Raw genomic sequence first — 56,525 nt, forward strand, 5'->3', positions numbered from 1 at the left:
CGGTCGACGGGGCCGTCGATGTACTGGAGCTCGATCCTGAACACTTCCACGGCGGAGACCTCGTAGGCGCCCCAGGGCAGGTGCGGGAGGGCGAGGGAGAGTGCGGTCCAGGTGTCGGCGTCGGTGAAGCGGAACCGGGTGCCGTCGCGGACGACCAGGACCGGGGTGCCGACGTTCCAGGTGCCGGCGGCCCGCAGGTTGTCGAACGCGGCGCTGTCCCAGAAGTCGGCGTACTCGTCGGCGGCCGGGGCGGCGGTCTCCACCGGTTCGGGGGCGGCGGGGTCCTCGGTGTCCCGGGGGTCCTCGTCGTCCCAGGAAGCCCAGGGCGCGCTCTCGGTCTCGGTCGGCTGCCGGTGGCCGGCCCACCAGTCGCCGACCGGGTCGGGGCCCGGGGCGGTGCGGGAACGCGGGATCGCGGCCGCCCAGCTCGCGGGGTCGCCCTCGGCCGTGGACTCCAGCCAGCGGCGGGCGGCCGGGGCGTCGGCGAGGCGTTCCCAGAGGGCGAGTCTGGCGGCGGGCGGGGCCTGCTTGGCGAAGGCGAGGACGCCGGCGACGCAGGTGCGGAAGGCGACGTCCTGTTCGGCCTCCGCGGCGACGTGCTCGTCCTCGGCGGCGGTCAGCGCGGGCATCCGGAACCAGGTCGCCACCGGGTCGGCGGTGTCGTGCAGCGCGGCCCTGATCCGTTCGACGGCGGGCACCACCCGGGTCGACCAGTCGCGCAGCAACTCGCTGCGGCCGGTGAGCCGTTCGCGGTCGGTCGGGGCCAGGTCGCGCCACGCCTCGTACCGCGCCGTGGTGCCGCGGAACGGGAAGTCGGCGGCGAACTGCTCCACCGCGTCGGGGTGGATCGCCCGGGGCGGCGCGGTGTCCAGGAGTGCTTCATGGGCGAGGGCGCGGGTCTTGGCGGGGTAGGAGGCGAGCAGGTCGAGCACGGCCCAGCTGCCGGAGCTGCGGCGCAGCGCGGTGAGGTCGTGCCGGAGGAGGTTCTGCTCCAGGAGGTTCGAGGAGGCGATCAGGAAGGCGGCCTCCTGTGCCCCGTCCCGGTCCCGGGCGGCCAGGGCCAGGAACTCCCGGTGGGCGGCGGCGGCTTCGGCGGTGTCGGGGGCGATCCGTTCGTTCCAGGCCAGGGCCCGTTCGCGGTGGTCGCGGAGTTTCCGGTTGGCCTGCCGGTTCACCTGGCTGTCGGCGATCAGGTCGCGGGTCATGTCGGGCAGGCCGGCCTGCTTGGCGTCGGCCAGGCAGAAGACCAGCCGGACGTCGTCGGCGTCCAGGGTGGCCAGCAGGCCCCGGCAGTCGGGGGCGTGGGCGGGCGGGCGGCAGGAGTCGGGCCGGGTGCAGAGCCGGATCTCGTCCGGCAGTCCGGCGGTGTGGCCGACGTAGCGGACGTCGTTGACGGGCGAGGCGACCGTCTGCATCCGTTCCAGTTCCAGGTGGGTGAGCGGTCCCACCCGGTAGTTGGGGACGGTCCGGTCCGCTCCCTGCCCGAACACCTTGCTCGGGGTGCAGCCGCCGGGTTCGGCGACCACCCGCATGCCGACGGCGATGCTCAGCGGGGTGCCCTCGGCGGCGTAGATGCCGACGGTCCTGCCCGTCGGCACGAAGGTCGGCGGTCCGCTGAACTCCCCGTGCCCCATGATGTAGACGGTCATCCGTCCTGCTCCCCCCGGTGCGTCCGTTCCACGGTCGGTACGCCTCCACGATGCCGGACCGCCGGCCCGGGCGGGGCGCTTCGCCGCGCACCTACGCCGATCTGCTGACCATCCGTCAGAACAGCAGCGGCGTCAGGAAGTTCGGGGGCGGCGCAGGCGCGGGCGGCGCAGCAGCAGGACGAGGGCGCCGGGGAGGACGACGGCGTCGACGCAGAGCAGCAGGAGGTTCCAGGCGCCGTCGACGCCGTGGTCGTGGGCGGGGGCGGCGTCGTCGGCGGGCGCCGCGGCGGGGGTGGCGGGGACGCCGAGGCCGAAGGCGGTGGTGCCGGCGAGTTCGCGGCCGCCGTCCAGGACGAGCCGGTAGGTGACCCGGTAGGTGCCCTGCTGCCGGAGCCGGACGGGTGCGACCAGGCGGTGGCCGTCCAGCCGGGGGCGGCCGTCGGTGACGGAGCCGCCGTCGGGGCCGTTGACCTGGAGGTAGACCGAGTCGGGCCGGAAGTCGTCGCCGGAGAAGGTCAGTTCGACCTCGGTCGGTGGCCGGTCGAGGGCGAGGGAGCTGCCGTCGCCGGGGGCGGCGCCCGCCAGCCGGACGGGCTGGCGGGCGCTGATCCAGAGCAGTCCGAGCAGCAGGAGCAGCACGACACCGACGCCGAGGGCGAGGGTGCGCCGGAAGGACTGCGGTGATCCGGTGGTGCTCACGCGGCGGCCGCGACCTCGTGCCGGTGGACGGCGTGCTTGCAGCTGCACGTCATCTCGGCCAGTTCCTGCGGGTTGGGCCGCAGGTGGTAGTACATGGCGACGACCATCGGGATGAAGACGATCGTGTTGTAGAACAGGTGCAGTTCGACGCGGGGGAAGGCGAGTTGGAGTACCGAGGTGGGCACGGCCCTGCCGAACAGGAAGTGGCCGGTCTGCGCCTGGAGCAGCAGGAGCAGGTGCTCGATGTGGTGCCAGAACTGGATGGCCAGGGCTACCGTCCACCAGGTGCGGCCGCGGCCGACGAAGCCGGGGCGGAGCAGGAACAAGCCGATGATCATGATCAGGGCGTAGCCGTAGTGCATCCACTCGGAGGTGATCAGCCAGGGGAAGGCGTAGCCGAGCAGGCCCTTGGACTTCGGCACCGTCCAGCCCAGGCCCCAGATCTGGTAGGCCTGGGCGAGGTGTTCGGCCCAGTGGCCGAGCACGATCACCATGAAGATGTTGAGGGCGGCGCGGTGCGAGTCGACGTTCAGGTGGCGCACCGGCCCCGGTGAGCCGGTTCTCGACGGTGCGGTGTGGGCGGTCATCGGGCGGGTTCTCCTACGGCGCAGGGAGGGGAGGGGGGCGCGCGCGGCACGCGGGGCGGCGGCGCGTGCCCCAGACTGGTGGCTGCCCGCCGGGGCGGACTTCTCCCAGAATGCTCAGTTCTCCGTCCCGATCGACTGACGTGGCGTCAGGAGGTTTGTGGGGCTGTCGAGTTGGCCACTCGATGGGGGTGTTCAGGCCGCCAGCAGGGCCGGGGGCCTGAGCACGGTGGTGAGTTCGGCGGTGCACATCATGTAGCCGTCGGGGGTGGGCAGCCGGTCGAGGTAGTGGGCGAGGTCGCTGCCGAGCGAGAAGACCCGGACGGGGGTGCCGGCGGCGCGGGCGGCCTCGACGATCCGGCGGACGCCGTCCAGCACGGCGGGGTGGCGGGTCTGGTAGGAGTCGGCGACCAGGTGGTTGCCCCGGTCGGCGGCCAGGTAGAACTGGACCAGGTCCTTGACCCCGACGAAGAGTTCGCTGGCCCCGGCGGCGCAGATGCCGGGGGTGGCGTGGACGGCGGCCGGGGTCTCGATGAAGGCGGAGAGCGGGACGCTGTCGGGGAGTTGCAGGTGTGCGCGCAACTGGGCGTACTCCTCGGCGTCGTTGAGGAAGGGCACCGAGAGGTGGACCCGGTCGGCCTCGTCGCCGAGCCGGGCTCGCAGCGTGTCGAGCACGGTGTGCAGGGCGTCCCGGTAGGCGGCGGAGCCGAGCAGCCAGCGGGCGCCGTGCAGGCCGAGTTCGGGGTTGGGTTCGACGGCGACGGCGGACTGCTCGGTGACGCTGGCGGCGTGGTCGGAGCGCAGGTCGAGCAGGCGCAGCACCAGGCGCTGGCCGGGCAGCAGTTCGCCGACGAAGGCGACCAGGCGTTCGGCGACGGCCCGGCCGTAGCGGGCGATCTCCGCGGGCCCGCCGTCCAGGGCGTCGAACGGGCTGAGCCCGGCGGCCAGGCAGAGGAACTCCTCGCGGATGAAGAAGCAGTCGACCCGGGCGGCGTTCGGGCCGCAGGAGTTGACGGTCCGGATGTCCTGGAAGTCGGCGATGACGGCGCAGGCCGCGCCGAGCCGGTCGACGGTGGGGGCGGTGTCGCCGGGCGGCGCGGCGGGGGCCGGGTCGGGTTCGGGGGCCAGGGTGATCGACCCGTCCGCCAGGTCGAGGACGACCTCGCCGACCAGGGCGGGCAGGTCGGCCTCGTCGACCCGCAGCACGGGGATGCCGCGGCCCCGGCACAGCGACTGCATGTGGCCGGTCTGGCCGCCGCCGCCGCAGACCACGGCGTCGGCGGCGACGATCGCGTCGTACAGGCCCGCCTCCAGCTGGGGCGCGATCAGGATGGAGCCCGCTCCCGGGTGCCCGGTGCGGTTGCAGGTGCCGCGCAGGGTGGCTCGGGTTCCGCCGGTGAGCAGGAAACCCTGGATGCGTCGCCCGTTCAACTAGCCCTCCGTCGTGTCCTCGTCGGTGTCCGCGTGGTCCTCGATCCCCAGCAGGCCGCGCAGGTGGCGCGGCGTCACGGAGACGTCGGTGAGTCTCCGGACGGCGGCCCGGGCGACCGCCACCCGCAGGTGGCGGTGCCCGGGGTCGTCCGGGGCGGTGCGGGCGCCGATCAGGGCGTCCAACCGGGCGGCGATCCGCTCCCGCCGCTCGCGGGTCCGGCTCGCCATCCGACGCACCTCCAGACTCACAGCGTGCTCGAACCCGGGGTCGATCGCTTCCTCGAACGTGCCGTCGGACGTGCGGTATCCGGCCAACTCGCGGACACTCTGCGGGGGTTGGCCGTCGGGACGGTCGGGTTCGGCGAGTTCGAGCTGTTCCAGGACGTGCGCGGCGACCGCGATCGAGTGGTTCTTGATCGCGGCGAGGTTGAAGGCGAAGGCGCCGGTGCGACCGTTGCGCACCGTCTCGTCGCCCTCGCGCAGCGGGCCGACGGCGGTGAGCGGGCCGGCGGGCGTCCCGTCGGGGGCGAGCAGCACGCCCCGGTGGTCGACCTCCAGGCCGCGGCCGGTGCGCTCGTGCGGGACGGCCAGGCCGCGGCGCAGCAGGTTGCGCCAGAGCGGCCCGCCGACCCGCCGGTAGTCGCTCTCCCGGCCGAAGTTGGCGACCACCAGGTCGGCCCGGACGGCGAGCTTCTGGTCGGCGGTGGCGACGGTGACCTCCAGCCGGTCGTCCCCGGCGGGGGCGATCTCCCGGACCGCGCCGACCAGCAGCCGGACCGGGCCCGGGTCCATCGCGCGTTCGATGACCTCGATGGTGTAGGGCACCGCGCCGACCCGGATCGCGGCGATCGTCGTCCCGAACTCGTCCATCAGGGAGCGCAGTTCGGCCGACGGGATGCGTTCCAGGGCGGCCGGCAGGTGCGGTTCCCAGGCCTTGCCGACCCGTTCGGCGACCACCTCGGGGGCGATGTCCGGATACTCGCGGGCGACGGTGTCGCAGGCGGCCGTCCACTCGGCCCGGACCCGCTCCAGGAACTCCTCCCGGTTCCGGTAGGGCTCCAACAGGCGGTGCGGGCAGGCGAGTCGGACCACGCCGTGCTCGTGGCCGGCCGGGTAGGAGCGGAACATGGTGCCGGTGCGGGAGACCAGCCGGATGCGGCCGGTGTGGCCGCGCCGCAGCAGCAGGCCCGCCGAGTCGTAGGCGCTGAGCACCGAGCCGACCACCAGCACCTCGGCCTCCGGCGGCAGCGCCTCCAGGCGGCGCACGCCGTCGGCCGAGTAGGGGTGGCGGACGAAGCGCGGGTGCTCCAGCACCTCGGTGGCGAACGGCAGTTCCTTCAGCTCCAGGCCGGTGGCCAGGACGGCGTGCGCGGCCGCCAGCACGCTCTCCTCCCCGTCCTGCTGCCGGACCGTCAGTTCCACCCCGGCCGGGGTGGGTTCGAGGTCGACGGCCTCGCCGTCCGCCTCGGTGAGCAGCACGCCCGGGGCGGCCTCCCGGGCGGCCTCGGCGAGCCGCTGCTCCAGGTAGTCCTGGAAGATCCGGCGGGGCGCCGGGCCGGGCTCGGTGAACTCGTGGTCGACCCACTGCGCGGGCCAACTCCCCCGGTCGGCCTCCCGGTTGGCCCAGTGCACGAAGTCCAGGACGTCCTCCCGGAACAGCGACATCCGACCGGCCTGGATGTTGAACACGTGGTCCCACGGGTTGCCGTCGCGGTGGTAGGCGACCCCGGCGGAGCGGTAGTCGGCGCGCCGCTCCAGCAGGACGATCTCGACCGGGCGGCGGGCGAAGTGGAGCATCCGGATGGCGGTGGCGGTGCCGGCCAGCCCCGCGCCCACCACGACGACCCTGGGGCGAATGCCTGTGCTGCTCATGCGGAAGCCTCTCGGGCGAAGGGCGCCCGGGCGGAGGATGCCCGGGCGGAGGACGCTCGGTCGAAGGACACTCGGTCGGAGGACACTCGGTCGAAGGAGGGGAGCGGCCGGAAGATTAGCCGACGGGACGTCAGCATGCCTGCCCGAAACGGATATTGGCCGAACGTGCGGAAGCCGCCCGCGCACCGCCCCGAAGAGAGTGCGCGGGCGGCGCGAACCGCGGGCCGGGCCGGGCGTCGGCGCGCGAACGGCGCGAACGGCGGGCCGGGCGTCGGGCCAGGGCACGCTGGGAGAAGCCGGGGCGGGGCCCGGCGGGCGAGGCTCGGCCGGGGAGGTGGGCGCCGATGCGGATGACAGCGGATCAGCGGCGGGACGCCGTGGTGCGGGTGGCGCTGGAGGAGTTCGCCCGGGACGGGTTCCACGCCGCCACGACGGTGGCGATCGCGGCCCGGGCCGGGGTGTCGCAGCCCTACCTGTTCCGGCTGTTCCCGACCAAGCGCGCGGTGTTCCTGGCCGCCGCCGAGCACGCGACCGGCCGGGCCGTCCGGGCGTTCACGGCCGCGGCCGAGGGGGCCAGCGGCACCGCCGCGCTGCGGGCCGGCGAGCGGGCCTGGCGGGCGCTGACCGTGCCCGGCGGCCCGTTCGCCTTCCAGGGCCAGTTGCACGCCGCCTCGGCCGCCGACCCGGCGATCCGGGACGCGGCGGCCCGGCACTGGGGGGTGCTGTGGCGGACGGTGCGGTCGGCGACCGGCCTGTCCGATCCGGAGCTGGCCGCGTTCTTCGGGCGGGTGCTGCTGAACTGCGCCGCGACCGCCCTGCGGGCACCCCTCACCGGCCGACCGCCCCTGCACGGCCGGGGCCCGCTCACCGGCCGCGCTGCCCCGCTCACCGACCGGGCATCGCCCACCGGCCGGGCCCCGCTGACCGACCAGGCTCCGCTCACCAGCCGGTCGGCACCCACTGGGCGTGGAACCCGTGCGGCACCCGGACCGGCAGCGGCACCACCGCGACCGGCGGGCCGGTGAAGTCCGCGGTGTCCAGCACCAGGAGTTCGCTGCGGTCGGCGGCGGGGTCGTACACCAGGGTGAGCAGCCAGCCGTCGCCCTCGGGGGCGGTGGCGTGCCGCGGTACGAAGACGGCCTCGCCGCCCTGCCGGCCGGGGCCGAAGGCGTGCCGGTCGGTGCGGCCGGCCACCAGGTCGTGCCGCAGCAGCGCGGGGCCGCACAGCGCGGCGCCGTCGCCGGGGACGAGTTCGACGGTGAAGGCGTAGCGGTGCGGCAGTCCGGTGCGGCGTTCGTCGATCCGCGGGAACTCCTGGACCCGGGCGTCGAGTTGCCGCTCGACCACGGCGCCCTCGCGGGGGTCGAGGGTCCACCGCCACAGGGTGGGCGCGGACTCGCTGGGGTGCAGCCGGTCGCGGTCGAAGGCGCGTTCGTGCCGGATCACGTCCACGGTGATCCGGCCCTCGGCGTCCTCGAAGGCGTTGACGGGGTGGAAGACGAAGCAGGGCGGCAGGTCGAGCCAGAGCGGGGCGGCGTCGGGGCGCTCGCGCGGGACGACGCCGATCCGGGCGTCGCGGTCGGGCTGCCAGGCCAGCGGTACCGGCGAGCCGGCCCGGGCCTCGGCGGCGTCGTGGGCGACCGGCAGGTCGAACAGCACGGTGTGGCGGGCGGTGAGCGCGAAGGCGTGCATCCAGGGGCGGCCCTTGACCGGCACGGGGCGCGCCGCGCGGACCCGGCCGGCGGTGTCGACGGTGAGCAGCACGGCGGCGCCGCCGGCCGGGTCGACGGTGACGGCGTGCAGTTCGCCGGTGACCGGGTCGGTGAGGGGGTGGGCGCAGAACCCGCCGGGCAGGGTGGCGTCGAAGTCGGTGCGGGCGACGGTGCGCAGGTCGGCGTCGAGGACGAGCGGCAGCGCGCCGTCGGTGACGGCCAGGGTGCGGCCGGCGTGCCGGACCAGGTTGGCGTTGACCTCGCCGGCGCGGCCGTGCCGCGGTCCGGGGACGGGGAGTTCGCCGAGTTCGCGGGCGAGTGCGTCGTCGCGCAGCAGGCGGCTGCGGTACCAGTGGGCGCGGCCGCCGCCGAGGCGCAGGCCGTGCACCATGCCGGGGCCGGCGAAGGCGTGCCGGACGGCCGGGTCGTGCTCGCCGCGGGGGTTGGCGCCGATCCGCAGGAAGGTGCCGTCGAGCTGCGGGGGCAGGGTGCCGCGGACGGCGAGGTCGGTGTGCGTGGTCTCGGCGGGCGCCGGGCGGTAGCCGGGGCCGAGCAGGTGGGTGGTGCTGTTGGAGCCGGCGCTGTCGGAACCGGCGGCGCGGTGCGAACGGGTCGTGGTGCTGTGGGGGGTGGCGCTGTTCTGGTGGCTCCTCGGGGTGTGCTGCGCAGTGCCGGGCATGGTCGCCCCCTCCGTCGATAGCACTGTTACATAACGGCGTCATTGCCCAGGTTCACAGGTGCCTGACATACTGTCAAGAGTGAGCCCACGGCGAGTTGACCCGAATCTGAGCGCCCAGCTGATCGAGGCGGCGGCCCGGCTGCTCAGCGAAGAAGGACCGGCCGCACTGTCCACCCGCAAGCTCGCGGCCACCGTGGGCACCTCGACCATGGCCGTCTACACCCGCTTCGGCGGCATGGACGACCTGGTGCGGGCGGTGGTCCGGGAGGGGTTCACCCTGCTCAACCGGCGCCTGGAGGCGGTCGAGGAGACCGACGACCCGGTCGCCGACGTGGTCGCCCTCGGCTGGGCGTACCGGGCCAACGCGCGCGAGCACCGGCACCTCTACAACGTCATGTTCGGCGGCTCCAGCCTCAGCGGCTTCTCCCTCACCGACGCCGACCGGCAGCACGGCCGCTACACCCTGGACGCCCTGGTCGGCGCGGTCAAGCGGTGCGTCGCCGCCGAGCGCTTCCAGCCCGCCGAACCGCAGCTGGTGGCCCATCAGCTCTGGATCGCCCTGCACGGCCTGGTCACCCTCGACCTCGGCGGCTACCTGGTGGACCCCCTCAACGCGGACGTCTGCTACCAGGCCCAGATCTGCGGCATGCTCCTCGGCGCCGGCGACACCCCCGAACGCGCCACCGCCTCCGTCGCGTCGGCCGCCCGCCGCGAGGTCTAACCCGCAACCCGCGTGAGCGGGGCGAGAGTTCACCCGGCGTTGACCACGGGTTCGCGTCGGCTGTCATGAACGGTGCGATGATCACGGGCACTTGACCGCTCCCGAGTCCGAAGGTGGCCGCCGTGGCCCGCAGGTTGCCGTTCGTCCTCCGGCCGTGGGGCCTGGCGGTGCTGGTCGCGCTGGCCGTGCTGGTGGCCTTCGCCCAGCCCGGCCCGGTCCGGGCGGACCGGGCCGCCGCGCCCGTCGCCCCGGCCGCCGCGGGGTCGTTGGACTACCGGCTGGCCGCCAGTGGCGATCTGGTGATCACCCTGTACCAGTGGGACGGGGTGACGCCCGCGGAGCTGACCGAGCGGATCAACGAGGCCAACCGGGCCGCCCCGCACCTGAGCGACACCATCTACCGGGCGCTCGACTCCGCCGTGGTGAACGGCCCGAACATGCCCGCCGGCGGCGTCACGGGCGGCCCGGTCTTCGACGGCACCGTGCGGATGACGTCCGATCAACTCGGCCTGGAGATCGTGATCCCGGCCGCCGAGGTCTCCGGGGCGGCGAGCTGGTGGACCGAAGTGCTGGCGGCCGCGGCCGGGTTCCTGGTCGGGCTGTTCGTCCGGGTCATGTGCACCGGCCTCTTCCCCGAACTCGCCCCGGCCTGCGCCGTGCTGGCCGTGTTCGTCGGATCCATGGTGCGCGGGATCATCGTCATGGGAGTCGACAACAAGCTCCAGGACCCGCTGAGTTGGGCGAAGACCCTGCTGGTCTCGCTGCTCGCGGCGGTCGGCACCGGCGCCTGGGAGTACGGCCTGAACAAGTGGGCCAAGGAGAAGCTGCCCGACCTGCTCACCGCGATGGGCCAGGGCATCGCGGCCCTGTCCAACCGGGTCGCGTCCAGCGTCTCGCAAGGCGTGCGGCGGGCCGGGCAGTTCGTGATGGACGTGGCCGGCAACATCGGCGCGGCGCTCCGCGAGATCAGCACCTCGTCCAGCATCGTCGGGCGGGTCATGGTGGTCGGCGACTCGATGTCGGAGGGCCACGAGGGCGACTGGACCTGGCGCTACCGGCTGTGGCAGTGGCTCCGGGGGTCGAACGCCGTCTTCCAGTTCGTCGGGCCGTACACCGGCACGATGGCGCCGCCCGCCCCCGCCCCGCCGCAGCCGCCGGTGATGCAGGGGAGACCGCGCCGACGGTGCCGCCGAGCACCACCGGCGGGTACGCGTACGGCGTCTCCGAGGAGTTCCGGGGCGACCACTTCTCGCTCTGGGGGCGGCAGGCCGCGCAGGCCAAGTCGCTGATCCGGGAGCAGGTCGCCACGTACCGCCCGGACGTGCTGCTGCTGGCGCTCGGCTTCAACGACATGGGCTGGCTGTTCTCCTCGCCCCAGGACACCCTCGGCAACCTCAAGGCCGTCGTGGACGCGGCCCGGGAGGCCAACCCCCACATCAAGATCGCGCTGGCCAACGTCCCCCGGCGGACGGCCATCGGGGGCCGCGAGGACCTGCCGGTGAACATCGACACCTACAACCGGCTGCTGGCCCAGGTCATCATCTGGTGGAGCACCCAGAACTCCGAGGTGGCGCTGGTCGACTGGGCGGGCAGCTACGACTGCGGCCCGACCGCCTGCCCGGCGGGGTACGACGGCCTGCACCCCAATGCGCTCGGCGAGTTCCAGATCGCCCGGGCCTTCGAACGCACCCTGCACGACCGCTTCGGCTTCGGCGGCGACCCCGCCCCGGTCCCGTCGCTGGTCCCGCCCCGGGACACCCCGGTGCCCGGCGGGGTCCGGGCCGCCTCCAGCCCGCTGGGCGTGACCGTGACCTGGGACCCGGTCTACGGCGCGATCGGCTACGACGTCCGCTACCGACTGGTCGGCTCCACCACCTGGAGCGAGGCCCGGGTCCCGACCAACCGCTACGACACCACCTGGACGGTGGACGGCCTGCAGTGGGAGTACCAGGTCCGCACGGACAACGGCGACGCCGACAGCGACAAGTCCGGCTACTCCCCCACCACCACCGCCACCGCGCACCCCCGCACCGTCGGCGGCCCGTCGAACATCGTGGCCCGGGCCACCGCCACCGGCATCGACCTCACCTGGGACCCGAGCACCGGCCCCTACACCGACATCATCGACCGCTACGGCGTCCTCACCTACGACACCAGCACCCCCGGCGCCATCATGCAGCAGGTCGGTGTCCGCGGCACCTCCGCCCACGTCGACGGCCTCGTCCCCGGCCACACCTACCAGGTCGGCGTCCAGACCTGGAACGCCGCCGGCGGCGGAGTCCCCAACGGCGGCAACGCCGTGACGGTGGGCGCCGGCTGACGCCGCCCCGAAACCCTTCCTCCGTCCCTCGACGCCCGGCCCGCCCCGGTGCTCAGGTGGACAGGTACTCGTCACCGTTCGCGTTCTGGAAGAGGGAGTCCGCGTATCCCGGTGGGAAGCCGGCCTCGCCGCCGTTGATCACGGCGATGTACACCCAGTGATCCGTGTGGTTGACGAGTGCGGCCGCGTTCCCGTAGACGGTCTGGCCGTAGCCGGAGCCGTTCGCCCAGTGGGCGAAGGTGTTCTTCCGCAGGTCGACGCTCTGGTTCGGGGACCAGTCCTCGAACGATCCCCAGCCGTACCAGGGCGAGTTGTAGTACAGGCATACGACGCCGCTCGGGCATGTCTCCACGCCGCTCGGGTCGGCGGCGGCGTAGGCGCTCCCGGCGTTGGCGGCAGCGATGCCGACGGCCACCGCGGCCACCGCGGCCGCCTTGGCGGCGCCTCTTCCGAACCTGATCCGCATTCTTCCTCCATGACTTCGAGAGCGGGCCGCGCCCGCTTCACCGGATGTCAGCGGTCGCCGTGGTTCCCCGAACCCCGGGCGCCGTTGTTGAAGTTGTGGTTGTCGCCGAAGATCCGGCTCGTGCTGCAGGGCTCCGAGGTGTACCGACTGCCCGACGGGTTGGTGCAGTTGCTCCGGATCGGCGTGGTCGTGCAGGAACCGTCGAGGTGGTCCGGATCGGAGTCGACCTCGGCGACGCCCGGCCCGTTCGGGTCACGCATCTCCGGGAATCCCTGGGGACGCACAGAGCTCTCCTCCCACGCGCGCACATCACGGCTCACCGGGCCGAGGCGGTGACCCCCTCCCGGGGCCGTGCGGCAACGGGAGGCGTCGGGAACCATCCTGCTCGGCCACGCGCCCCCACCCCATGGCGAAAGCCTGGCGTTGACTTGGCGTTCCGCCCGGGCCCGGCGTCCGCCGGAAGCGGGCCGGTCCGTCGGGCCCATCGGGCGGCAGGCTCCTCGCGTTCGACCGGGGGCCCCGGCGGCCGGGACGGCGGGCCGCGGTGGGTGGCCGGGCCCGCCGTCCGTGGGGGTCAGGTGTTCCAGGGGGCCTTGGGCCACCACAGGTAGCCGAAGTTGCCGAGGATGCGGACGTCCCAGTAGATGAGCGTGAACGCGCCGGCGACCAGGAACGCGGTGGCGGTCAGGGCCGCCGCCCGGCCCGGTTTGGTGGCCAGCCAGCGTTGGACGGGGGTGCCGAGGACGAAGGAGAGCAGGACGAAGAGCAGGGCCATCACCAGGATGTTGCCGAGCGACTGGAGCGAGAAGGCGACCGCGCCGTAGAGCGGGTTGTGCTCCTGGGCCGCGTGCCGGAACAGGTTGCGGAACAGCGGGTACGGGCGGCCGATCAGGAAGGCGCCGACCAGCACGCCGATCAGCACCAGCGGGGCGTTCGGGAAGCGGCGGGCCACCCCCGCCAGCGGATCGGGAAGGACGCCCGCCGCGGCCAGGCCGATCACCAGCATGACCAGGCCGACCAGGCCGAAGACGATCATCGCCTGGAGGATGCGCGGCGAGATCGTCCCCGGCGTGGCGGTGGTGGAGAACTGCGGCAGGTGGGTGCCGTACAGGCCGACCAGCACGCCGTACCCGGCGGAGACCGGCAGCATGCCGGCCGTCAGCCAGCCCAGCGGGCGCAGCGCGTGGCCGAGGCGCTGACGGCGGGTCAGGCTCATCTGCCCGACCAGCGGGCCGACCGCGCCGAACACCGCGACGTTGCAGGCGGTGAAGGAGCCGGCCAGGCCGGAGACGAAGGCGAACAGGACGCCGGCCGCGACGCCGGTCAGCGGCGTTTTCCTGGCGTCGTGGCCGAGCAGTTGGTTGGCGGTGGTGAAGCCGATCTCGTCGTCGGCCAGTTTCGAGGACCAGGCCCAGGCGAGCAGCAGTCCGCCCAGCAGGCCGAGCACGACGACCAGGGCGCGGCGGCGCGGGAAGAGGCCGTTGACGAACAGTGAGGTGGCGCGCGGTGGTGCTTTGACCGTCCGGCCCGTGATGGTTTCGGTCACGTGGTTCTCCTCAGCTCACGGAGGGCCGGTCCCCGAAGGGGTGTCGGGGACCGGTGGCGCGCGGGGCGTGAAGAGTGTCGTGGACACCCCCGGTGGGGCGACTACTTCCGTGTTGCCCGGCGTCGGCACGGTCGGAGTAGCCCCCCGCTCCCGGGCACCGAAGCATGGAGCGGAGAGCCGTGGCCGTCCGGGCCGCGGCGGGCGGGAGGCAGTGATGAGCGGAGGCTGGCGGGCGGCCCGACGACGCCTGTTGACACCGAGCCACAACGAGACGAAGTTGTCCACCAGGGGGTTCCACCTGAAGGACGAGGCGGCGCGCACCAACCTGGAGACCGTCGGCGGGAGCTTCCTCGACGGGTACGCGATCGCCGTCGAGGCCCGCGACCAGGACGAGGCGCACCGGCGGCTGGAGCTGATCCCGGTGCGCTACCGGGGCTTCGCCTACGAGGGCGCGGGGATGGGCCTGGCCATGCTGGACGGCCTGCCGCTGCCCGGTCGCGGGCGGGTGGCGGAGTTCCTGGCCGGTCACGGCGCACCGCACGACTACATGGTGCACGTCGGCGTGGGCTGGGCGATGGCCCGGCTGCCGCGCTTCCGCTGGGCCTCGATCGCGCCCGCCGACCCGCTGCTGCGCTGGCTCGCGCTGGACGGGTACGGCTTCCACCAGGCGTACTTCCGGACCGCGCGGTACGTGCACGGGCACCACCGGGAAACCGCTTTCCCGTGGCCCGGCGACGAGGCCCGGGGCTACGCCGGGCACGCCATCGACCAGGGCATCGGCCGGGCGCTGTGGTTCATCGGCGGCACCGACCCGGCGGTGGTCGCCGACCTGGTCGACGGCTACCAGGACGACCGGCACGCCGACCTGTGGGCCGGGGTCGGGCTGGCGGCCTGCTACGCGGCGGGCGCGACCGACGCGGAGCTGCGGCTGCTGCTGGAGCGGGCCGGGCGGTACCGGCCGCAACTCGCCCAGGGCGCGGCCTTCGCGGCCACCGCCCGGGTCGAGTCGGGGCTGCTCACCGAGCACGCCGAGGCCGCCACGGCGGTGCTCTGCGGGCTCACCCCGCAGCAGGCCGTCCAGGTCTGCACCGAGGCCCGGCCCCGGCCGGTGGTGGACGGCGCCGAGCTGCCCGCGTACGAGGTCTGGCGCCGGGCCATCGCCGAACGGATCGTCAGCGGCGCGGCCGGGGCCCGGACGTGACGGCCGCCGAGCCGAAACCGGCCGCCTCCGAGGACACCGGACCCACCCCGGCCTCCGCACGGACCACCGCCCCCGCCGTGAGCCGGCCGCGCGGTACCGCGCGCCGACCGCCCGGGCCGTCCCGGGCGGGGACGCCGGTGCTGCTGGCCCGGATGGCGGCCGACCGGCTGACGGTGATGACGCGGGCCGCGGCCCGGTACGGCGACGCGGTGCGGCTGCCGCTGGGGCCGAAGACGCTGTACTTCTTCAACCACCCCGACCACGTCCGCCGGGTGCTGACCGACAACAGCGCCAACTACCACAAGGGCATCGGCCTGGTGCACGCCCGGCGGGCCCTCGGCGACGGCCTGCTGACCAGCGAGGGCGAGCGGTGGCGGGCGCAGCGCAAGGTGATCCAGCCGGTGTTCCAGGCCCGCCGGATCAACCGGCAGACCGACGTGATCGCCGAGGAGGCGGCGCTGCTCGCCGAGCGGCTGCGCCGCACGGCGGGCGCCGGGCCGGTGGACGTCCGGCAGGAGATGACCTCGCTGACCCTGGGGGTGCTCGGCCGGGCCCTGCTGGACGCCGACCTGGGCGCGTACGAGTCGATCGGCGAGGCCTTCGAGGTGGTCCAGGACCAGGCCATCTTCGAGATGATGAGCCTGAGTTCGGTGCCCTCCTGGGTGCCGCTGCCGCTGCAGTTGCGCTTCCGCCGGGCCCGGGCCGAACTCGACCGGATCGTCGGCGAGTTGGCGGCGCAGCGGGAACTGCACCCGGCCTCCGACGGTACCCGGGACGACGTGCTGTCCCGGCTGGTCGACGCCACCGCGGACGAGCGCGACCCGGTGGCGCGGCGGACCAGGATGCGCGACGAGCTGGTCACCCTGCTGCTGGCCGGGCACGACACCACGGCGAGCACCCTCAGCTGGGCGCTGTACCTGCTGGACCGGCACCCGGAGGTCGGGGACAAGGTCCGGGCCGAGGTGGACGAGGTGCTGGGCGACCGGCTGCCGACGATCGACGACGTGCACCGGCTGACGTACACCTCGATGGTGCTGCAGGAGGTGATGCGGCTGTACCCGGCGGTGTGGCTGCTGCCGCGCAAGGCGCTGGCCGCGGACGAGGTCGGCGGCTACCGGGTGCCGGCCGGTGCGGACGTGGTGCTCTGCCCGTACACGCTGCACCGGCACCCGGAGTTCTGGGAGCACCCGGGCCGGTTCGACCCGGAGCGCTTCGCCCGGGGGCGCTCCGCGGGCCGCCACCGCTACGCGTACGTGCCGTTCGGCGCGGGGCCGCGGGTCTGCGTGGGCAGCAGCCTGGGCATGCTGGAGGCCACCGTGGTGCTGGTCGTCCTGCTGCGCCGGCTGCGGTTGTCGCTGCCGCCGGGGCACCGGGTGCAGGCCGAGCCGATGCTGACCCTGCGGGTGAAGGGGGGTCTGCCGATGACGGTGCTCCCCCGCGACTGACCGCCCGAACGCGGGCGAAGGGCTCGGACCGCTCCCCCGGTCCGGGCCCTTCCGCGTGCGCCGGGACACACCCCGGGGGAACACCGCCGGAAAGCCGCTCGGAAAGCCCTTCGGGAAGCACCCCCACAAGGCGTCCCCGGACGTCCCCGGGCATGCCGAACGCCCGGCCGGAGAGGTCCGACCGGGCGTCCGGAGCAAGAGAGCTGACGGAGCGTCAGCCCGCCAGGCGGGCGAAGGCGCCGCCGTGGTAGAGCAGCGGGTCGGTGCCGGTGGAGCGGCCCGCGCCGAGGACGGTGCCGACGAAGATGGTGTGGTCACCTCCCTCGTGGACGGCGCCGAGGCGGCACTCCAGCCAGGCCTGGACGTGGTCGAGGACGGGGGCGCCGGTGTGGCGGCCCCGGGTGTGGCCGATACCGGCGAACTCCTTGGCGCCGCGCGGCCGGTTGCGGTCGGCGAAGTGCCGGGCCACCCACTCCTGGTCGCGGGCGAGGACGGAGACGGCGAACGCGCCCTCGGCGAGCACGGCCGCGTGGATCGCGGCCGACTTGACCACGCACACCAGCACCTGCGCGGGGTCGAGCGAGACGGAGGTGAAGGAGTTGGCGGTCATTCCGCAGGGGGTGTCGCGCCCGGCGGTGAGCACGGTGACGCCGGTGGCGAAGCGGCCGAGCACGCCGCGCAGCGCCCGGTGGTCGCCGAGGTCGGCCTCGGGGGCCTCCGCGGGGAGCGGGGGCAGGTCGAGCGCGCCGGGCAGCGGCGCGGCGGCGGTCGGGAAGGCCGCGGCCGGGAGGGGCGGGAGGGAGGCGGGCAGGCGGGAGGCGGGCGGGAAGGAGGTCATCACGATCACCTCGCTGTGGTGGTGCCGGTCAGGGTGGGCGCCGTCGGCTGGGCGGCGTAGGGCTCCAGGGCGAGCCGGAGCGGTTCGGGGACCCGGGTCGGGCGGGTGTCGGTGTTGGGGCCGCGCATGCAGGCGACCCGTTGCCGGCCGCGGGCGACCAGGTACTCGGCGCCGTCGGACCCGATCTTCACGTAGTCGAAGGTGAAGGCGACCTGGGTCTGGGTGAGGTCGGCGAGGCGCATCCGGATGGACAGCTCATCGAAGGCGGTGATCTCGGCGAAGAACTCGCAGTCCACCTTGAGGGTGAACAGCTTGAGGTCGGCGCGGACGTCGGCGAGCACCTCGGGGGCCTTCTCCAGCAGGAACATCTCCCGGCAACGGCCCTGCCAGCGCAGGTAGTTGACGTAGTAGACGTTGCCGACCAGGTTGGTCTCCTCGAAGCCCACCAGGTGCCGGTACTCGTAGTAGTCGGGCGTGCTCACCGGTCACCCCCGGCCAGCACGGTGAAGGCGACGGGTTCGGCGACGCCGTCCAGCGCGGTGACGAAGCCGACGATCCGGTGCGCGCCGCCGCGGAAGGCCACCCAGCCGGGCGGCAGGCCGCGACCGCCCGCCGGGCTGCCCGCCGGGCCGCCGTCCAGGCTGAGCGCGGCCACCGCGTGCCCGGCCTTGCGCAGGGTCTCCACCGCGCCCCAGACCCGGGTGGCGGCGGTGTCGAGCGGTTCGCCGCGCTCGGCGGCCAGCAGTTCCGCCAGCGCGGCGGCCTCGGGTCCGAGCAGGCCGGCCCACTCCTCGGCGGTGCGGGCGGTGACCGTCTCGACGTCGCAGGCGACGGTCTGCTCGGCGACCACGGTGAAGGTGACGCCCGCCGCGTGCGAGGAGGAGATCCGCCGCCCGTCGGCGAGTTCGGGCCGCCCGTCGGGCCGGTGGCGCACCTCGGTGGTGCGGCCGAGCGCCCAGCTCGCGGCCTCGGCGGTGCGCCGCCGCCGTTCGGCGACCGGTCCGCCGCTGCCCTCGCCGCCGGGCAGCACGACGCAGCGCACGGGGCGGCCGAGCGCGGCCTCGACCCGCCGCTCCAGGAACGGGCCGAGCAGCGCGGGCAGCCAGGGGCCGGAGCCGTCCTGCTTGCGGACGGCCTGCAGCAGCAGGCCCTCCCACTGCTCGACGGTGGTGCCGCCCTGGTCGCGGACGTCGAGGTCGTACAGGTAGCTGTCGCCGTCCCGGGAGCGCTCGCGGGCGTCCAGGAACAGCAGCCGGCCGGCCCGGGAGGAGCCGCCCTCGGCGAGGTGCAGGCGCTCCACGCTGACCGGGAGCAGGGTGGCCTCGGGGACGCACGCCTGGATGGAGTGCATCAGCGCGTCGCGGGTGCCGGGGTCGGCGAGCAGCAGCTCGCCGGGGTGGTAGCCGGCGAACCAGTCGGTGCGCGGGCTGTCGTCGATCTCGGCCAGGCAGTGCGTGGCGGCGAGGTCGCGGTAGGCGAGCAGCCGCTGGAAGCGGTCGCCCTGGAACAGCACCGGCCCGTACATCTCGTCGGGGGTGAGCGGGACCCGGGGCACCTCAGCGGTGACGGGGGCCGGGTCGGCGGCGGGCCGCTGCTCGCCGAACCGCAGGGTGGCCCGGAAGTGGTCGGCCTGGAAGCCGGTCTCGCCGCTGCGCAGCACCGCCTCGACGGTGTCGGGGCCGGTGGCGAGGACGGCGACCCGCAGGGTGGTGGCGCCGGTGACGGGGACGACGACGGGCCGCAGGAACTTCAGGTCCTCCAGCACGGGGGTGTCCTGACGGCCGGTCAGGGCGGTGGCGGCCTGGGTCATCGCCTCCATGCCGAGGACGGCGGGGAACAGCAGGTCGCCGTCGAGCAGGTGGTCGGGCAGGTAGAGGTCGCCGCCGCCGGTGAGTTCGGCGTCCACCACCAGTTCGATGCCGGGGTAGTGGACCTGCGGGCGCTCCAGGAAGCGCAGCAGCGGCAGTTCGCGCTCCTCGAGGGTGAGGGTGGGGAGTCCGCCGGCCCGGCCCATGACGACCAGGGCGGGGTCGGTGCCGGGGGTGGCGAGCAGCCGGCCGAGCAGGGCGACGCCGTCCTCGGTGGGGATGGGTTCGATGCCCTCGCGGACCAGCGCCTCCAGCACGCCGAGGCGTTCGCCCATGCCGGAGCCGGACCACACGGACCACTCCAGGGCGAGGCAGCGGCAGTGCGGGTTGTCCTGCTGGAAGCGGACGGTGAGTTCGGTGAGCCAGTCGTTGGCGGTGGCGTAGTCGGCCTCGCCGCGCAGGCCGGCCCGGCCGATGATGCTGCCGAAGGTGACGAACAGGCGCAGCGCGGCCGGGTCGACGGCGGCGAGGACGGCCTCCACGCCGTCGATCTTGGTGGCGAGGGTGCGCCGGAAGGCGTCCTCGTCGAGGGTGGCCAGCGACTGCGGTTCGTTGCGGCCGGCGCCGTGCAGCAGGCCGGTGACGGGGCCGAGTTCGCGGGTGATCTCGGTGACGGCGGCCTTGACCTGGTCGGCGGAGGTGACGTCGGCGCGGGCGTAGTGCACGCGCAGGCCGGCGGCCTGCATCCGGGCCAGGTTGTCGGCGAGTTCGGTGTCCTCGGCGGGGTCGGAGCGGCCGAGCAGGCCGATCGCGGCGCCGTTGGCGCCGGCCAGCGCGATCGAGCACTCGGCGGTGATGCCCTTGCCGCCGCCGGTGACCAGCAGGACGTCCTGCGGGCCGAGGGCCTGGTGGCCGTCCTCGGGTTGGAGGTCGACGGCGCGCAGCACGGGGGTGCGGCGGGTGCCGTCGGCGTCGTAGTGGACTTCGGCGAAGGCGGTGGTGGCGGCGGTGTCGGCGGCGATCCGGGCGCTGATCCGGTCGGCGTCGGCGGGGTCGAGGTCGCCGTCGAGGGGCAGGGTGACGACGGTGACGGGGATGTCGGGGGCCTCCAGGTGGAGGGTCTTGGCGAGTCCGGCGGCGCCGCGGCGGTCGCCGACGGCGACCAGGCGGGTGCCGGCGGCGCGGCGGGCGGGGTCGAGGGCGGCGCGGGCGGCGGCGAGCATCAGGCCGAGGTGGCGCTGGTCGCAGTCGCGGGGCAGGGCGAGCAGCACGCCGCCGCCGGGGGCGGTGGCGGTGAGCGCGGCGGTGAGCGGGGCGGCCAGCGGGTGCCGGTCGGTGGCGAAGACCTGCCAGTCGCCGCCGGGTCCGGCGGCGGGGGCGGGCGGGGCGGTCTCGGTGAGGTCGATCCGGAACGGGCGGACCCAGGGGGCGACGCCGGCGGCCGCGCCGGAGCGGGCGTCCTCGGGCGACTGTTCGGCCAGCTCGTCGAGCAGTGCGGCGAGTTCGCCGAGCGTGGAGGTGGCGAACGCGGTGGTGACCATCGGCGCGACGATGCCGAGCTGCTGGGCGGCCTGGTTCATGATCTGGCCGACCGTGATGGAGCTGAGGTGCAGTTCGTCGAGCGGGTTGGCCGAGGGGTCGACGGTCTCGACGGGCAGTTCGGCGCGCTCGGCGGCGAGCCGGATCAGCACCTCCAGGCTGGTCGCCTCGGCGGGGGCGGCGGGCGCCGCGCCGGCCGGCGCCGGGGTGGCGGCCGCCGTCGCGGTGTGTTCCAGGACGAAGTCCTCGCCGCCGTCCTCGCAGGGGCTGGCGAAGAACCGGAACTCCTTGTCGAGCGGCAGCGGCCGGGTGAACCGGTCGGCGAACAGCTGCTCGTGCCGGACGGGCGCGCCCATCGTCCAGGCGGCGGCGACGGCGCCGAGCAGGCCGCCGAGGGAGAGCGCGTCGGCCTCGGTGGCGACCGCGGGGACGGCGGGCAGCACCTCGGCGGCGAGGGTGCGCAGGATCTGGCCGGGGCCGACCTCGATCAGCAGGTCGACCTGCCCGTCCATGGCGTGCAGCGCGTCGGTGAACCGGACCGGCTGGACGATCTGCCGGGTCAGCAGGTCCGCGACGTCGGTGTCGGCGGGCAGCAGGGTGCCGGTGACGGTGGAGACCAGGCCGTCGCCGACGAGGCCGAAGCGCTCCTGGGCGAGGTGTTCGGCGAAGCCGGCGGCGGCGGGGGCCACGGCCGGGGAGTGGAAGGCGTGCGAGACGTTGACCCGGCCGACGCCGATGCCCTGCCGGGCGGCGAGCGCGCAGACCCGGTCGACGGCCTCGACCGGTCCGGAGACCACCGTCTGGGTGGGGCTGTTGAGGCCGGCGATCACCACGGGTTCGCCGACGGTCAGCGCCTCGGCGAGGGCCGGGGTGGTGGCCAGGGCCGCCATGGTGCCGCCGCCGTCGGAGGCGGCGGCCATGATCCGGCCGCGGGCGGCGGCGGCGCGCAGCACCGTCGCCTCGTCCAGGGCGCCGGCCCAGTGCAGGGCGGTGAGTTCGCCGAGGCTGTGGCCGGTGGCGCGGACCGCCTCGACGCCGAGCTGGTCGAGCACCCGCAGGCCGGCCACCGAGGCGGCGACGATCCGCGGCTGGGCGACGTCGGTGGCGACCTGGTCGCCGTCGGCGGGCAGGTCCAGGCGCCGGTACAGGTCGTCGACGGCGGCGAAGCGGCGGCGCAGCGCCCCGCCGTCGCCGCGGCGGCCGGCGCCCTGGCCGGGGAAGAGGAAGCCGATCCGGGGGGCCCGGCCGGCGCTGCCGAGGAAGACGCCCTGGGTGGTGCCGACGGCGGAGCGCGCCCCGGAGTCGATCAGCCGGGCGAGGGCGGTGAACCGTTCGACGGCCTGCTCGGGCGAGGCGGCGAGGACGGCGGCGCGCAGCGGCCGGTCGGCCAGGTCGCGCTCCAGCGAGGCGGCGAGGTCGCCGAGTTCGGCGTAGGAGAGCTGGGCGGCGAAGCCGGCCAGCCGGTCGGCCTTGGCGCGCAGTTCCTCGGGGTCGGCGCCGTCGAGGAAGAACAGTTCGGTGTCCTGCCGGGAGGCGACCAGGCGGCGGGCGACCGAGGGGACGGCGGTGCGGCGGATGCCGTCGGCGTGCTCGACGACGACGTGCGCGTTGATGCCGCCGAAGCCCATCGAGGAGATGCCGGCCCGGATCGGCGCCCCGGCGGGCCACAGTTCGGCCTGGTCGGGGACGCGCATCGCCGGGGCGGGGCCGCCGAGTTCGGCGTGCGGGTCGTAGTGGCCGGTGGCGGGCGGGATGACCTGGTGGCGGACGGCGAGGATCGCCTTGAGCAGGCCGGCGACGCCGGCGGCGGCCTTGGTGTGGCCGAAGTTGCCCTTGACGGTGCTGAGCGCGGCGGGCGCCTGGGCGTCGGCGGCGCGGCGGGCCTCGGAGAAGGCGCGCAGTTCGGTGGCGTCGCCGACGGCGGTGCCGGTGCCGTGGCCCTCGAAGTAGCCGACGGTCTCGATGCCGAAGCCGGCGGCCCGGTAGGCGCGGGTCAGGGCGAGGCGGTGGCCGCTGGCCTCGGGGCGGGTGATGCCGCCCTTGCCGTCGGAGGAGTAGCCCCAGCCGGGGATGGTGGCGTAGCGGAACCGGCCCTGGGCGCGGGCGTCCTCGTCGCGCATCAGGACGACCATGCCGCAGCCCTCGCCGGGCCAGAAGCCGTTGGAGCCCTTGTCGTAGACCTTCATCTCGCCGGTGGCCAGCGCCCCGGTCTTGGCGAAGCCGATCACCTCGAACGGGTCGATGCTGAGGTCGACGCCGCCGGCCACGGCGACGTCCATCCGGCCGTCGACCAGGGCGTCGCAGGCGGTGGAGACGGACAGCAGCGAGGAGGAGCAGGCACCGTCGACGGTGAAGCCGCCGCCCTTGAAGTCGAAGTGGTTGCAGATCCGGCCGGCGATGGTGTTGGCCAGGCCGCCGGCCAGGGTGTCCTCACCGATCGGCGGGAAGGCGCTCTTGTAGCGGCTCTCCAGGCCGTCCAGGAAGGCGCCCAACTCCTCGTCGCCCCAGCCCTGTTCGCGCAGGGCGGCGCCGACGGTGCGGCGCACGTAGGGCCAGCGCAGCCGCATCAGGTTGGCGCGGCTGAACTCGCCGGTGAGGGTGTTGCCGATGATGACGCCGGTGTTGGCGTCGGCCAGGCCCTCGCCGAACGGGAAGCCGGCGTCCTCCAGGGCGCGGGCGGCGGTGTCCAGGGCCAGCCAGTGCGTCATGTCGGTGGCGCGGAAGGTGCTGCCGGCCACCCGGTGGCGGACCCGGTCGAACTCGAAGCCCTCGATGACGGCGGCCTTGGCGCTGTAGAAGCGGTCGGGCGCGGCGGGGTCGGGCGACCAGTAGTCCTCGGCGCGCATCCGCACGTCGGGGAGCCTGCGGAAGGCGCGGCGGCCCGCCAGCACGTTCTGCCACAGCTGTTCGGGGCTGTCGGCGTCGGGGTAGCGGCAGGCGATGCCGACCACGGCGATCCGGCCGCGGCCGGCCGGCTGCCCGCCGGCCCGGTCCGCCCCGCTGTTCTGACGGTCCGTCACGCCGCCACCGCCTCGTTGCCGTGCGGGCCGGTGACGGCCGCGGCGGGCTGCCCGGGCAGGCCCTGGACGCTGCCGCCGGCGGCCTGCTTGCGCTTGGCGCGGAAGTGCGCGACCCACCAGCCGGCGCCGCGCAGGCCGCAGACGATCGTGGTGGCGAAGAACAGCGTGTAGACGACGTTGAAGAGCATCAGCACGCCGTAGACCATGGCGACCGCGGAGCCGAACATGAACTGGTTGCGCGGCTTGGCCGGGGTGGTGCCCGGGTCGGTGATCATGTAGTTGGTGTAGAGGACGAAGGCGACGCCGCTCATCGGGCCGAGCGCGGAGAAGATCGCCACGTCCCAGATCCAGTGCCGCAGCAGGGCCTGGATGACGAAGCCGCCGAGCCAGCCGACGATCAGCGGGACGCGTTTGGTCAGCATCGCGTTGATGACGGTGCCGGCGGTGGTGATGATCAGCGGGATGCCGATCCGGAAGAAGGTGTTGGCGTTCTCGGTGAACTCGTACGGCGGGGCGATGCTGACCCAGGAGCCGAACAGCACCAGCGCCATCGTGATGCCGAAGTTCGACGGGTTCATGAAGTGCCGCATCCGGCCGTACACGGGGGCCTGCAGGGCGTGCTTGGCGGCGACGCCGATGAACACGGCGAGCAGGATGGGCAGCAGCCGGTCGTTCGCGTAGAGCAGCATGTTGGCGGCGAGGGCGGTGATGTGCGAGGGGAGCAGGAACTCGTACAGGCCGCGCAGGCCGTTGCCGCGGAAGCGCGGGGTGCGCTGCTGCGCCCAGGCGCTGACCATCTCCAGCACGATCTCGACGGTGTAGCCGAACGGGGCGCAGATCAGCGGCCAGAGCCAGGGCTGCTCGAAGCCGAGCAGGGTGTAGCCGAAGATGTTGAAGACGGACATCGAGAGGGCGAAGTTGCGCAGGGCGAGGTAGCGCGGGTCGCGGTTGGGCTGCTTCTTCCCGCTCTGCGGGCGGACGGCGTGGGCGGCCACGCCGGCGATCTCGGTCGCGGTCATCGGGCCGCCACCTCCTGGATGTCGTCGGTCAGCATGAGGGTGTGGCTCCCGGCGGTGAGCTGCTGGGTCTTGGTGTGCAGGCCGCCGGTGGCGTCGCGCCAGGTGATCTCGGCGGTGACGGGGCCGCTCTGCGCGCCGAGGCCGAAGCGGACGTCGAAGCTGCGGAAGCCGCCGTGGCCGCCGCCGCCGTCGAGCTGGGCGATCTGCTTCTTCCCGTCGGGGGTCATGACGCAGACGGTGGCGCCGTAGGCGGGTGCGCCGGTGGCGGCGAGGCCCTGGCCGGCGGTGGCGCCGCTGGCGGGGCGGTACAGGTGCAGCGTCAGGTCGTGGCCGAGCGCCGGGGACTGGTTGGCGTAGAAGGCGGGCGGGCCCCACTGGCGGGCGATGGCGAAGTCGAGGACGCCGGTGCCGGTGGTGTCGGCGGTGGCGATGCCGCGGGTCGGGATCGGCACGTCGAGGCCGAGCTGCTTGCTGATGTTGGCGTACTTGCCGTCGGCGGTGCGGGCGTAGAAGGCCATCACCTCGTCGCCGGCCAGGTCGTCGCCGGGGCCGACGTTGGGCCAGATCTTCGGGTTGGACAGCAGGTCGTCGTTGGTCATGGCCATCTCCTGCAGCCACGGCCAGCGGTCGATGTTCCCCTTGACGAAGCCGTCGGCCTGCAGGATGTTCTGCTGCCCGTTGTTGAGGAAGTCGCCCATCTTGGCGTCCCAGCCCCAGCCGGTCCAGGCGACGCCGTGGTCGGCGGCCTCCTGGGTGAACGGGGCGATGCCGGCGTCGAGCTTCCGCTTCATCTCGGCCGGGTCCTTGGCCCGGTTGATCCAGAGGAAGTTGCTCTCCTCCAGGCCCCAGGCGACGGTGATGTTGCTGACCATCATGTCGAAGCTGCCGTTGCCGTCGACGTCGCCGAAGTCGACGCCCATGCCCTTGAACGAGCCCTTGCCGAGCACGAAGGACTTCGGGGTGGTCGGGGTGCGCTCGCCGGTGGCCTCCTCGAACCGGATCCGCCCGGGGGTGGAGACGTTGTGCAGCAGGTGGGCGTGGCCGAAGTCGTTGGCGATGTACACCTCGGGCAGGCCGTCGCCGGTCAGGTCGGCGCCGGCGACGGCCAGCGTCCAGCCGGTGGAGGCGTCGAAGGCGATGGCGTCCTTCTCCTCGACGAACCGGGCGTCGGGCTCGGCGCCGGTGCTGGCGGAGTGGAAGCGCAGCACGTGGTCGCCGCCGGCGTTCTTGGCGCTGGAGAGCGAGTCGTTCATCTGAACGTTGCGGATGCCGCTCGGGTCGAGGACGTCCGAGTCGGGGAAGTAGTTGCCGATGATGATCGACGGGTGGCCGCTGCCGTCCAGGTCGCCGACGTACGCGGCGTCGGTGTTCCAGCGCGGGCCGTGGTAGCGGCCGTCCAGGCTCTCGGCGGGGACGACCTCGCGCGGCGCGTAGGCGGCGGCGGACGGCTCGGCGGCGTCGGACTTCGCCATGAACAGCACCGGGGTGCGGCCCCAGTAGGTGACCAGGAAGTCGGTGCGGCCGTCGCCGTTGAAGTCGCCGGGGGTGCAGCCGGTGGGCGCCATGGTGTCGTCCATCGGCAGCGGCCTGCCGTCGAGCACGAACGGGGTGAACCGGTCGGCCGCGGGGGCGGTCGGGGTCCAGGTGACCACCACCGAGTCGGTGCGGGTGTCGACGATGCACATGCCGTCGGGGCGGCCGTGGCCGGTGACGTCGTTGATGGCGATGCTGGCGCCGACCGAGGAGATCCAGGCCCGGATCTTCTCGTAGGCGGGGTTGACCTTGCGGATGGTGTTCATCGGCCGCGACTCGTAGCCGGGCGGCATGGTGATCGCCAGTTCCTTGAACCGGTAGGCCGCCGCGGCCTCCTCGCTGCCCGCGACCGCCACCGAGGAGCGGATGACGAAGAACATCGAGGCGGCCACCAGTACGGTGACCAACCCGGGGACCATTCTGCGGAATCGCCGTTCTTGCGACATTCCAATTCCCTCCCGCGAGCGACGGTGAATGACACTCGGAGGGCACGCGAACGAATTCTGGGGAATTCGATGGCAGTGTCCGCCGAACCTGACACTTGAGGATGTCCCGGGCCCGCAAAACGTGCTTCTCTGACGTTGCCGGGGTTCGGTCGGCGATCTCCGGCCGGGGCGGTCGAATTCCCGCCGATACCCGTTGGGCAGTCTCGGAGAACACCGGGCGGCGGTCCGCTGCGAAACTCGGCTGAGATCGGCCCCTTCGAATCCCCGTCTGGCGAGGTTCAATCCATGGTGCACACGTATGACGTGATAGTCGTCGGCTCCGGCTCGGCCGGCGCCGCCCTCGCGGCCCGGTTGAGCGAGGACCCCGGCCGTTCCGTACTGCTGGTCGAGGCCGGTCCGGACTTCCCCGACCCGGCCGACGTGCCGCCCGACATCGCCAGCGGCAACGCGATGTCGATGCACCGGCACGACTGGCGCTTCCGCGCCGAGATCATGGACGGTCGGCGGATCATCTTCCCGCGCGGGAAGCTGGCCGGCGGCTCCTCCGCGGTCGGTGCGACCATCGCGCTGCGCGGCGTCCCGGAGAACTTCGACCGCTGGGTGGCGGCGGGCAACCCGGACTGGTCGTACGAGCAGGTGCTGCCGTTCTACCGGCGGCTGGAGCGCGACCTCGACTTCACCGACCGGTACCACGGCAGCGACGGCCCGATCCCGATCCGCCGGTTCCGGCCGGAGGAGATGACGCCGATGCAGCTCGCCTTCACCGAGGCGAGCCTGGCCGCGGGCTTCCCCGAGGTCGCCGACCACAACCACCCCGAGGCGACCGGCATCGGCCCGATCCCGTCCAACCGCCGCGACCCGCGCCACCGGGTCTCCGCCGCGATGGGGTACCTGACGCCCGAGGTGCGCAGCCGCCCCAACCTGGCCGTGCTGGGCGGGGTGCTGGTGCACGAGGTGCTGTTCGACGGCGACCGGGCCACCGGCGTGCTGGCCGCGGCCCCGGGCAGCACCCCCGAGGAGCTCCGGGCGCACAAGGTGGTGCTCTCGGCCGGCGCGGTCAACTCCCCGACCCTGCTGATGCGTTCGGGCATCGGCCCGGCCGAGGACCTGACCCGGTTGGGCATCCGGGTGCGGCTGGACAACCCGGGCGTCGGCGCGCACCTGCAGGACCACCCGCGCACCGGCGTCTTCCTGCGGCCGAAGAACGGCCTGGTCGACTCCGACGTGCCGTTCCTGCAGACCATGGTGCGGACCACCGCCAAGGGCTCGGCCGACTTCAACGACCTGCAGTACTACATGGTCAACCACTTCGACCTGGAGCTGTTCCCCGAGCTCCAGATGCTCGCCCAGGCCCCGATGATCTTCGGCGTGATGGTGGTGGACCAGCAGCCCGAGTCGGTCGGCCGGCTCCGGCTGGCCTCCACCGACCCGGCCGCCGGGCCCGACATCCGGCTGGACTTCCTCTCCACCCCGCGCGACCTGGAGAAACTGGTCGAGGGTGTGCGCACCTGCTGGGAGCTGGCCAACCACCCCGGCATCGCCTCGCAGGGCGACGGGTTCATCGTGCTGAGCGACCGCCTGATCGAGAACGACGCGATGGTCGAACAGTACGTCAGGACCAGCCTGGACAGCGGCTACCACCCGGTCGGCACGGCCCGGATGGGCGCCTTCGCGGACGGGGCGGTGGTCGACCAGCGGCTGCGGGTGCACGGCACCGAGGGTCTGTACCTGGCCGACGCCTCGGTCATGCCGCAGATCGTCAACTGCAACACCAACCTGACCTCCACCATGATCGGCGAGCGGCTGGCCCACTGGCTGCGCGCCGAGTGACCCACCCCTCCCCCCGGCCCGACGGCCGCCCCGGCGCCTCCCCGCGCCCGGGCGGCCGTCGTCGTTCCCACCGTCGTTCCCACCGTCGTCCGCACCCGTTCCGCACCCGTTCCGCCGCCGGCCCGCACCTGCTGCGGCCAGGGCAATCTGGGAGACGAGAGCCCGCGCGCGTTCCTGCCACCATGGGGAAAACCCCGCCGCCGCTCCGCGCCGAAATGCCGTGAATTCCACCGGCGTTCGGGAATTCCGCGGAACGGCCGGCACCGCCGAAAAAGGGAGGGCGTTCCCCATGACCGATCCACACGTGCTGAGCACCGTCCGCGTCCCGCTGGTGGAGGAGGACGCGGCCGAGGGCCGCACGAAGGAGCTGTACGACGCGATCAAGTCGCGGATGGGCATCCCCTTCGTCCCGGACATGTTCCGGCTGGTCTCCAGCCGCCCCGACCTGCTGGAGGTGGTGATCACCGGCTACGGCGGGGTGTTCAACGACGGGGTGCTGCCGCGCGCGACCCGCGAGATGATCTCCGCCTGGAGCTCCAAGGTGAACGGCTGCCCGTACTGCGTGGGCACCCACAACTGGTTCCTGGCCCAGTTCGGCGGCCCGCAGGAGCTGACCGACGCGATCGAGCACTCCCACTCGGTGGAGGAGCTGCCGGTCGACGAGCGCACCAAGGTGCTGATGCGCCTGGTCACCAAGGTCGGCACCGGCGCCTTCCGGATCACCGACGAGGACTGGGCGGCCACCGAGGCGGCCGGCTGGAGCAACGCGGAGATGCTGGAGGCGGTCTTCACCGCCGCCCTGTTCGCCTTCATCAACCGCCTGGTGGACGGCCTGGGCCTGGGCAACTCGGTGACCCGCAGCCGGATCGCCTCCCAGGACGAGGACGCCGCGGTGTCCGCGGAGCGCCTGGCGGAGGGCAGGTGAGCGGGCCGTCCCGGGCGGTCCTGCTGACCGGCGCCTCCTCCAGCACCGGCATGTCCTCCGGCACCGGCCGGGCCGCCGCGCTGCGGCTGCACCGGGCCGGCTGGCCGGTCTACGCCACCGCCCGCAAGCCCGAGGCGCTGGCCGACCTGGCCCGCGAGGGCATCCGGGTGCTCCAGCTCGACGTCAACGACGAGGAGTCGATGACCGCCGCGGTGGAGAAGATCACCGCCGAGCACGGCGCCGTCGGCACCCTGGTCAACAACGCCGCGTACAGCCTCAACGGCACCATCGGGGAGACCCCGATCGACGAGGTGCGCAGCCAGTTCGAGACCAACCTGTTCGGGCTGTGCCGGCTGACCCAGCTGGTGCTGCCCGGGATGCGGGCGCAGGGCGCGGGCCGGGTGGTGATGATGTCCTCGATCTTCGGGCAGTTCGCCACCCCCGGCCGCGGCTACTACCAGGCCACCAAGCACGCCCTGGAGGCCGTCAGCGACTCGCTGCGGCTGGAGGTGGCCCGGGACGGCATCAAGGTGGTGCTGATCGAGCCCTCGCCGGTGCGCGGCGGCTTCGTGCCGATGTCGGTCGCCGACCTCGGCATGACCGGGCAGGAGCGCACCGGCCTGTACGACGAGTTCTGGCGGTACTTCGTCGACTGGCACGGCGCCTACCGGGAGACCGAGCACCCCACCGGCCGGGGCCGGATGGCGGTGCGCGCCGAGACGGTGGCGAAGGTGATCGAGAAGGCCGTCAGCAGCGACAGCCCGCGGATCAGGTACCGGATCGGGGTGCCCTCGCGGCTGCTGCCGCGGATGCGCTGGACGATCGGCGACGCGCTGTTCGAGCGTTTCGTCCGGGCGTTCTTCCCGATCCCCTAGCAGACCCCGGCGGCGGCCGCCATCCTTGCGGTGTGCCCCAACAGGGGTGCACCGCAAGCGGGTTGAGCGTCGCGGACGCGGGTAGAGCGCAACGAGGAAGAAGGAGCGGTCGGCTCCGGATGTCACCATCAGGTGACGTGCCGGAGGAGGACGACCACAAGCCGAGGGGAGGACTCGCGGATGCCCGCGGGTGACGAGGAACGGCCGCACCGGACCGGTACCACGCGCGGACGCCGGGCGGAGCGGTGAGCGGCGGGCGGAGACTCGTCCGGGCCCCGCTCCGGGCCCTGTCGCTGGTCCAGGTCCGGCACGTGGCCACCGTGCCGTTCGGCGCGGCCGCCGGCGACACCGCCCGGGTCTACCGGGAACTCGAACGGGACTTCGGGGTGCTGGCCCCGCCGGTGGCGCTGCACGCGCCCGTCCCGGAGCTGCTCGCCGCGTCCTGGACGCCGCTGCGCGAGACCATGCTGGTCGAGGGGCGGGCGGGCCGGGCCGCGAAGGAGGCCGTGGCGGCGGCCGTCTCGGCGGGCAACACCTGCCCGTTCTGCACCACCGTGCACGGCGGCATGCTCGACTCGCTGTCCCGGCGGCCGGTCGCCCGGCGCCGGGCGGAACCGACCGGTCCGACGGCCGCCCGGCTGACCTCCTGGGTGGCCGGCGGCGGCGCGCCGCCGTTCGGCCCCGAGCTGCTCCCGGAGCTGGCCGGGACGGCGCTGTGCCTGCACTACCTCAACCGGATGGTGAACGTCTTCCTGGGCCCGCGGCCGCTGCCGCCGGGCGCCCCGGCCCGGGCGCTGGGCCCGGTGCTGCGGGTGCTGGTCGGCCTGATGCGCGCCTCCGCCGGGACCGTCGCACCGGGGGCGCCGCTGCTGCCGCCCGCCGCGCTGCCGCCGGACCTCGACTGGGCGGCGGCCGACCCGCGGATCGCCGGGGCGCTGGCCCGCAGCACGGCCGCCGTCGAGCAGGTCGCCGCCGAGCTGGTGCCCGGCCCGGTCCGGGCCGCGGTGGGGGCCGCGATCGACGGCTGGGACGGCGCCGACCCCGGCCTCGGCCGGGCCCGGCTGGACGCGCCGCTGGCCGGACTGGACCCCGGGCAGCGCCCGGCCGGGGAGCTGGCGCTGCTCACCGCGCTGGCCTCCTACCGGGTCGACGAGCGGGTGCTGGCCGCCGCCCGGGCCGCCGGGGCGGGCGACCGGGAGCTGCTGGCGACCACCGCCTGGGCGAGCCAGCGGGCGGCCCGGCGGCGCGTCCGGCAGTTGCTGGACCTCGGCTGAAACGCAGCGGAAAGGCACCGCCGCGCCCCGCCCACAGACATTTCCCCGCTTTTTCGAAGAACGGTGCGGACGAACTCGGGTGCGGCCGTCCAGGCCCACCGACATTTCCCGGAGGATTCCCCCCTCGATTCATCGACGGATTTGGAGAGATGCCGTGCAGATCGCCGTTGAACGTGCGATAGCGACGATGTGGGACAGATACGAGGAACCGCTCTCGCTCGACGAGATCGCGAACACGGCGATCCTCAGCAAGTTCTACTTCTCCCGGGTGTTCCGGAATCTCACCGGCACCTCGCCCGGCCGCTTCCTCTCCGCGGTCCGCCTGCAGCGGGCGAAGAGCCTGCTGCTGGAGACCGACCTGAGCGTCACCGAGATCTCCTACCGGGTCGGCTACAACAGCCTCGGCACCTTCACCAGCCGCTTCACCCGCAGCGTCAGCCTCTCCCCCGCCCGCTACCGGACGCTGGCCCGGGCCGGCCTGGTCGACCGGGACCGCGGCCCCGGCACGCACCCCGTCGACGGCGCCCGCCGCACCTGCCCGGTGCACGGCACCCTCCGGCTGCCGGAGGAGCTGGAGCGGTCGGTGCGGATCTACGTCGGCGCGTTCCGCGAACCGCTGGTGCAGGGGCGCCCGGTGGCCTGCGAGATCCTGGACGGGGCCGGGCGGTTCACCCTGGACGTCCCCGAGGGCACCTGGTTCGTCCGGGCCGCCGTGGTGGCCGCCAGCGACTTCCCGGCCCCGCCGTGGCAGCGGCGGCCGCTGCTGGTCGCCTCCGGCCCCGAGCTGACCGTCCGGCACGGGTACGAGCATCCGCCGGTGCGGCTGGCCGCCCGCCCGCTGACCGCCCTGGACCTGCCGATCCTGCTGGCGCTGCCGGAACTGGACTCCACCGGCGCCACCGGGGACGCCCGGCCGCTGCGGATGCCCGCCCTGACCGGGAGCTGAGGGCCCGTCGGCACACGGGGAGGGGGTGGGGGCGCGTGCGCGCCCCCACCCCCTCCCCGTGTGCTCAGCGGCCGGCCGGCTCCACCTCGGCCCGCGGCGGTGCGAACGGCCCCCAGGTGAAGGCGGGCTCCCACGTCCCGGCCGGGCCGCCGGACCACTCCAGCGCCTCGATCTGGGCCCGGGTCCGACGGCCCGTCAGGGACCGGAACACGTCCAGCGCGGGGCCGCGCAGCACGGCCGCCGGGGCGCCCGCGCCGAGCGTCCAGGACCGTCCGGCGGTCTCGATCCGCAGCGCGGGCAGCCCGGCGCCCGCCAGCGCCTGGCCGAAGCCCATGGTGGACAGGTCCAGCGCGCCCGCGAACGCCGGGTGCCCGGTGGGGTCGGCCGGGCCCCGCCCCGCGGGCCGCAGGTCCAGCTCGTGCGAGAACGCGTCGAGCAGCAGGATGCGCCGGCGCAGCTCCGGGCTGCGCTCCAGGGCGGCGGGCAGCTCGGCGTCCAACTCCGCCCAGCGGTCCAGCAGTTCGGCGAGCGGGGCGGCGGCGACCGGGGCCAGGTCGATCTGGCTGTCCTCCAGTGCCACGAAGGACGCGCAGATGTGCAGCAGGTGCCCGACCAGGTCCCGGGCGCTCCAGTCCGGGCAGGCGGGCACCGGGGCGGCGGCCGGGTCGGGCAGTGCGGCCACCAGGGCGGTGATCGCCGCCCGGCTGCGCCGGTAGGCCGCGAGTTGCTCGGCCGGGTCGTGCGGGGCGGGTGCCGCCGTCGGGGCCTGGGCCTGGGTCGGGGTCTGGATCGGGGTGGGGGCCGCGGTCACGGTGCTCTCCTCCGGGTCCGGGGCGCCGCCGGGCGGCGGCGCGCTGGTGGGCGGTGCCGGGTGGTCACGGGGTGGCCGCGCGGCCGGCCTGACGGCGGGTCAGCAGCCCCGCGCCGTACAGCCAGTGGACGGTTTCGGCCATCGTCCGCCCGGTCGGGCGGGGGTCGGGGCCGTCCGGGTCGGCGGCGACCGGCCGGGCGTGCACGCAGGTGTACGCGGCGCCGTACTCGGCCGGGACGTGCCAGGGCCACCAGCGCTGCAGCAGGTCGGCGAGCCGGGCGGCGGGGAGCATCGCCCGGCCGGGCAGGAAGGCGGCGGGCAGGGCGCGGCCGGTGGCGGTGCGCAGCGCGGCCAGGTAGTCGGCGGTGGTGAGGAAGCGGCCGGGGGTGAAGACCCGGGCGGGGGCGTCGGGGCCGGTGGCGAGGGCGGCCAGCACGGCGGCGGCGTCGCGGACGTCCCCGAGCGGGAAGCCGCCGGTGGGCCAGAGCGGCATCAGGCCGCGCAGGGTGTCGCGCAGCCGCCCGTTCTGGTCGCCGAGCCGGCGGTCGTCCGGGCCGCGGGCGGGGCCGATCAGCGCGGGCGGGTAGGCGATCCGGACCGGGGCGCCGGCGCGCTGGAGCTGCCGGGCGAGCTGCTCCCCGGCGGCCTTGCTGGCCAGGTACGGTTCGGCGGGGCGGCCGACGGCGCTGTCGGGGCGCAGTTCGGGGTCGGTGGCGGGGATCAGCGCGCCGACGGTGGAGACGTGCACGACGGCCCCGGCGCCGGCCCGGACGGCGGCCCGCAGCACGGTCTCGGTGCCCTGCACGTTGGTGCGGGCGATGTCGGCGCGGCGGCGCCGGTCGAAGGAGTACACCGAGCCGAGGTGGACGACGGCGTCGGCGCCCGCGCAGAGCCGGGCGGCCGCGGCGGGGTCGGTGACGTCGCCGGTGACGGTCCGCACGGCGTCCGGGTCGGGGCCGAGCGGGCCGAGCGCGGGCCCGACCCGGGCGGGGTCGCGGACCAGCAGCCGGACCCGGGCCCCGGCGGCGGTGAGCGCGGCGACGGTGTGCGCGCCGAGGAAGCCGGTGCCGCCGGTCACGGCGACCAGGGGTCCGGCGTTCACCGCTGTCCGCCCCGGGCCGCGTCGACCTGGACGTCCTTGGCGAAGGAGGCCATCAGCACGGGGACGGCCTCGGCCTGGAAGTCGACCTCGGAGTCGAACTCCTTGATCATGCCCTCCAGGACGAGCAGCGACAGCAGCGGGAAGGCGAACTCGGCGGCGGCGAACACCCCGAAGTCGCGCTGGAGCTGGAACAGCCTGGGGGCGAACGCGGCGAGTTCGAAGTCCTTGGAGAGCGCGCCGAAGGCTTCGTCGACCAGGGCGGTGACGGCGGTCCGGAAGCCCTCCCGGTCGAGCTCGGCGGGCAGCCGGGCGGCGCTGTCCAGGACGATGTCGGCGCACTTGGGCCCGTTGCCCTGCGCCATGTTGAGGAAGAAGCCGGCGAAGGAGCGGCGGACGGCGTCGGGCAGCTCGACCACGAATCCGGCGTCCAGGACGACCACCTGCCCGTCGGCGTCCAGGCAGAGGTTGCCGGGGTGCAGGTCGCAGTGGACCAGGCCGTCGACGAAGAGCATCCGGTAGACGGCCCGCAGCACGTCGCGGACCACTTCCCGGCGGCGCTCCGGGGTCATGCCGAGCGGGCGGAACCGGGCCAGGCCGGGGACGAACTCCATGGTGAGCACGGTGGGCCCGGACAGGCCGTCGACGGGGGCGGGGATCCGCAGTTCGGTGTGGCCGGCCAGGTTGGCGCGCAGCAGGTGCAGCGCCTCGCGTTCGGCGGTGAAGTCGAGTTGGCGCAGGACGGCGCCGCCGAGCTGGCCGATCATCTCCTCGGCGGGCAGGTCGCGCATCCCGGGCAGCACCCGCCCGGCCCGGGCCCCGGCCAGGGCGAGCCGCAGGTCGGCCTCCAGCACGGGGCGGATGCCGTGCCGCTGGACCTTGACGGCGACCTCGCCGCCGTCGGCGAGCCGGGCCCGGTGGACGCTGGCGATGCTGCCGCAGGCGACCGGTTCCCAGTCGAACTCGGCGTAGGCGTGGGTGAGTCCGGCCTCCGCCAGGGTCCGGGCGACCGCGGCCCGGCCGGGCGGGCGGACGTCGTCGGCGAGTGCGCCGAGCGCGTCGCACCAGTGCGCGGGCAGCAGGTCCCGGCGGGTACTGACGAGCTGTCCGGCCTTGACGAAGAACGGGCCGAGTGCGGTGAGCAGCCGCGGCACCCGCCCGGCCAGCCGGGCCCGGCCACGACGGGTGGCCAGCCCCGGCAGGGCGGCGATCAGGTGTCCGGCAAGGATCGACGCGGTGGCGCAGGCCCGCGCGGCCAGCGTCCACCGACTCGTCCGTCGTTCTGTCACGGCGCCTCCAGTTCCCTCGCGGTGAGAGCGGGCCAGGCAGCCCTGCAGCGAGGTAACCAGCCGCGGCGCGGCCGTTCTATACGCGAGATTGCCCTGTGCGCAGGCCGCCCGGTCCGGGCGGCCCCAGGTAGGTCTGGGCGATGTCCAGCCACCGGTCGGCGGCCGCGCCGGTGGCGGTGAGGGCGAGGTCGGCGCGGTGGCGGCGGCGGGTGACGAGCAGGCAGAAGTCGACGGCGGGGCCGGTGACGCGCTGTTCGGCGTCGGCGGGGCCGAAGTCCCAGCGGACGCCGGAGGGGGCGGTGAGCTCGAACCGGAAGGGCTCGGCGGGGGGTTCCAGGCCGCGGAGGTGGTGGGCGAGGTCCCTGGTGCGGGTGCCGAGGAAGGCGACGTGGCCGAGCCGGTCGGTGTGCTCGGGGGGCAGGCCGAGGGCGTCGCGGACGTCCTGGCCGTGCGCGAACAGCTCCATCAGCCCGGCGGCGGCGAGCACGCTCGCCGGGAGCGGGCCAGCCAGCCAGGGCACCGGTTCGCGCCGGGGCACGGCGGCCAGGGCCTGCTCGGCGGCGGCCCGGTGTGCGGCCCAACGATCCGTCAACTCGCCCTCCGGCAAGGCGAGTTCCTCGTCCAGCAGGGCCGTCATGCCGGCCTCGAAGTCCTTCCGGACGGGGGCGGTCTCGCGCTCGAAGGCGGCCGGGTCGCGCACCGCGAGGCCGACCAGGCGGGCGACCATCGACAGGTGCGCCACCTGGTGCCGGACCGTCCAGCCCGGGGACGGCGTCGGCGCGGACCACCGCCCGGGCGGCAGACCCGCCACCAGCGCGGCGAGTTCCGCGCCTTCCGTCACCAGGTCGACGCAGACGTCCTGCATTGCGGTCATGCCGGCATTCCTTTCCCTCTCCCAGATCCTTCAATCCGGTCCGGCGCCATTTTTCGGGCCGGGATCGCGGGGCCGCTTCTCCGTCCGTGCCCGCCGTATCCGACACTGGACATTCGGGGAGGTATGGGTCGGGCCACCGGGCGGCTGACTTTCGACGCTCGGCGCACACCGCAATCCTGAAGGTGCGAGAGTCACGCGCTGGCAAAACGATGTGTCTGCGTCAAACTCGGCCGCGGAGCGGGGCCGCACCACCCGCCCTCGGCGGGCCTCCGGCCTGCCGTTGCACGGAGAAATGCGAGCGAGAACACCGAACAGCACCACACCCGGCAACACCGACGAGAAAAGGTGGGGAATCACCGGATGTCAGTTTCGGCGGCGGTAGAGCGCAGCATCGACACCATGTGGCAGCATTACGCGAGTCCGCTTTCCCTGGAACAGCTGGCCGACATAGCCTCCTACAGCAAATTCCACTATTCCCGGATGTTCAACGAACTCACCGGCACCTCGCCGGGCCGTTTCCTCACCGCGATCCGGCTGTTCATGGCGAAACGGCACCTGCTGGAGACCGAGGCCAGCGTCACCGACATCACCTACCGGGTGGGCTACAACAGCCTGGGCACCTTCACCAGCCGCTTCACCCGGAGCGTGGGCGTCTCGCCGACCCGCTACCGCGCGCTGGCCCACGGCCACCAGCTGCCCCCGCTGGTCCCCGCGGCCGACCGGACCGGCCACGGCCTGTCCGCCGTCTGCGGGCAGCTCTACTTCCCGTCCCAGGCCGTCGGTCCGGTGCGGGTCTACGTGGGCGCGTTCAACACCCCGATCGTGGAGGGCCATCCGCAGGCCTTCGACGTGCTGGACGAGGCCCGGCCGTTCCGGCTGACCGTGCCGGACGGGCTGTGGTTCATCCGGGCCGCCGCGGTGGACCTGGACGACTGCGCCTCCAGATCGCCGATCCGCCCGCCGAGACTCGTGGGCTCGGGCTGGGCGGTCCGGGCCCGTGGCGGCCGCGTCTACAGCACCGACGTCCAGCTCCGCGAGGTGACGCCGCTCGACCTGCCGATCCTGCTGGCGCTCCCGGAACTCGACGGTGCCCGACGCACGACAAAGATTGCGTTCCACTAGAAATCCTCCGGAGCGGGTCCAATACCGCCCACACCGCACGTCCGCCGTCCGGTCCACCCGCCGGACCCGAGCGGAATACCCCACCACGATTTCCACCCCCCTCCGGAATGCCGCGGACACGCTCCGTCCCCCCGCCCGCCGACCGCCCCGCCGGCCGCCCGACGGGCTTTCCCGACCGTCCCGGGAAGCCGTGGATCGTGGACGGTGCGCCGCCGGAGCCCGCCGCCGACCGCCCACCCCGCCGGTCGGCGGCGGGCCCGACGACCCGTCGGCCCGCGAGCCGGTCAGCCGAGCCGGTCAGCCGAGCCGGTCGAGCGCCGCGAGGACGTCGGCCGGCTCGGCGCGCACGGTGTGGTCGGTGTCGACGAAGGCCCAGCGGACCGTCCCCGACCGGTCGATGACGTAGGTCGCCGGGACCGGCAGGGTCCGCGGGCGGGCGCCGTTGGAGCGCTCCAGGTCGATGCCGGCGGCGGCGTAGACGGCGGCGAGGTCGTCCGGCAGGTCGAAGGCCAGGCCGTACTGCTCGGCGACGGCGCACCCCGGGTCGCTCAGCACCGGGAAGGCCAGCTCGTTCTTCTCGGCCGAGGTCAGTGACTCGTCCGGGAGTTGGGGCGAGACGGCGACCAGCCGGGCGCCCCGGGCGAGGACCGCCGCGTGGTGCTGCTGCAGGGAGCGCAGGGCGATGTTGCAGTAGGGGCACCAGGCGCCCCGGTAGAAGGTCAGCACCACCGGGCCGTCCGCGAGCAGCTCGGCCAGCTCGACGGTGCCCCCGGCGGCCGCGCGCAGCGCGAAGCCGGGCGCCCGGTCTCCGACGGCCAGGGCCCGGCCCACCAGGCCGGAGCCGGCCAGCTCCCGGGCCGCGCGCTCCATCACCGCGCGGGCCGGTTCGGGGATCTGCTGGCGGCGCAGGTCGTAGAAGGCGCGCAGCTCGGCGTTGACGCTCATGTGGGTCCTCCCGCAGTCGTGCCGGATTCTTCCTGGAACGGTCGTTCCAAGATTGTGGCAGCACCCCTCCCCCGGTCAAGGAGGCGCCGGATATCGTGGAACTGCCGTTTCAGGACAGGGAGGTGGCGCATGGCCGATATCAAGCACTTCGATCCGGACACCGTGCTGGACACCGTGGTGCTGCTGTTCTGGCAGCGCGGCACCGCCGACACCGGCATCCGGGACGTCGTCGCCGCCACCGGGCTCAGCCGCTCCAGCCTGTACGCGACCTTCGGCGGCAAGCGGGAACTCCACCTCGCCGCCCTCGAACGCTACGCCGAGCACCGCTCCCGCCCCCCGCTCGACCGCCTCGCCGCCGACGACCGCGGCCTGCCCGCCGTCGAGGAGTTCTTCACCCGGCTCGTCGAAACCCGCTGCACCGGCGCCCAGGCGGGCTGGGGCTGCCTGGTCTCCAACACCCACACCGCCCCCGGCCCCGCCGACCCCGCCGTGCGCGCCCTCCTCGACCGCCAGCACGAACGCCTGCGCACCGCCCTGCACACCGCCCTGCGCACCGCCCGGCAACGGCGGCAGCTCGCTCCGGACACCGACCCGGACGCCGCCGCCGAACTCCTCGCCCTGCTCACCCACGGCATCAACCTCCGCTCCCGCGCCGGAGCGGACCCCGCCCGGCTCCGGGCCGTCGCCACCACCGCGCTCGACGCGCTGACCCCCCGGCCGGCCTGACCCGCCGTCACCGCGCCGCCCCTCCCCCTGCGCCGCCCTTCCCGCCCCCGACCTCGCGGAACGCGGGCGGGACCGGCCTCCCGGGGGCCGGGGGCGGCGAACTACTATGCCGTCAACAGTCCGTCCTGAGCTGGGGAGACCATGCCCGTCGCGTTCGGAGTCCTCGGTCCGCTGACCGTCCACGACGGCACGGAGCCGCGCCCGATCACCAGCCCCACCCACCGGCTGCTCCTCACCCGCCTGCTGCTCGACCCGAACCGCCCCGTGGGCGTGGACGCGCTGACCGCCGCCCTCTGGGGCGAGCGGCCGCCGCGCACCGCGCTCGCCTCGCTGCACAACCACGTCGCCCGGCTGCGCCGCGCCCTCGGCCCCCGGCTGGAGGACCGGCTGGCCTCGGCCGACTCCGGGTACCTGCTGCGGGTGGCGGCCGGGGAGTCCGACCTCGACCTCTTCGCCGAACACCTGGCCCGGGCCCGGACGGCGCGGGACGCGCAGGACTGGCCCGCCGTCGGCGAAGCGACGGCGGCGGCCCTGGCGCTGTGGCGCGGCGGCCCGCCCGCCGACTCGACGGCGGTCGACCCGGCCGAGGCGACCCGGCTGGCCGAGCTGCGGCTGCAGGCCCTGGAGTGGCACTTCGACGCCGAGCTCGCGCTCGGTCGGCACTCCGGCCTGGCCGCCGAACTGACCCTGCTGGTGGCCGAGTTCCCGCTCCGGGAGTCCTTCCACCGGCAGCTGATGCTGGCGCTGTGGCACGGCGGCCGGCGGGCCGACGCGCTCGCGGTGTACCGGGCGCTGCGCACCACCCTGGTCGAGGAGTTCGGACTGGAGCCGGACACCGCCGTCCGGCAGACCCACCAGCGCATCCTGGCCGACGCGCCGCGCCCGGCGGAGCCCCCCACCCCTGCCCCCGCCCCCGCCCCTGCTCCTGCCCCCGTCGCGTCCCAGGAGCCGCCCCCCGCCCGGCCGTTGCCCCGGGCGCCCGACCAACTGCCCGCCGCGCCGGGTGACTTCACCGGTCGGCAGGGCGAACTGGACGCGCTGGCGCTGTACCTGCGCCCGGGCGAGCCGGACGGCCCGGCCCGGGTGGTGCTGGTCACCGGGATGGGCGGGGTCGGCAAGACCTCGCTGGTGGTGCACGGGGCGCGCGCCGTCCGGGCCGACTTCCCGGACGGCCTGCTCTACGCCGACCTGCGGGGCTTCGGCCTGTCCGAGGCGCGGGCGCCGCACGAGCTGCTGGGCCGGTTCCTGACCGACCTGGGCGTGCCGGGGCAGGCGGTGCCCGCCGACACCGACGACCGGGCCGCGCTGTACCGGTCGCTGCTGGCCGAGCGGCGGGTGCTGGTGGTGCTGGACAACGCCCGGGACGGCCGCCAGCTCACCCCGCTGCTGCCCGGCAGCGGCCGCTCCGCCGTGGTGGCGACGAGCCGGCACCGGCTCGCGGGGGTGACCTGCTCGACCCGCATCCCGCTGGGGCCGCTGAGCGCCCGGGAGCAGCACGAGCTGCTGACCGCGATCTGCGGCCCGGAGCGGGTCGCGGCGGAGCCGACGGCGGCCGCGCAGGTGATGGCGGCCTGCGCGGGCCTGCCGCTGGCGCTGCGGATCGCGGGCAGCCGGCTGGCGCACCGCCCGGCCTGGCGGCTCTCCGAGCTGGCCCGGCGGCTCGGCCGCACGGAGCGGCTGGAGGCGCTGGCGGTGGACCACCTGGCGGTCCGGGAGGCGTTCTCGTTCAGCTACGCCTCGCTGCTGACCGGCGGGCGCCCGCTGGAGCGGACGGCGGCCCGGGCGTTCCGGCTGCTGGGCCTGTGGCCGTCCCACCCGCACTCGGCGGAGTCGGTGGCGGCGCTGCTCGGCACGGGGGCGGGCGAGGCGCTGGACGTGCTGGACGTGCTGGTCGACGCGCACCTGCTGGACGTCCCGGCGCCCGGCCGGTACCGCTTCCACGACCTGCTGGGCGAGTTCGCGGCCGAGCGGGTCCGGGAGGAGGACTCGGAGCAGGAGCGCGAGGAGGCGCTGCTGCGCCTGCTGGCCTGGTACGCGGCGGCCGTGTCGGCGGCCAACGCGGCGATCGCCCCGCTGGCGCTGCCGATCCCGCCGGTGGAGCGGACGGGGCCGCACTGGGACCGGTTCGTCCTGCCCGAGCACGCCGACGAGGACGCCGCGCTGGAGTGGTGCGGCGAGGAGCTGCCGGCGATCCGCGAGGCGGTCCGCCGGGCCGGCGCGCTGGGGCGGCCCGACCTGGCCTGGCGGACGGCGGCGGCGCTGTTCGGCTACGGCCTGACGTACTGGTGGAACGGCGAGTGGATGCGCTGCCTGCGGGAGGCGCTGGCCTTCGCCGAGAACGCGGACGACCTGCGCGGCCTGGGCTGGCTGCACGGCCGGCTGGGGGTGGCGCACGGACTGAAGGACGAGAACGACAAGGCCGTCGCGCACATGCACCGGTCGTACGAGTGCCTGGAGGCCGTGGGGGACCTGCCCGCGCTGCGGATCGCGACGGCCAACCTGGGCAGCGCCTACACCCAGGCGGGCGCCCTCGAACAGGCCGCCGACTGGGGCAACCGGGCGCTGGAACTGGAGCGGCAGCTCACCGACGAACTGGACGCCTCCCACCTGGTGCACCTCGGCGACCTGTGCCACATACGGGGGGAGTTCGAGGAGGCGGAGGCCGCCTACCGCGGGGCGGTCGCCCAGTGGCGTGCGCTGGGGTCCCGCTCCCAGCTCTCCCTCGCGCTCTCCAACCTGGGGGACACCCTGCGGCTGCGGGGCCGGACCGACGAGGCACTGGAGGTCCTGCGGGAGTCGTTGGCGATCCGCCGCAGCCTCGGCAGCGCCGGCAACACCGTCGACACCCTGCACAACCTGGCCCTCGCCCACTACGACCGGGGCGAGTACGAACCGGCCCGCCTCCACTGGTCGGAGGCGATCGAGCTGGCCCGCCGACACGGCCTGGACCACTTCGCCCGCCGGAGCGAACTGCGGCTGTCCCGGCTCGCCCCGTAGCCGAGGGTCACGGGGCCGTGCCGTCCGGCGCCGGGGCCACCAGCTCGACGAGTGCGGCGCGGCCGCCGCGGCGCAGGGCGCGGCGCTGCCGGACGGCGCCGTTGCCGTCGGTGCGCAGGCGGGCGAGGGCGGGTTCGACCCACGGGGCGTCACCGGCCCGGCGGAGCGCGGGGGCGAGGGCGTCCAGGACGTGGTCGAGGACCTCGGCCGCGGGGGCGGTCCTCCCGGTCAGCGGGTCGTGGAGTCGTTCGGCGCAGCCGTGGCGGGCGGCCTGCCAGACCGCGGCGGACAGGTGCTCGGGGTGGTGGGCGGCACCGGCGGCGCGGCCGGGGCCGGGCTCGGGGCCGGCGAGGAGGGTGGCGGCGACCGCCCGGACCAGGCCGGCCAGCATCACCGCCTCCTCGGCGCGGAGCTGGACGTCCATCGCCCGGACCTCCACGGTGGGGTAGCGCTCGGAGAGCCTGGCCTGCCAGTAGAGCTGGCCGAGGTCGCCGATCAGCCCGCCGTCGACGAGGGCCCGGATGCGGCGGTCGTAGTCGGCGGCGCCGTCGAACTCGGGCGGGACGCCGCCGACCGGCCAGCGGCCGAAGACGACCGTGCGCCAGCTCGCGAAGCCGGTGTCGACGCCGTGCCACAGCGGCGAGTTGGCGGACAGCGCGACCAGCAGCGGCAGCCAGGGGCGCAGGCCGTTGAGGACGGCGACGCCGGCGGCGCGGTCGGGGACGCCGACGTGCACGTGCATGCCGTTGATCAGCTGTTCGTCCGTCAGCTGCGGGGCGTGGGCGCGGATCGCCCGGTACCGGGGGTCGTCGCTGACCGGGACCGGCAGGCGGTCGGTGAACGGCGCGGCGCCGACGGGCGCGAGCCGGCAGCCGTGTTCGGCGGCGGCCTCCGCGAGGGCGCGCCGCAGCCGTTCCAGGTGCTCGGCGGCCTCCTCCAGGGTCCGGCAGACCGGGGTGGCGATCTCCAGCTGGGCCTGGAGGAGTTCGGGCTGCACCTCGGCCCCGTCGACCGCGGGGTGCTGCTGCGCCGTCCGCCGCACCTGCTCGGCCCGGGCCACCGGGACGCCGGTGGCGGCGTCCAGCAGCAGGTACTCCTCTTCCACTCCCACGGTCACCATGGGCGGCGGCTACCCCGGAAGGTCCGCCGCAAGCACGGCCGGACACCGGAACGGGCGGCGGCAGCACCGCCCACCGCGCGTCGGCGTCCGTCCGCGGCACGTACCCCGGCGCCGCCGTCCGGAACGCGACCGCGCGCGGCACGTCCGCGACGCCCGGCACCACCGAACCCGTCGTCAGCGTCCGTCGATGCTCGCAGGGGCGGGCTCAGCCGGCCGGGCGCCGGGCCGCGAGCAGGTCGGGGTGCGGCGCCGGGACGAACTCCAGCCCGGCCGCCGCGGCCTCCGCCGCCAGGGCGGCGGGCCGGGCGGGCCACATCGGGAAGCTCTCGCGGGCCTCCCGGACGGTCTGCCCGGCGCGCTCCACCCGGTAGTCGAAGACCATCCGGAGCAGCCCCCGGTCGGGCACCCGGGTGACCTCCGCCAGGTAGTCGTCCGGCCCGACCCGGACCGGCCCGAGGCCGCCCAACCGCTCGGCGGCGTCCGGGAGTGCCGGTGGCGGTGGGTCGAAGAGCAGCAGTCCGCCGGGGGCCAGGGCCCGGGCGGCGGCCCGCCACAGGGCGCGGCGGGCGGCCGGTTCGACGCAGCCGACCACGTTGGCGGCGACGGCGAGATCGGCGACGGCGTCCAGCCCGGCGTCCTCGGCCCGGCCCGGATGGACCGTCAGCCGGGCCCGGCGGTCGGCGCCCAGCGCCGCGACCCGGCTCATCAGCACCGTCCGCATCGCCGGGGCGGGTTCCACCGCGTGCACCGGCACGGCCGAGCGGGCCAGCAGCACCCCGGTGACCAGGCCGGTCCCGGCGCCGAACTCGACGATGCCCGTCCGGGCCCGCCCGGCCGCGGCGGCGAACCAGCGCTCGGCCCGCCGCCGGTCGGGTTCGGCCTGCAGCAGGTCGTAGAACTCGGCGCTGACGGCGTAGTCCGCGTTCTCCTCGACGGTGTTCACCCCTCCCACCCTGCCGCATCCGGCCGGCGGGGCGCCGGGCCGCCGCGCCGGGTCGTGCGCCGGGTCATCCGCCGTGGCTCTGCAGGGTCTCCTTGAGCTTGGCGATGGCGAAGCCCCAGCCCTGCTGGACGGTGGGCTCGGCGGGGACGGCGATCTCCTGGGGGTTGGTGAGGACGTCCAGCAGGACCGGGCCGGGGGTGTCGAAGGCCTCGCGGACGGCGTCGTGCAGCCGGGCGGGGTCGGTGACCCGGATGCCGGTGAGGCCGAGGGCCTCGGCGACGGCCGCGAAGTCGGGGTTGTCGAGTTCGGTGCCGAACTCGGGGAGGCCGGACTGCTCCTGTTCGAGCTTGACCATGCCGAGCCGGCGGTTGTCGAAGACCACCAGTTTGACCGGGAGCCGGTGGGTCCTGATCGTCATCAGGTCGCCGAGCAGCATGCTGAGCCCGCCGTCGCCGCAGAACGCCACCACCTGCCGTTCGGGGTGCAGGAGTTGGGCGCCGAGGGCCTGCGGCATGGCGTTGGCCATCGAGCCGAGGTTGTAGGAGCCGAGCAGGCGGCGGGTGCCGCGCATGGTGACGAAGCGGGACAGCCAGACGGTGGCCATGCCGGTGTCGGAGGTGAAGATCGCGTCGTCGGCCGCGCAGGCGTCGACGGCGGCGGCCAGCGCCTCGGGGCGGATGTCGTGGTCGCGGTTGTCGAGGGCGCTGCGCAGCCGGCCCAGCAGCCGGTGGTCGTGCCGGGGGTCGGCGAGTTTGCGCTGCCCGCGCTGCCACTCCTCGAACAGGTCGCGGGCCCGGTCCAGGTGGCCGCGGTCGGCGGCGGCGTCCAGGTGCGGCAGCAGGGCGCGCAGGGTGGCGGCGGTGTCGCCGGCCAGGCCGACGTCGACGGGGGTGCGGCGGCCGAGGTGGCGCTCGTCCAGGTCGATCTGGACGGTGCGGCGGCCCTCGGGGTACCAGTCGCGGTAGGGGAAGTCGGTGCCGAGCAGCAGCAGGGTGTCGCAGGCGTCCAGGGCGTGCGCGGCGGCGGGGTTGCCGATCAGGCCGGTCTGGCCGACCTGGTGCGGGTTGTCGTGCTCGAAGCCCTCCTTGGCCTTGAGGGTGAGCACCATGGGCGCGGCGAGGCGTTCGGCGAGTTCGAGCACCTCGGCGCGGGCGTGCCGGGCGCCGCGGCCGACCAGCAGGGTGACCCGTTCCCCGGCGTTGAGCAGTTCGGCGGCGGCCCGCAGGCCCTGGTCGTCGGGCCGGGTGACGGCGCGGGCGCGCGGGAAGCGCGCGGGGCGGTCGTCGGGCACCTCGCGGTCGCCGAGGTCGCCGGGGACGGTCAGCACGGCGACGCCGCGTTCGGCGAGCGCGGCCCGGACGGCGGCCTCCAGCAGCCGGGGCAGCTGCTCGGGGGCGGTGACGGTGGCCCGGTACACGGCGACGTCGCGGAACAGCAGGTCGTTGTCGACCTCCTGGAAGTAGTCGCCGCCGATCTCCGCCGAGGGGACCTGCCCGGCGATGGCGAGCACGGGGGTGCGGGACTTCGCGGCGTCGTAGAGGCCGTTGAGCAGGTGCACCGAGCCGGGGCCGACGGTGCCCATGCAGACGCCGAGCCGGTCGGAGAGCTGGGACTGCGCCCCGGCGGCGAAGGCCGCCGCCTCCTCGTGCCGGCAGCCGATCCAGTCGACCCCCTCGGTGGTGCGGATGGCGTCGGTGAGCGGGTTGAGGGCGTCGCCGACGACGCCGAAGACCTGGCGGACGCCCAGCTCCTGGAGGGCGTCGACGATGACCCGGGCGACGGTGCGTGCCACGGAAGGCTCCTTCGTTCGTCTCTGGGGGGAATCCGGCGTCAGACGGTGAAGCGGTCGGGGTCGGCCTCGTGCCAGTCCCGGGCCCACTCCTCGGGCGCCCGGTCGAGCAGTTGGCCGGGCTCCAGCCACTGGTGCAGGTCCGCGTAGGAGCGGACGGTCTGCGGGTCGATCCGGCGGTTCAGCAGGTGCGGGCGCAGGTCGGCGGGGTCGTCGACGCCCATCGCGGCCATCAGCTGCAGGGCGCTGCGGACGGTGGCCTCCTGGTAGCGCCGGACGCGTTCGGCCTTGTCGGCGACGTGCAGGGCACGGACCCGGCGCGGGTCCTGGGTGGCGACGCCGACGGGGCAGGTGTTGGTGTGGCAGCGCTGGGCCTGGATGCAGCCGAGCGCGAACATCATGGCCCGGGCCGCGTTGGTGTAGTCGGCGCCCTGGATCAGGCGTTTGACCAGGTCGCTGCCGGTGGCGACCTTGCCGCTGGCGCCGATCTTGATCCGGTCCCGCAGGCCGGTGCCGACCAGCGCGTTGTGGACGGTGATCAGGCCCTCGGTGAGCGGCAGGCCCATGTGGTCGGCGAACTCCATCGGCGCGGCGCCGGTGCCGCCCTCGGCGCCGTCGACGATCAGGAAGTCGGGGGTGGTGCCCTCCTCGGCCATCGCCTTGCAGAGGGCGAGGAACTGGCGGCGGGAGCCGACGCAGAGCTTGGCGCCGACCGGCTTGCCGCCGGCCAGTTCGCGCATCCGGGCCAGGAAGCGGACCAGTTCGCGGGGCGTGTCGAAGACCCGGTGGTAGGGCGGCGAGATCACCGTCTCGCCCTGCGGGACGCCGCGCACCTCGGCGATCTCGGCGTTCACCTTGGCGCCGGGCAGCACGCCGCCGATGCCGGGCTTGGCGCCCTGGCCGAGCTTCAGCGAGACGCACTTGACCTGCGGGTGCGCGGCCTTCGCGGCGAACTGCCCGGGGTCGAAGCCGCCGTCGTCGGTGCGGCAGCCGAAGTAGCCGGTGCCGATCTCCCAGACCAGGTCGCCGCCGGGCCGCAGGTGGTACTCCGAGAGGCCGCCCTCGCCGGTGTCGTGGGCGAAGCCGCCGCGCTCGGCGCCGGTGTTGAGGGCGAGCACGGCGTTGGCGGAGAGCGAGCCGAAGCTCATCGCGGAGACGTTCAGCAGCGCCATGTCGTAGGGCTGCGCGCAGTCGGGCCCGCCGATCCGCACCCGGGGCGCGCGGTCGGGCACGGCCACCGGGGCGAGCGAGGGCACCAGGAACTCCCGGCCGAGCTCGTACAGATCGAGCTCGGTGCCGAACGGCTCCTCGGCGTCGGTGCCCTTGGCCCGCTGGTAGACGATGCTGCGGGTGTCCCGGTCGAACGGGCGGCCGTCCACGTTGCGTTCGACGAAGTACTGCTGGACCTCCGGCCGGATGTCCTCCAGCAGGAACCGCAGGTGGCCGATGACCGGGTAGTTGCGCAGCACCGAGTGCCGCCGCTGCACCAGGTCGGCCACTGCCAGCACGGCCAGGGCCAGCAACGGCCCGGCCGCGCACCACCACCACGGCGACAGCGCCGCCACCACGACGGCCGCCGCCGCCACCGCCCAGAGCAGGGCCACGCACAGGAATCTCAGCACGGGCTCGCGTCTAACCCGGATCGCCGGGCCCGAACCAGGCGGTTCAGCGCGGCCCGGGCTCCTCCGGCCAGTCGGGGTGCTCGCGGGCGGCCCAGGCCCGGTCGACGGTGCCGGTGCGCATGCCGCGGCGGGCCTCGGGGTCCTGGTACGCCATCCGCAGGTGCCCGGTCGTCACCACGGCGACGGCGAGCGCGAACCAGTCGTGGACGAAGGTCGCGCCAGTGCGCCACACGGCGGGGGCGAGGCCGGTGAACCACATCAGCAGGCCGGTGCCGAGCATGACGAGCATCGCGCCGAGGGTCCACTGCGCGTACAGCTTCTGCCCGGCGTTGAACTTCCCGGCCGGGCGGTGCGCGCCCCGCCGCCGGACGGAGCGCAGCCAGGCCCGGTCGGCGGCGGTGAAGCGGCCGAGCCGGCGGCTGTCGCGGCGCATCGCCCGGGAGGCCAGCGCGAGCAGGTACGGGACGGGCAGCAGCAGCCCGCACCACTCGTGCACCCCGGCCACCAGCCGCCGCCGGCCGACCAGTTGGGCCAGCGGCGGCAGGTAGAGGCAGGCCGCGGTCGCCAGGCAGGCGAGCATCAGCGCGGCGGTGCCCCGGTGGGCCCAGCGCTGCGCGGCCGTGAAGCGGGGGCGCCGCTCGGACGGCCGGGGCTCAGACGGTCGGCGCATCGTCGCGTCCGTTCGACCGGCCGACCCAGGCGTCCACGTCGTAGCCGAGCCGTTCCCAGTAGCCCGGGCGGACGGCGTCGGTGACGGTGATCGAGGACAGCCACTTGGCGGACTTGTAGAAGTACATCGGGGCGACGTACAGCCGCACCGGCCCGCCGTGCGCGTGCCCGATCGGGGTGTCCTGCATCCGCAGCGCCACCAGGACGTCCCGGCGCCGGGCCTGGTCCAGCGTCAGGCTCTCGGTGTAGGCGCCGTCGAAGCAGCCGAAGCTGACGGCCCGGCCCTCCGGCCGGACCCCGGCGGCGTCCAGCAGGTCGGCCAGCGGCACGCCCTCGAACGGGGTCCCGGGGACCCGCCAGCCGGTGACGCACTGGACGTCGTGGACGATCCGGCGCTGCGGCAGGGCCCGCAGGTCGGCCAGCCGCAGGGTGGTGGGCCGCTCCACCAGGCCGTCCACGGTGAGGGTGTAGTCCGCCTCACCCCGTTCGGGGACCGAGGAGGTCACCGAGTAGTAGCGGAACCCCCCGCCGGGCAGCAGCCCGCTCAGCCCCGTCGGGTCGTTGCGCGCCACCGTCTCCTGCGCCCGCTGCAACCACGGCCCGGCCGCCACCCCGGCGGCGCCGAGCCCCAGCAGCCCCAGCACCACCCGGCGGCCCACCGGCGTGCCGTGCCGTTCCTCGTCGCTGTCGCTCCGCTCGTCCACGGGACGATTCGACCAGACCGCACCGCCGCTGCCCAGGGGCGGGGGCCGGACGTCAGACTTCCGTCATGCCTCCGACCGCTGCGCGCGATTGGCCGGGCCGGGCCGGGGCACACGGGCGGGGTGACGAAGGACGCGGAGCACGACGGGGTCCCGGCCGACGGCGGGACCAGGGGCGCGGTGGTGGTCGCGCTGGCGGCCAACCTGGTGATCGCGCTGGCGAAGGTGGCGGGCGGCCTGGTGGCGGCCTCGCCCGCGCTGCTGGCGGAGGCGGCGCACTCGGTGGCGGACAGCCTGAACGAGGTGTTCCTGCTGGCCTCGCTGCGCCGCAGCCGACGGCGGCCGGACGCCCGGCACCCGTTCGGCTACGGCAAGGAGCGGTTCTTCTGGTCGATGCTGGCGGCGGTGGGCATCTTCGTCACCGGCGGCTGCTTCTCCTTCTACCAGGGGCTGCACACCCTGCTGCACCCGGAGGGCGAGGAGACCGGCGGCTACCTGGTGGTGTACCTGGTGCTGCTGGTGTCGCTGCTGGCGGAGGGCGGTTCGCTGCTGAAGGCGACGCTGGAGATCCGCGGGCAGGCCCGCCGGGCCGGGCGCGGCCTGGCCGCGCAGCTGCGGCACGGGAGCGACCCGACGGTGCGCACGGTGTTCGCGGAGGACGCGGCCGCGGTGCTGGGCGTGCTGCTGGCGCTGGCGGGCGCGGGGCTGCACCAGCTGACCGGGCGGCCGGTCTGGGAGGCGGCCGCGGCGCTGGCCATCGGGGTGCTGCTGATGTACGTCGCCCACCGGCTGGGCCGGGACGCCAAGGACCGGCTGATCGGCGAGGCCGTCGACCCGGCCGCCCAGCAGCGGGCGCTGGACCTGCTGGCCGCGCAGCCCGGCATCGACACCGTGACCCGCCTGCTGACCATGCAGCTCGGCCCGGACTCGGCCCTGCTGGCGGCCCGGGTCGACCTGGTGGACGGCCTGGACAGCGCCGGGGTGGAGGAGCTGTGCGTGGCGGCCAAGCAGCGGCTCAGGACCGAACTCCCGGAGTTCGACCAGGTCTTCCTGGACATCACCGCCGCCGACGCGCAGGAGCGGCACCGCGCCGCGGCCCGGCGGCGGCACCTGCGCGAGGCAGTCGACCGCCAGCGCGCCGCCGGGGCCTGACCGGGCCGGGCGGACCGTCCCGCCGGCCCGCAGGCATGGCCCCGCGGCGGCCGGGCATCCGGCGGGCATGAGAACCCCGCCCGGGCCCACCAGGAACAGCGGGCCGCCCGCCGTCCCCGCCGCCACCGACACCGCCGCCACCGCCGACACCCCGCCCGCCGCCGGGACCGCGCCGTCCGGGCACCGGCGGCGGCGCCGCTGGTGGGCGGTGCTGCGCCGGTGCGCCGTCCAGGTGCTGAACGACGAACTGCCGGACCGCGCGGCCACCTTGACGTACTACGGGGTGCTCGCGGTGTTCCCGGCGCTGTTGCTGCTGGTCGCGCTGCTCGGGGTGTTCGGCAGCGCGCTGACCGACTCGGTGCTGGAGAACCTGCGCCTGCTGGCGCCCGGACCGGCCCGGGAGATCCTGCGCACCTCGGTGCAGCAGCTGCGGGCGGGCGGTGGCAGCGGGGGTTGGCTCGCCGTGGCCGGTCTGCTCGGCGCGCTGTGGTCGGCGTCCGGCTACATCGGGGCGTTCATCCGGGCCTCGAACGCCGTGCACGGCGTCCGCGAGGGCCGCCCGGTGTGGAAGCTCACCCCGCTGCAGCTCGGCCTCACCCTGGTGATGATGGCGATGCTGCTGGCCAGCGCGGTGATCGTGGTCTTCACCGGGCCCGTCGCCGAACGGGCCGGGACCCTGCTGGGCATCGGCCCGACGGCCGTCCGGGTCTGGGCGGTCGCCAAGTGGCCGGTCCTGCTCCTGCTGGTCTCCTTCATGATCGCCCTGCTCTACTGGGCCGCCCCGGACGTGCACCGCCGGGGCCTGCGCTGGGTCTCCCCCGGCAGCGTGCTCGCCGTCCTGCTCTGGCTGGCCCTGTCGGTCGGCTTCGCCGTCGTCGTCACCCGGGTCGGCTCCTACAACCGGGTCTACGGCACGCTGGCCGGGGTGATCGTCTTCCTGGTCTGGCTCTGGCTGTCCAACCTGGCGATCCTGCTCGGCCTCCAGGTGGACGCCGAACTCGCCCGGACCCGCCCGGACCGGCGCGCCGCCGCCCGCCGTCCCGACCCGATTGGTGACGGTCCGTCACCGCAGCGCCGGTGATCCGATGATCCGTCCGGGGGAACCCGCCCGCCCCGGTGCGGCGGGTCCGGGCCGGGGCGGGCCCGGAGGGGGGAAGGTGGCCGGAAGGCGGCGGCCACCGGGCCGTCGGTACCGGAACGGAGCACGACCGTGGGTGACCTCTCGAACAAGGCGCAGGACGTCGCGGGCCAGGCCAAGGAGAAGATCGGCGACGCGACCGGCAACGAGGAGCTGAAGGGCGAGGGCCAGCGCGACCAGGCCGAGTCCAAGCTCAAGCAGGCCGCCGACAGCGTCAAGGACGCGGCGCACGACGTCGCCGACCGGGTGAAGGGCGCCCTCAAGCGCGACTGACCCCAGGCATGTGGGAGTGGGGGGGGGGGGGGGGCGGGGGGGGGCCCCCCCCCCCCCCCGCGGGGGGGGGGGGGGCGCCCCCCCGCGGCCCCCCCCCCCCCCCGGGGGGCCCCCCCCCCCCCCGCCCCCCCCGCCCCCCCCCCCCCCGCGGGGGGGGGGGCCCCCCCCGGCCCCCCCGCCCCCCCCACTCCCACATGCCTGGGGGCGCTGCTACGCGTCTCCGTCGGCGCCGTCGTCCCCGTCGGGGTCGAGGCCGACCTCCTCGCGGTCCTCCTCGGTGCGCTCCTCGAGTTCCTCCTCGTCGGGCCGGCGCGGCATCCCCCGGCCGTGGCCGCTGTCCGGGTCGCCCTCGACGGACTTGTTCGACTTGTGGTGGGACATCTCTTCCTCCTCGGCGGAACGACGGACCTGCTCCTCCCTCCATCACCACCCGCGCCCCGCCGACGCGCAAGCCGACCGCCGACGGGGCGGGCGCCCGCTCAGCCGATCAGGGCGTACCGGCCGTCCGGCGGGCCGCCGTCCTCCGGGGGCCGGTCGGCGCCGGACGGGAGCCCGGCGCCGGACGGGGGCCGGACGGCGCCGGGCTCCGGCAGCTCCCGGGCGAGTTCCCGGCGCAGCGCGTCCAGCCGGGCCAGCCGGGCGTCGAAGGCAGCGGTGGTGGCGGCGAGTTCCCGCTCCAGCCGGGCCCTGGTGCGGGCGATGCCGTCCAGCAGGTCCTGCCAGCGGTCGGGGCCCGGGGCGGGGTCAGGCGCGCCGTCGGTCGCTGTCATGGCGGAGCCGGTCGGTGCGGTGGGCGAGGTCGTCGAGGCGGTCGGCGAGGTCGGGGTGGGTGCTGCCGAGGTGGGTGCGCATGTCGGCGAGGGGTTCCACCAGGTCGGCGGCGTCGGCGGCGCCGAGCGCGCTGGCGAGCGCCGCCTGCGCGGGCCGGGCCTCGGGGGCGAGCGCGGCGGCGCTGATCCGGGCGGCGAGGACGCGCAGTTCGGCGGCGTGCTCCTGGGCCCAGGCGCCGACGGCCCGTTCGGCGGCGCGGCGGTCCCGGACCGCCTTGACCCGCTCGGCGCCTGTCGCGGGGGCGTCCGGGGAGGGGGCGGGCCGCAGCCGCAGGTAGCGGTTCTCGGCGGCCTGCCGGCTGGCGACGCCCATGGGGTGGGCGAGGTCGGCCCAGGTGGCGCCGGCGGCGCGGGCCTCCTCCACCAGGCCGGCCTCCCATCCGGCCAGCTGGGTGCGCAGCTCGCGCAGCAGGACCAGCGCGGCCAGGGCCGGGGCCGGGCCCTCGGCCCGCGGGTCGGCCTCGGCTGCTCCGGCGGCGGCACCCGGCGTCCGGGCGGTGCGGACCGCCTCGTCGATGGCCGCCAGGGCGGCCGCGGCGGCCAGGAAGGGGACGGGTCCGGCGGGTTCGGTGACGGCTCTCGGGGACTGCTGGCTCATAGCGTCACCCTAACCACGACAAACGGGCTTTGTCATCCGTCGGACGACGTGCTACAACCGTGTCAGGTGAAGCGCACTGGCACTCACAGGTGGAGGTGTTTCGCGATGCTGATGCGCACTGACCCGTTCCGCGAACTGGACCGGCTGGCCCAGCAGTTCGTCGGCGGCACGTCGGGCACGTGGTCCCGGCCCGCGCCGATGCCCCTGGACGCCTACCGGAGCGGCGACGAGTACGTGATCTGCTTCGACCTGCCCGGGGTGGACCCGGCGGCGATCGACGTGGACGTCGAACGGAACATGCTGACGGTCAAGGCCGAGCGGCGGCCCCGCCCGCAGGGCCCGGACGTGAAGTGGGAGCTGTCGGAGCGCCCGCTGGGCGTCTTCTCCCGACAGATCATGCTGTCCGACACCCTCGACCCGGAGGGCATCACCGCGGACTACGAGGCGGGCGTGCTGACGCTGCGCATCCCGGTCGCGGAGCGGGCCAAGCCCCGCAAGGTCGCCGTCACGCACAGCGGCGGCACCCGGCAGCTCAGCGCCTGACCGGCCCCCGGGGCCGGGGCGGCGCCCCGGCCCCGGCCCCGTTGCCGTCCGGTCCTGCTCCGTCCGGCCCTGCTCCGTCCGGACGGTTTCGCCGCACCCCAGCCGCACCCCTCGCCGAAGCCCAGCCGCCCGCCGGCCGCCCGGGCGGCCCGATCCGGAAGGCCGACTCCCATGACCCGACACCGCCGTCTGCTCCGGCTGGTCCGCGACACGGGGCGCTACCGCAGCGACACGGAAGCCACCCGGGTGCTGACCGCCGTCCTCACCCACCTGGGGTCCCAGCTGTCCGGGGACGAGCGCTGCGACCTCGCCGCCGTCCTGCCCGAGCAGGCCCGCGCCGTGCTGGCCGCTCAGCTCCCGCTGCCCGCGCCGGTGAGCGCCCCCGCCTTCGTCGAGGCGGTCGCCGAAACGCTCGGCACCAGCCTGGCCGCCGCCCGCTGGGACGCCTCCAGCGTGCTCGTGGCGCTCGCCGAACTGGCCGGCCCCGGGCTCACCGCCCGCCTCCTGGCCCACCTCCCGCGCGGCTACGCCCTGCTGTTCGGCCGCCCGGACCTGACCGTCGCGGCCTGATCCGACCGCCTGCCCGCCCCCGGCCCGGTGCGGTCCGGGGGCGTCAGTGCGCCGCCAGGGCCCGCGGAAGGCGCTCGACGACGCCGTCGGCGAGCCGTTCGAAGGCGGGGCGCAGGAACGGGGCGGCGAGGCGGGCGAGGCCGTGGAAGCGGAGGTCGGCCCGGTAGACCAGCACCGTCCGGTCGGGGAAGGGGTGCAGCACCATGTCGTCGGTGGAGGTGACGGTGCGGTTGCGGCCGACGAACACCAGCCGGTGCTCCTCGTACCGTTCGAGGGTGTAGCGCAGGGTGGTCTGCCGACCGCGGAAGCGGGAGACGTTCGTCCAGGCCGAGCCGACCGCGATCGGGCCGGCGTCCGTCCTGGTGCAGCTCTCGGTGCCCGGGTCCCACTCGACCGCGTGGGCGAAGTCCGCCAGGTAGGTGCGCACTTCGTCGGCGGTGTGCCGAAGGGTGATGCTGCGCTGGACGGTGACCATCTGTCCGCTCCTCCTTGGACGTGAACGACCTTGCTGCCACGGGTGGTTCGTCGCCCGGGGCGGATCGGATGGGCCCCGGGCGGGCGGAGGCGGCCGCGCAGGGGACGGGACCCCGGGTGCCGACCCGTGGGGGGTCCCGTCCCCGCGCCGTGCGCGACGGCCGACCCCGGCGCCGCGCACGTCCGGTCTTCGCGGCGGGGCGGCCGGCGGACGGGTGGCCGGCGGCGGATTCACTCGTTCGGAGGAACGAGGGCCCCGGCGCCCGGCCGGACGGGTGAGCGGACTGGGCCGGGCGGGTGGCCGGAGCACCCCAACGGCCCGTCCACCGCGACCCGCGGGCGCCGACGGAGCAGAGTACGTGTCGTTCGACCCGCGGAACGGCGTTCGTACCCGCCGCAGCCCGTACCGGACCCGTGCACCGCCGGGGCGCAGGAGCGCCCCCGGAGCGCTCCACCGGCCCGGGCACCTCGAATCCACGGTGCCGCCCCGCCCGGGGCAGCACCCAGTCCGACACCAAGGAGTTCGACATGTCCGCCATCCGTACCTCCTTCGCCGCCCTGGCCCTGGCCGCCACCGCCGTGCTCGGCACCGCCGGAGTCGCCTCCGCCTCCGCCGGCGCCGAGGGCGTGGCAGCCGGCTCGCCGGGCGTCCTGTCCGGCAACCTGATCCAGATCCCCGTGCACATCCCGGTCAACGTGTGCGGCAACTCGCTGAACCTGATCGGCGCGCTGAACCCGGCGTTCGGCAACTCCTGCGCCAACGTCGGCTGACCCACCGGCACCGCGACGGCGGCCCCTCCCGCACCGGGAGGGGCCGCCGTCCCCCGTTCCGGCCCCGTCCCGTCCGGGGTCATCCGTGGACCGAGGGGTCGTGCGGCTCGGCGGAGAGCAGGCCGGCGGCGGCGCCGTCGAGCCGCCGCTGCAGTTCGGCGGAGCGCGGCAGCATGGTCGCCTCGTAGGCGCGGACCGCCTCGGCGGGGGTGGCGTGGCGGGCCAGGGCGAGGGCGAGTTCGCAGGCGTCGAGCATGGCGAGGTTGACGCCGACGCCGAGCGGGGGCATCAGGTGCGCGGCGTCGCCGAGCAGCGTGACGCCCGGGTCGGGCTCCCAGCGGTGCGGGACGGGCAGGGCGTGCAGCGGGCGGTCGACGTAGCGGCCGTCGTTGTCGGTGAGGAGCCGACGCAGCCGCGGCGACCAGTGGCGGTAGCGCTCCAGCAGCAGGGCGCGGATCCCCTCGGTGTCCCCGGTGGTGAGCCCGGCGGCGGCGAGCCAGTCGGCGGGGACGCGCTGGACGACGTACGCCCGGAGCTGCCCGCCGCCGCCGCGCTGGGCGAACAGGGCGCGTTCGCCGTCGGCCGCGGCGGCGCTGCCGGGGCCGACCAGGGCGGCGACCTCGGGGTGGCGGGTGTCGACGTCGTGGAACCAGGCCTCCAGGAAGGCGATCCCGGTGTAGGCGGGGACGGCCGGGGAGAGCGCGCGGCGGACCGCGGACCACGCGCCGTCGGCGCCGATCACCAGGTCGGCCTCGGTGACGGTGCCGTCGGCGAAGCGCAGGCGGCGCGGCCCGCCTGCGGTCCCCTCGACGGCCCGCAGGGTGCGGCCCCACCGCACGGTGCCCGGGGCGAGCGAATCGAGCAGCAGGTCGCGGAGTCGGCCGCGGTCGATCTCGGGCCGGCTGCGCTCGTCCGCGGCGGGCAGGTGGTGGAAGACGAACTCCGCACTGGAGGAGTCGAGTTGGCGCATCTCCTGGCCCTCGGGACGGGCCAGTCGGAAGAACGCGTCGAGCAGTCCGGCTTCGCGCAGGGCGAGCTGCCCGCCGTCCTCGTGCAGGTCGAGCGTGCCGCCCTGGCCGCGGGCGTCCGGC

At 75.1% G+C, this 56,525-nt stretch carries 50 protein-coding genes (2 of these 50 only partly in view); 20 read left to right on the forward strand and 30 right to left on the reverse strand.

Annotated features, from left to right (window positions below):
* The 5 genes from ACIOHG_RS21055 to ACIOHG_RS21075 form a co-directional block, all read right to left on the reverse strand.
* A protein-coding gene (locus ACIOHG_RS21055) for a putative adhesin (protein ID WP_400952776.1) crosses the window boundary here: on the reverse strand, positions 1-1,649 show its 5' portion. 70 nt of this gene lie to the left of the window's left edge; only the first 1,649 of its 1,719 coding nucleotides appear in the window; it begins with the start codon at positions 1,647-1,649; the stop codon falls past the left edge of the window.
* A 132-nt stretch (positions 1,650-1,781) separates the two neighbouring features.
* A complete protein-coding gene (locus ACIOHG_RS21060; RefSeq protein WP_400952778.1) occupies positions 1,782-2,348 on the reverse strand; it encodes a copper resistance CopC family protein in 567 nt (188 codons plus the stop codon).
* Positions 2,345-2,935, reverse strand: coding sequence for a hypothetical protein (locus tag ACIOHG_RS21065; RefSeq protein ID WP_400952781.1), 591 nt, complete (start codon positions 2,933-2,935; stop codon positions 2,345-2,347). The genes ACIOHG_RS21060 and ACIOHG_RS21065 overlap by 4 nt, the downstream gene beginning before the upstream one ends.
* Before the next feature lie 192 nt (positions 2,936-3,127).
* Complete coding sequence (locus ACIOHG_RS21070; protein WP_400952783.1) at positions 3,128-4,363, reverse strand: putative PEP-binding protein; 1,236 nt, start codon at positions 4,361-4,363, stop codon at positions 3,128-3,130.
* On the reverse strand, positions 4,364-6,235 hold the full coding sequence (locus tag ACIOHG_RS21075; protein ID WP_400952786.1) for an FAD/NAD(P)-binding protein: 1,872 nt from the start codon (positions 6,233-6,235) through the stop codon (positions 4,364-4,366).
* Positions 6,236-6,585: 350 nt separating this feature from the next.
* On the opposite strand from ACIOHG_RS21075, the gene ACIOHG_RS21080 reads away from it, so the two are divergent.
* Entirely contained in the window at positions 6,586-7,260 is a 675-nt protein-coding gene (locus tag ACIOHG_RS21080) for a TetR/AcrR family transcriptional regulator (RefSeq protein WP_400952789.1), read from the forward strand.
* On the opposite strand, the gene ACIOHG_RS21085 is transcribed toward ACIOHG_RS21080, so the two are convergent.
* Positions 7,175-8,626, reverse strand: a complete 1,452-nt coding sequence (locus tag ACIOHG_RS21085; protein ID WP_400952790.1) for a carotenoid oxygenase family protein — start codon at positions 8,624-8,626, stop codon at positions 7,175-7,177. The genes ACIOHG_RS21080 and ACIOHG_RS21085 overlap by 86 nt on opposite strands.
* 79 nt (positions 8,627-8,705) lie before the next feature.
* On the opposite strand from ACIOHG_RS21085, the gene ACIOHG_RS21090 reads away from it, so the two are divergent.
* The 3 genes from ACIOHG_RS21090 (at position 8,706) to ACIOHG_RS21100 (ending at position 11,667) form a co-directional block, all read left to right on the forward strand.
* Positions 8,706-9,347 carry a TetR/AcrR family transcriptional regulator gene (locus ACIOHG_RS21090; RefSeq protein WP_400952793.1) on the forward strand — a complete coding sequence of 214 codons (642 nt, stop codon included), beginning with the start codon at positions 8,706-8,708 and terminating at the stop codon, positions 9,345-9,347.
* Between the two features lie 122 nt (positions 9,348-9,469).
* Positions 9,470-10,636, forward strand: a complete 1,167-nt coding sequence (locus tag ACIOHG_RS21095) for a hypothetical protein (protein ID WP_400952795.1) — start codon at positions 9,470-9,472, stop codon at positions 10,634-10,636.
* Positions 10,531-11,667 carry a fibronectin type III domain-containing protein gene (locus ACIOHG_RS21100; RefSeq protein WP_400952798.1) on the forward strand — a complete coding sequence of 379 codons (1,137 nt, stop codon included), beginning with the start codon at positions 10,531-10,533 and terminating at the stop codon, positions 11,665-11,667. Before ACIOHG_RS21095 ends, ACIOHG_RS21100 begins: the two co-directional genes overlap by 106 nt.
* Positions 11,668-11,719: 52 nt before the next feature.
* Here ACIOHG_RS21100 and ACIOHG_RS21105 read toward each other — a convergent pair whose 3' ends face one another.
* From ACIOHG_RS21105 to ACIOHG_RS21115, 3 genes are all read right to left on the reverse strand, one after another.
* Entirely contained in the window at positions 11,720-12,133 is a 414-nt protein-coding gene (locus tag ACIOHG_RS21105; RefSeq protein ID WP_400952800.1) for a peptidase inhibitor family I36 protein, read from the reverse strand.
* 47 nt (positions 12,134-12,180) lie between these two features.
* Positions 12,181-12,393 carry a hypothetical protein gene (locus ACIOHG_RS21110; RefSeq protein WP_400952803.1) on the reverse strand — a complete coding sequence of 71 codons (213 nt, stop codon included), beginning with the start codon at positions 12,391-12,393 and terminating at the stop codon, positions 12,181-12,183.
* Positions 12,394-12,707: 314 nt separating this feature from the next.
* Positions 12,708-13,679 carry a hypothetical protein gene (locus tag ACIOHG_RS21115; RefSeq protein ID WP_400952804.1) on the reverse strand — a complete coding sequence of 324 codons (972 nt, stop codon included), beginning with the start codon at positions 13,677-13,679 and terminating at the stop codon, positions 12,708-12,710.
* A 214-nt stretch (positions 13,680-13,893) separates the two neighbouring features.
* Between ACIOHG_RS21115 and ACIOHG_RS21120 the strand changes: the two genes are divergently transcribed.
* On the forward strand, positions 13,894-14,880 hold the full coding sequence (locus ACIOHG_RS21120; protein WP_400952807.1) for a DUF1702 family protein: 987 nt from the start codon (positions 13,894-13,896) through the stop codon (positions 14,878-14,880).
* A gap of 152 nt (positions 14,881-15,032) precedes the next feature.
* On the forward strand, positions 15,033-16,325 hold the full coding sequence (locus ACIOHG_RS21125; RefSeq protein WP_400953075.1) for a cytochrome P450: 1,293 nt from the start codon (positions 15,033-15,035) through the stop codon (positions 16,323-16,325).
* Between the two features lie 214 nt (positions 16,326-16,539).
* On the opposite strand, the gene ACIOHG_RS21130 is transcribed toward ACIOHG_RS21125, so the two are convergent.
* From ACIOHG_RS21130 to ACIOHG_RS21150, 5 genes are read right to left on the reverse strand one after another with little or no spacing between them, the layout of a single operon-like run.
* Entirely contained in the window at positions 16,540-17,163 is a 624-nt protein-coding gene (locus ACIOHG_RS21130; protein ID WP_400952809.1) for a flavin reductase family protein, read from the reverse strand.
* Positions 17,164-17,168: 5 nt separating this feature from the next.
* A complete protein-coding gene (locus tag ACIOHG_RS21135) occupies positions 17,169-17,645 on the reverse strand; it encodes an acyl-CoA thioesterase (protein ID WP_400952812.1) in 477 nt (158 codons plus the stop codon).
* The gene (locus ACIOHG_RS21140) at positions 17,642-23,530 is read right to left on the reverse strand and encodes an SDR family NAD(P)-dependent oxidoreductase (RefSeq protein WP_400952814.1); all 5,889 of its coding nucleotides are present in this window, start codon (positions 23,528-23,530) and stop codon (positions 17,642-17,644) included. The genes ACIOHG_RS21135 and ACIOHG_RS21140 overlap by 4 nt, the downstream gene beginning before the upstream one ends.
* Positions 23,527-24,549, reverse strand: coding sequence for an enediyne biosynthesis protein (locus ACIOHG_RS21145; protein ID WP_400952817.1), 1,023 nt, complete (start codon positions 24,547-24,549; stop codon positions 23,527-23,529). Before ACIOHG_RS21145 ends, ACIOHG_RS21140 begins: the two co-directional genes overlap by 4 nt.
* Positions 24,546-26,501, reverse strand: a complete 1,956-nt coding sequence (locus tag ACIOHG_RS21150) for an FG-GAP-like repeat-containing protein (RefSeq protein ID WP_400952820.1) — start codon at positions 26,499-26,501, stop codon at positions 24,546-24,548. The genes ACIOHG_RS21145 and ACIOHG_RS21150 overlap by 4 nt, the downstream gene beginning before the upstream one ends.
* Positions 26,502-26,813: 312 nt before the next feature.
* Here ACIOHG_RS21150 and ACIOHG_RS21155 point away from each other — a divergent pair, with 312 nt between their 5' ends.
* From ACIOHG_RS21155 to ACIOHG_RS21175, 5 genes are all read left to right on the forward strand, one after another.
* Positions 26,814-28,358: a GMC family oxidoreductase gene (locus tag ACIOHG_RS21155; RefSeq protein WP_400952823.1), complete on the forward strand. Its 1,545-nt coding sequence runs from the start codon at positions 26,814-26,816 to the stop codon at positions 28,356-28,358.
* A gap of 289 nt (positions 28,359-28,647) precedes the next feature.
* On the forward strand, positions 28,648-29,283 hold the full coding sequence (locus ACIOHG_RS21160) for a carboxymuconolactone decarboxylase family protein (RefSeq protein WP_400952826.1): 636 nt from the start codon (positions 28,648-28,650) through the stop codon (positions 29,281-29,283).
* Positions 29,280-30,158 (forward strand): SDR family NAD(P)-dependent oxidoreductase, encoded by an 879-nt coding sequence (locus ACIOHG_RS21165; RefSeq protein WP_400952828.1) that lies wholly within the window; start codon positions 29,280-29,282, stop codon positions 30,156-30,158. The genes ACIOHG_RS21160 and ACIOHG_RS21165 overlap by 4 nt, the downstream gene beginning before the upstream one ends.
* Before the next feature lie 245 nt (positions 30,159-30,403).
* Complete coding sequence (locus ACIOHG_RS21170) at positions 30,404-31,432, forward strand: carboxymuconolactone decarboxylase (protein ID WP_400952831.1); 1,029 nt, start codon at positions 30,404-30,406, stop codon at positions 31,430-31,432.
* Positions 31,433-31,619: 187 nt separating this feature from the next.
* The gene (locus ACIOHG_RS21175; RefSeq protein ID WP_400952833.1) at positions 31,620-32,378 is read left to right on the forward strand and encodes a helix-turn-helix transcriptional regulator; all 759 of its coding nucleotides are present in this window, start codon (positions 31,620-31,622) and stop codon (positions 32,376-32,378) included.
* A 64-nt stretch (positions 32,379-32,442) separates the two neighbouring features.
* Here the strand turns inward: ACIOHG_RS21175 and ACIOHG_RS21180 are convergent, their stop codons facing one another.
* The 4 genes from ACIOHG_RS21180 to ACIOHG_RS21195 all read right to left on the reverse strand — a co-directional run bounded on the left by ACIOHG_RS21180 (position 32,443) and on the right by ACIOHG_RS21195 (position 36,451).
* On the reverse strand, positions 32,443-33,189 hold the full coding sequence (locus ACIOHG_RS21180; RefSeq protein WP_400952835.1) for a maleylpyruvate isomerase family mycothiol-dependent enzyme: 747 nt from the start codon (positions 33,187-33,189) through the stop codon (positions 32,443-32,445).
* A 64-nt stretch (positions 33,190-33,253) separates the two neighbouring features.
* Positions 33,254-34,291, reverse strand: coding sequence for an SDR family NAD(P)-dependent oxidoreductase (locus ACIOHG_RS21185; RefSeq protein WP_400952837.1), 1,038 nt, complete (start codon positions 34,289-34,291; stop codon positions 33,254-33,256).
* Entirely contained in the window at positions 34,288-35,577 is a 1,290-nt protein-coding gene (locus tag ACIOHG_RS21190) for an ABC1 kinase family protein (RefSeq protein ID WP_400952839.1), read from the reverse strand. The genes ACIOHG_RS21185 and ACIOHG_RS21190 overlap by 4 nt, the downstream gene beginning before the upstream one ends.
* A gap of 76 nt (positions 35,578-35,653) precedes the next feature.
* Positions 35,654-36,451, reverse strand: coding sequence for a TIGR03084 family metal-binding protein (locus tag ACIOHG_RS21195; protein ID WP_400952842.1), 798 nt, complete (start codon positions 36,449-36,451; stop codon positions 35,654-35,656).
* A gap of 399 nt (positions 36,452-36,850) precedes the next feature.
* Between ACIOHG_RS21195 and ACIOHG_RS21200 the strand changes: the two genes are divergently transcribed.
* A complete protein-coding gene (locus ACIOHG_RS21200) occupies positions 36,851-37,573 on the forward strand; it encodes a helix-turn-helix transcriptional regulator (protein WP_400952844.1) in 723 nt (240 codons plus the stop codon).
* 297 nt (positions 37,574-37,870) lie between these two features.
* Here ACIOHG_RS21200 and ACIOHG_RS21205 read toward each other — a convergent pair whose 3' ends face one another.
* Positions 37,871-38,518, reverse strand: a complete 648-nt coding sequence (locus ACIOHG_RS21205) for a peroxiredoxin-like family protein (protein WP_400952847.1) — start codon at positions 38,516-38,518, stop codon at positions 37,871-37,873.
* Between the two features lie 129 nt (positions 38,519-38,647).
* Between ACIOHG_RS21205 and ACIOHG_RS21210 the strand changes: the two genes are divergently transcribed.
* Positions 38,648-39,244: a TetR/AcrR family transcriptional regulator gene (locus tag ACIOHG_RS21210; RefSeq protein WP_400952849.1), complete on the forward strand. Its 597-nt coding sequence runs from the start codon at positions 38,648-38,650 to the stop codon at positions 39,242-39,244.
* A 141-nt stretch (positions 39,245-39,385) separates the two neighbouring features.
* On the forward strand, positions 39,386-42,241 hold the full coding sequence (locus ACIOHG_RS21215; protein WP_400952851.1) for an AfsR/SARP family transcriptional regulator: 2,856 nt from the start codon (positions 39,386-39,388) through the stop codon (positions 42,239-42,241).
* Positions 42,242-42,248: 7 nt separating this feature from the next.
* On the opposite strand, the gene ACIOHG_RS21220 is transcribed toward ACIOHG_RS21215, so the two are convergent.
* The 6 genes from ACIOHG_RS21220 to ACIOHG_RS21245 form a co-directional block, all read right to left on the reverse strand.
* A complete protein-coding gene (locus ACIOHG_RS21220) occupies positions 42,249-43,361 on the reverse strand; it encodes a glutamate--cysteine ligase (RefSeq protein WP_400952854.1) in 1,113 nt (370 codons plus the stop codon).
* A gap of 205 nt (positions 43,362-43,566) precedes the next feature.
* Positions 43,567-44,304: a methyltransferase gene (locus ACIOHG_RS21225; RefSeq protein ID WP_400952857.1), complete on the reverse strand. Its 738-nt coding sequence runs from the start codon at positions 44,302-44,304 to the stop codon at positions 43,567-43,569.
* A 64-nt stretch (positions 44,305-44,368) separates the two neighbouring features.
* Positions 44,369-46,096 (reverse strand): thiamine pyrophosphate-dependent enzyme, encoded by a 1,728-nt coding sequence (locus ACIOHG_RS21230; RefSeq protein WP_400952859.1) that lies wholly within the window; start codon positions 46,094-46,096, stop codon positions 44,369-44,371.
* 38 nt (positions 46,097-46,134) lie between these two features.
* Positions 46,135-47,712: an FMN-binding glutamate synthase family protein gene (locus ACIOHG_RS21235; protein ID WP_400953077.1), complete on the reverse strand. Its 1,578-nt coding sequence runs from the start codon at positions 47,710-47,712 to the stop codon at positions 46,135-46,137.
* Between the two features lie 46 nt (positions 47,713-47,758).
* Positions 47,759-48,385, reverse strand: a complete 627-nt coding sequence (locus ACIOHG_RS21240; RefSeq protein ID WP_400952862.1) for a cytochrome b/b6 domain-containing protein — start codon at positions 48,383-48,385, stop codon at positions 47,759-47,761.
* The gene (locus ACIOHG_RS21245) at positions 48,369-49,088 is read right to left on the reverse strand and encodes a molybdopterin-dependent oxidoreductase (RefSeq protein WP_400952865.1); all 720 of its coding nucleotides are present in this window, start codon (positions 49,086-49,088) and stop codon (positions 48,369-48,371) included. Before ACIOHG_RS21245 ends, ACIOHG_RS21240 begins: the two co-directional genes overlap by 17 nt.
* Before the next feature lie 120 nt (positions 49,089-49,208).
* On the opposite strand from ACIOHG_RS21245, the gene ACIOHG_RS21250 reads away from it, so the two are divergent.
* The 3 genes from ACIOHG_RS21250 to ACIOHG_RS21260 all read left to right on the forward strand — a co-directional run bounded on the left by ACIOHG_RS21250 (position 49,209) and on the right by ACIOHG_RS21260 (position 51,648).
* Complete coding sequence (locus ACIOHG_RS21250; RefSeq protein WP_400952868.1) at positions 49,209-50,237, forward strand: cation diffusion facilitator family transporter; 1,029 nt, start codon at positions 49,209-49,211, stop codon at positions 50,235-50,237.
* Positions 50,238-50,304: 67 nt separating this feature from the next.
* The gene (locus ACIOHG_RS21255; protein WP_400952871.1) at positions 50,305-51,318 is read left to right on the forward strand and encodes a YihY/virulence factor BrkB family protein; all 1,014 of its coding nucleotides are present in this window, start codon (positions 50,305-50,307) and stop codon (positions 51,316-51,318) included.
* Between the two features lie 129 nt (positions 51,319-51,447).
* Entirely contained in the window at positions 51,448-51,648 is a 201-nt protein-coding gene (locus ACIOHG_RS21260; RefSeq protein WP_400952874.1) for a CsbD family protein, read from the forward strand.
* A 210-nt stretch (positions 51,649-51,858) separates the two neighbouring features.
* Here ACIOHG_RS21260 and ACIOHG_RS21265 read toward each other — a convergent pair whose 3' ends face one another.
* The 3 genes from ACIOHG_RS21265 to ACIOHG_RS21275 form a co-directional block, all read right to left on the reverse strand.
* Positions 51,859-52,029 (reverse strand): hypothetical protein, encoded by a 171-nt coding sequence (locus ACIOHG_RS21265; RefSeq protein WP_400952876.1) that lies wholly within the window; start codon positions 52,027-52,029, stop codon positions 51,859-51,861.
* Positions 52,030-52,127: 98 nt separating this feature from the next.
* Positions 52,128-52,418 (reverse strand): hypothetical protein, encoded by a 291-nt coding sequence (locus ACIOHG_RS21270; protein WP_400952879.1) that lies wholly within the window; start codon positions 52,416-52,418, stop codon positions 52,128-52,130.
* Positions 52,393-53,076, reverse strand: a complete 684-nt coding sequence (locus ACIOHG_RS21275; protein WP_400952882.1) for a hypothetical protein — start codon at positions 53,074-53,076, stop codon at positions 52,393-52,395. Before ACIOHG_RS21275 ends, ACIOHG_RS21270 begins: the two co-directional genes overlap by 26 nt.
* A 105-nt stretch (positions 53,077-53,181) precedes the next feature.
* On the opposite strand from ACIOHG_RS21275, the gene ACIOHG_RS21280 reads away from it, so the two are divergent.
* On the forward strand, positions 53,182-53,619 hold the full coding sequence (locus ACIOHG_RS21280) for an Hsp20/alpha crystallin family protein (RefSeq protein WP_400952883.1): 438 nt from the start codon (positions 53,182-53,184) through the stop codon (positions 53,617-53,619).
* Positions 53,620-53,790: 171 nt separating this feature from the next.
* A complete protein-coding gene (locus tag ACIOHG_RS21285; RefSeq protein WP_400952885.1) occupies positions 53,791-54,189 on the forward strand; it encodes a DUF2267 domain-containing protein in 399 nt (132 codons plus the stop codon).
* A gap of 43 nt (positions 54,190-54,232) precedes the next feature.
* On the opposite strand, the gene ACIOHG_RS21290 is transcribed toward ACIOHG_RS21285, so the two are convergent.
* Positions 54,233-54,664, reverse strand: coding sequence for an SRPBCC family protein (locus ACIOHG_RS21290; protein ID WP_400952887.1), 432 nt, complete (start codon positions 54,662-54,664; stop codon positions 54,233-54,235).
* Positions 54,665-55,191: 527 nt separating this feature from the next.
* Between ACIOHG_RS21290 and ACIOHG_RS21295 the strand changes: the two genes are divergently transcribed.
* The gene (locus ACIOHG_RS21295) at positions 55,192-55,434 is read left to right on the forward strand and encodes a chaplin (RefSeq protein WP_400952890.1); all 243 of its coding nucleotides are present in this window, start codon (positions 55,192-55,194) and stop codon (positions 55,432-55,434) included.
* 79 nt (positions 55,435-55,513) lie between these two features.
* On the opposite strand, the gene ACIOHG_RS21300 is transcribed toward ACIOHG_RS21295, so the two are convergent.
* A protein-coding gene (locus ACIOHG_RS21300) for an FAD-dependent oxidoreductase (protein WP_400952893.1) crosses the window boundary here: on the reverse strand, positions 55,514-56,525 show its 3' portion. 122 nt of this gene lie beyond the right edge of the window; the window shows 1,012 of its 1,134 coding nt (coding positions 123-1,134); its start codon lies beyond the right edge, outside the window — the gene reads right to left on this strand; the stop codon is at positions 55,514-55,516.

This window comes from Kitasatospora sp. NPDC088134, assembly GCF_044741705.1.
Lineage (GTDB): Bacteria > Actinomycetota > Actinomycetes > Streptomycetales > Streptomycetaceae > Kitasatospora.

Coding starts and splice junctions, on each gene's coding strand:
- ACIOHG_RS21120 (WP_400952807.1), top strand. CDS start 13,894: ATGAGCGGAGGCTGGCGGGCGGCCCGACGACGCCTGTTGACACCGAGC.
- ACIOHG_RS21085 (WP_400952790.1), bottom strand. CDS start 8,626: ATGCCCGGCACTGCGCAGCACACCCCGAGGAGCCACCAGAACAGCGCC.
- ACIOHG_RS21210 (WP_400952849.1), top strand. CDS start 38,648: ATGGCCGATATCAAGCACTTCGATCCGGACACCGTGCTGGACACCGTG.
- ACIOHG_RS21220 (WP_400952854.1), bottom strand. CDS start 43,361: ATGGTGACCGTGGGAGTGGAAGAGGAGTACCTGCTGCTGGACGCCGCC.
- ACIOHG_RS21290 (WP_400952887.1), bottom strand. CDS start 54,664: ATGGTCACCGTCCAGCGCAGCATCACCCTTCGGCACACCGCCGACGAA.
- ACIOHG_RS21065 (WP_400952781.1), bottom strand. CDS start 2,935: ATGACCGCCCACACCGCACCGTCGAGAACCGGCTCACCGGGGCCGGTG.
- ACIOHG_RS21155 (WP_400952823.1), top strand. CDS start 26,814: ATGGTGCACACGTATGACGTGATAGTCGTCGGCTCCGGCTCGGCCGGC.
- ACIOHG_RS21205 (WP_400952847.1), bottom strand. CDS start 38,518: ATGAGCGTCAACGCCGAGCTGCGCGCCTTCTACGACCTGCGCCGCCAG.
- ACIOHG_RS21280 (WP_400952883.1), top strand. CDS start 53,182: ATGCTGATGCGCACTGACCCGTTCCGCGAACTGGACCGGCTGGCCCAG.
- ACIOHG_RS21255 (WP_400952871.1), top strand. CDS start 50,305: ATGAGAACCCCGCCCGGGCCCACCAGGAACAGCGGGCCGCCCGCCGTC.
- ACIOHG_RS21075 (WP_400952786.1), bottom strand. CDS start 6,235: ATGAGCAGCACAGGCATTCGCCCCAGGGTCGTCGTGGTGGGCGCGGGG.
- ACIOHG_RS21295 (WP_400952890.1), top strand. CDS start 55,192: ATGTCCGCCATCCGTACCTCCTTCGCCGCCCTGGCCCTGGCCGCCACC.
- ACIOHG_RS21150 (WP_400952820.1), bottom strand. CDS start 26,501: ATGGTCCCCGGGTTGGTCACCGTACTGGTGGCCGCCTCGATGTTCTTC.
- ACIOHG_RS21160 (WP_400952826.1), top strand. CDS start 28,648: ATGACCGATCCACACGTGCTGAGCACCGTCCGCGTCCCGCTGGTGGAG.
- ACIOHG_RS21105 (WP_400952800.1), bottom strand. CDS start 12,133: ATGCGGATCAGGTTCGGAAGAGGCGCCGCCAAGGCGGCCGCGGTGGCC.
- ACIOHG_RS21145 (WP_400952817.1), bottom strand. CDS start 24,549: ATGACCGCGACCGAGATCGCCGGCGTGGCCGCCCACGCCGTCCGCCCG.
- ACIOHG_RS21110 (WP_400952803.1), bottom strand. CDS start 12,393: ATGCGTGACCCGAACGGGCCGGGCGTCGCCGAGGTCGACTCCGATCCG.
- ACIOHG_RS21285 (WP_400952885.1), top strand. CDS start 53,791: ATGACCCGACACCGCCGTCTGCTCCGGCTGGTCCGCGACACGGGGCGC.
- ACIOHG_RS21125 (WP_400953075.1), top strand. CDS start 15,033: ATGGCGGCCGACCGGCTGACGGTGATGACGCGGGCCGCGGCCCGGTAC.
- ACIOHG_RS21265 (WP_400952876.1), bottom strand. CDS start 52,029: ATGTCCCACCACAAGTCGAACAAGTCCGTCGAGGGCGACCCGGACAGC.
- ACIOHG_RS21240 (WP_400952862.1), bottom strand. CDS start 48,385: ATGCGCCGACCGTCTGAGCCCCGGCCGTCCGAGCGGCGCCCCCGCTTC.
- ACIOHG_RS21215 (WP_400952851.1), top strand. CDS start 39,386: ATGCCCGTCGCGTTCGGAGTCCTCGGTCCGCTGACCGTCCACGACGGC.
- ACIOHG_RS21195 (WP_400952842.1), bottom strand. CDS start 36,451: ATGACCGCAATGCAGGACGTCTGCGTCGACCTGGTGACGGAAGGCGCG.
- ACIOHG_RS21200 (WP_400952844.1), top strand. CDS start 36,851: ATGTGGCAGCATTACGCGAGTCCGCTTTCCCTGGAACAGCTGGCCGAC.
- ACIOHG_RS21080 (WP_400952789.1), top strand. CDS start 6,586: ATGACAGCGGATCAGCGGCGGGACGCCGTGGTGCGGGTGGCGCTGGAG.
- ACIOHG_RS21130 (WP_400952809.1), bottom strand. CDS start 17,163: ATGACCTCCTTCCCGCCCGCCTCCCGCCTGCCCGCCTCCCTCCCGCCC.
- ACIOHG_RS21275 (WP_400952882.1), bottom strand. CDS start 53,076: ATGAGCCAGCAGTCCCCGAGAGCCGTCACCGAACCCGCCGGACCCGTC.
- ACIOHG_RS21270 (WP_400952879.1), bottom strand. CDS start 52,418: ATGACAGCGACCGACGGCGCGCCTGACCCCGCCCCGGGCCCCGACCGC.
- ACIOHG_RS21175 (WP_400952833.1), top strand. CDS start 31,620: ATGTGGGACAGATACGAGGAACCGCTCTCGCTCGACGAGATCGCGAAC.